At 66.1% G+C, this 51,391-nt stretch carries 71 protein-coding genes, 3 tRNA genes and 2 pseudogenes (1 of these 76 cut by a window edge); 43 read left to right on the top strand and 33 right to left on the bottom strand.

The window, feature by feature from the left end; translation table 11 throughout:
- The 5 genes from ACFPOB_RS27315 to ACFPOB_RS27295 form a co-directional block, all read left to right on the top strand.
- Positions 1-65, top strand: partial view of a hypothetical protein gene (locus ACFPOB_RS27315; protein WP_377801425.1) — the end only. 391 nt of this gene lie to the left of the window's left edge; the window shows 65 of its 456 coding nt (coding positions 392-456); its start codon lies off the left edge, out of view; its stop codon occupies positions 63-65.
- 29 nt (positions 66-94) lie between these two features.
- Entirely contained in the window at positions 95-499 is a 405-nt protein-coding gene (locus ACFPOB_RS27310) for a hypothetical protein (protein WP_377801424.1), read from the top strand.
- An 83-nt stretch (positions 500-582) separates the two neighbouring features.
- On the top strand, positions 583-807 hold the full coding sequence (locus ACFPOB_RS27305; protein ID WP_377801423.1) for a hypothetical protein: 225 nt from the start codon (positions 583-585) through the stop codon (positions 805-807).
- Complete coding sequence (locus ACFPOB_RS27300; protein WP_377801422.1) at positions 807-1,109, top strand: hypothetical protein; 303 nt, start codon at positions 807-809, stop codon at positions 1,107-1,109. The genes ACFPOB_RS27305 and ACFPOB_RS27300 overlap by 1 nt, the downstream gene beginning before the upstream one ends.
- A 129-nt stretch (positions 1,110-1,238) precedes the next feature.
- Positions 1,239-1,568: a hypothetical protein gene (locus ACFPOB_RS27295; protein ID WP_377801421.1), complete on the top strand. Its 330-nt coding sequence runs from the start codon at positions 1,239-1,241 to the stop codon at positions 1,566-1,568.
- Between the two features lie 110 nt (positions 1,569-1,678).
- On the opposite strand, the gene ACFPOB_RS27290 is transcribed toward ACFPOB_RS27295, so the two are convergent.
- The 16 genes and pseudogenes from ACFPOB_RS27290 to ACFPOB_RS27215 all read right to left on the bottom strand — a co-directional run bounded on the left by ACFPOB_RS27290 (position 1,679) and on the right by ACFPOB_RS27215 (position 10,612).
- On the bottom strand, positions 1,679-1,978 hold the full coding sequence (locus tag ACFPOB_RS27290) for a hypothetical protein (protein ID WP_377801420.1): 300 nt from the start codon (positions 1,976-1,978) through the stop codon (positions 1,679-1,681).
- A gap of 52 nt (positions 1,979-2,030) precedes the next feature.
- Positions 2,031-2,303 carry a hypothetical protein gene (locus ACFPOB_RS27285; RefSeq protein WP_377801419.1) on the bottom strand — a complete coding sequence of 91 codons (273 nt, stop codon included), beginning with the start codon at positions 2,301-2,303 and terminating at the stop codon, positions 2,031-2,033.
- Entirely contained in the window at positions 2,300-2,695 is a 396-nt protein-coding gene (locus ACFPOB_RS27280; RefSeq protein WP_377801418.1) for a hypothetical protein, read from the bottom strand. Before ACFPOB_RS27280 ends, ACFPOB_RS27285 begins: the two co-directional genes overlap by 4 nt.
- Entirely contained in the window at positions 2,692-3,150 is a 459-nt protein-coding gene (locus ACFPOB_RS27275) for a hypothetical protein (protein WP_377801417.1), read from the bottom strand. Before ACFPOB_RS27275 ends, ACFPOB_RS27280 begins: the two co-directional genes overlap by 4 nt.
- On the bottom strand, positions 3,150-3,485 hold the full coding sequence (locus ACFPOB_RS27270) for a hypothetical protein (protein ID WP_377801416.1): 336 nt from the start codon (positions 3,483-3,485) through the stop codon (positions 3,150-3,152). The genes ACFPOB_RS27275 and ACFPOB_RS27270 overlap by 1 nt, the downstream gene beginning before the upstream one ends.
- Positions 3,486-3,539: 54 nt before the next feature.
- Positions 3,540-4,238, bottom strand: a complete 699-nt coding sequence (locus tag ACFPOB_RS27265) for a hypothetical protein (protein ID WP_377801415.1) — start codon at positions 4,236-4,238, stop codon at positions 3,540-3,542.
- A gap of 17 nt (positions 4,239-4,255) precedes the next feature.
- A pseudogene (locus tag ACFPOB_RS27260) lies at positions 4,256-4,675 on the bottom strand (PIN domain-containing protein); the annotation flags it as partial.
- Complete coding sequence (locus ACFPOB_RS27255) at positions 4,672-5,385, bottom strand: DNA methyltransferase (RefSeq protein ID WP_377801414.1); 714 nt, start codon at positions 5,383-5,385, stop codon at positions 4,672-4,674. The gene ACFPOB_RS27255 and the pseudogene ACFPOB_RS27260, both read right to left, overlap by 4 nt.
- Positions 5,382-5,996 carry a hypothetical protein gene (locus tag ACFPOB_RS27250; protein WP_377801413.1) on the bottom strand — a complete coding sequence of 205 codons (615 nt, stop codon included), beginning with the start codon at positions 5,994-5,996 and terminating at the stop codon, positions 5,382-5,384. Before ACFPOB_RS27250 ends, ACFPOB_RS27255 begins: the two co-directional genes overlap by 4 nt.
- A 642-nt stretch (positions 5,997-6,638) precedes the next feature.
- The gene (locus ACFPOB_RS27245; RefSeq protein ID WP_377801412.1) at positions 6,639-7,214 is read right to left on the bottom strand and encodes a hypothetical protein; all 576 of its coding nucleotides are present in this window, start codon (positions 7,212-7,214) and stop codon (positions 6,639-6,641) included.
- A 15-nt stretch (positions 7,215-7,229) separates the two neighbouring features.
- Positions 7,230-8,021: a hypothetical protein gene (locus ACFPOB_RS27240; protein WP_377801411.1), complete on the bottom strand. Its 792-nt coding sequence runs from the start codon at positions 8,019-8,021 to the stop codon at positions 7,230-7,232.
- A gap of 21 nt (positions 8,022-8,042) precedes the next feature.
- Positions 8,043-9,242, bottom strand: coding sequence for a Rha family transcriptional regulator (locus ACFPOB_RS27235; protein ID WP_377801410.1), 1,200 nt, complete (start codon positions 9,240-9,242; stop codon positions 8,043-8,045).
- A 9-nt stretch (positions 9,243-9,251) separates the two neighbouring features.
- Positions 9,252-9,767, bottom strand: coding sequence for a hypothetical protein (locus tag ACFPOB_RS27230; RefSeq protein WP_377801409.1), 516 nt, complete (start codon positions 9,765-9,767; stop codon positions 9,252-9,254).
- A gap of 3 nt (positions 9,768-9,770) precedes the next feature.
- Positions 9,771-9,902 (bottom strand): hypothetical protein, encoded by a 132-nt coding sequence (locus ACFPOB_RS27225; protein WP_377801408.1) that lies wholly within the window; start codon positions 9,900-9,902, stop codon positions 9,771-9,773.
- Positions 9,903-10,128: 226 nt separating this feature from the next.
- Complete coding sequence (locus ACFPOB_RS27220) at positions 10,129-10,410, bottom strand: hypothetical protein (RefSeq protein WP_377801407.1); 282 nt, start codon at positions 10,408-10,410, stop codon at positions 10,129-10,131.
- A 1-nt stretch (position 10,411) separates the two neighbouring features.
- Positions 10,412-10,612, bottom strand: coding sequence for a helix-turn-helix domain-containing protein (locus ACFPOB_RS27215; RefSeq protein WP_377801406.1), 201 nt, complete (start codon positions 10,610-10,612; stop codon positions 10,412-10,414).
- Positions 10,613-10,708: 96 nt separating this feature from the next.
- On the opposite strand from ACFPOB_RS27215, the gene ACFPOB_RS27210 reads away from it, so the two are divergent.
- Both ACFPOB_RS27210 and ACFPOB_RS27205 read left to right on the top strand, forming a co-directional pair.
- On the top strand, positions 10,709-11,443 hold the full coding sequence (locus tag ACFPOB_RS27210) for a LexA family transcriptional regulator (RefSeq protein ID WP_377801405.1): 735 nt from the start codon (positions 10,709-10,711) through the stop codon (positions 11,441-11,443).
- Complete coding sequence (locus ACFPOB_RS27205) at positions 11,422-11,925, top strand: hypothetical protein (RefSeq protein ID WP_377801404.1); 504 nt, start codon at positions 11,422-11,424, stop codon at positions 11,923-11,925. Before ACFPOB_RS27210 ends, ACFPOB_RS27205 begins: the two co-directional genes overlap by 22 nt.
- Here ACFPOB_RS27205 and ACFPOB_RS27200 read toward each other — a convergent pair.
- On the bottom strand, positions 11,909-12,340 hold the full coding sequence (locus ACFPOB_RS27200) for a hypothetical protein (RefSeq protein ID WP_377801403.1): 432 nt from the start codon (positions 12,338-12,340) through the stop codon (positions 11,909-11,911). The genes ACFPOB_RS27205 and ACFPOB_RS27200 overlap by 17 nt on opposite strands.
- Positions 12,341-12,813: 473 nt before the next feature.
- Between ACFPOB_RS27200 and ACFPOB_RS27195 the strand changes: the two genes are divergently transcribed.
- The 24 genes from ACFPOB_RS27195 (at position 12,814) to ACFPOB_RS27080 (ending at position 26,164) form a co-directional block, all read left to right on the top strand.
- Positions 12,814-13,596 (top strand): hypothetical protein, encoded by a 783-nt coding sequence (locus ACFPOB_RS27195; protein WP_377801402.1) that lies wholly within the window; start codon positions 12,814-12,816, stop codon positions 13,594-13,596.
- A 35-nt stretch (positions 13,597-13,631) separates the two neighbouring features.
- Entirely contained in the window at positions 13,632-13,862 is a 231-nt protein-coding gene (locus tag ACFPOB_RS27190) for a hypothetical protein (RefSeq protein WP_377801401.1), read from the top strand.
- Positions 13,862-14,077, top strand: a complete 216-nt coding sequence (locus ACFPOB_RS27185; protein WP_377801400.1) for a hypothetical protein — start codon at positions 13,862-13,864, stop codon at positions 14,075-14,077. The genes ACFPOB_RS27190 and ACFPOB_RS27185 overlap by 1 nt, the downstream gene beginning before the upstream one ends.
- Positions 14,074-14,901, top strand: a complete 828-nt coding sequence (locus tag ACFPOB_RS27180) for a hypothetical protein (protein WP_377801399.1) — start codon at positions 14,074-14,076, stop codon at positions 14,899-14,901. Before ACFPOB_RS27185 ends, ACFPOB_RS27180 begins: the two co-directional genes overlap by 4 nt.
- Entirely contained in the window at positions 14,898-15,344 is a 447-nt protein-coding gene (locus tag ACFPOB_RS27175; RefSeq protein WP_377801398.1) for a hypothetical protein, read from the top strand. Before ACFPOB_RS27180 ends, ACFPOB_RS27175 begins: the two co-directional genes overlap by 4 nt.
- Entirely contained in the window at positions 15,341-15,715 is a 375-nt protein-coding gene (locus ACFPOB_RS27170; protein WP_377801397.1) for a hypothetical protein, read from the top strand. Before ACFPOB_RS27175 ends, ACFPOB_RS27170 begins: the two co-directional genes overlap by 4 nt.
- A complete protein-coding gene (locus ACFPOB_RS27165; RefSeq protein WP_377801396.1) occupies positions 15,705-15,953 on the top strand; it encodes a hypothetical protein in 249 nt (82 codons plus the stop codon). Before ACFPOB_RS27170 ends, ACFPOB_RS27165 begins: the two co-directional genes overlap by 11 nt.
- 224 nt (positions 15,954-16,177) lie before the next feature.
- On the top strand, positions 16,178-16,453 hold the full coding sequence (locus ACFPOB_RS27160; RefSeq protein ID WP_377801395.1) for a hypothetical protein: 276 nt from the start codon (positions 16,178-16,180) through the stop codon (positions 16,451-16,453).
- A 157-nt stretch (positions 16,454-16,610) separates the two neighbouring features.
- Positions 16,611-17,639 (top strand): hypothetical protein, encoded by a 1,029-nt coding sequence (locus ACFPOB_RS27155; protein WP_377801394.1) that lies wholly within the window; start codon positions 16,611-16,613, stop codon positions 17,637-17,639.
- Positions 17,640-17,660: 21 nt separating this feature from the next.
- Complete coding sequence (gene bet, locus ACFPOB_RS27150; RefSeq protein WP_377801393.1) at positions 17,661-19,109, top strand: phage recombination protein Bet; 1,449 nt, start codon at positions 17,661-17,663, stop codon at positions 19,107-19,109.
- Positions 19,110-19,113: 4 nt separating this feature from the next.
- Complete coding sequence (locus tag ACFPOB_RS27145; protein WP_377801392.1) at positions 19,114-19,554, top strand: hypothetical protein; 441 nt, start codon at positions 19,114-19,116, stop codon at positions 19,552-19,554.
- Positions 19,554-20,651: an ATP-dependent DNA helicase gene (locus ACFPOB_RS27140; protein ID WP_377801391.1), complete on the top strand. Its 1,098-nt coding sequence runs from the start codon at positions 19,554-19,556 to the stop codon at positions 20,649-20,651. The genes ACFPOB_RS27145 and ACFPOB_RS27140 overlap by 1 nt, the downstream gene beginning before the upstream one ends.
- Entirely contained in the window at positions 20,651-21,439 is a 789-nt protein-coding gene (locus ACFPOB_RS27135) for an HNH endonuclease signature motif containing protein (protein ID WP_377801390.1), read from the top strand. The genes ACFPOB_RS27140 and ACFPOB_RS27135 overlap by 1 nt, the downstream gene beginning before the upstream one ends.
- A complete protein-coding gene (locus ACFPOB_RS27130; protein WP_377801389.1) occupies positions 21,436-21,831 on the top strand; it encodes an HNH endonuclease signature motif containing protein in 396 nt (131 codons plus the stop codon). The genes ACFPOB_RS27135 and ACFPOB_RS27130 overlap by 4 nt, the downstream gene beginning before the upstream one ends.
- Entirely contained in the window at positions 21,828-22,067 is a 240-nt protein-coding gene (locus ACFPOB_RS27125; RefSeq protein WP_377801388.1) for a hypothetical protein, read from the top strand. Before ACFPOB_RS27130 ends, ACFPOB_RS27125 begins: the two co-directional genes overlap by 4 nt.
- Positions 22,068-22,075: 8 nt before the next feature.
- A complete protein-coding gene (locus tag ACFPOB_RS27120) occupies positions 22,076-22,708 on the top strand; it encodes a DUF1643 domain-containing protein (protein ID WP_377801387.1) in 633 nt (210 codons plus the stop codon).
- Positions 22,705-22,935: a hypothetical protein gene (locus tag ACFPOB_RS27115; protein ID WP_377801386.1), complete on the top strand. Its 231-nt coding sequence runs from the start codon at positions 22,705-22,707 to the stop codon at positions 22,933-22,935. Before ACFPOB_RS27120 ends, ACFPOB_RS27115 begins: the two co-directional genes overlap by 4 nt.
- On the top strand, positions 22,932-23,132 hold the full coding sequence (locus ACFPOB_RS27110) for a hypothetical protein (protein WP_377801385.1): 201 nt from the start codon (positions 22,932-22,934) through the stop codon (positions 23,130-23,132). The genes ACFPOB_RS27115 and ACFPOB_RS27110 overlap by 4 nt, the downstream gene beginning before the upstream one ends.
- A complete protein-coding gene (locus ACFPOB_RS27105) occupies positions 23,125-24,012 on the top strand; it encodes a DUF5131 family protein (protein ID WP_377801384.1) in 888 nt (295 codons plus the stop codon). Before ACFPOB_RS27110 ends, ACFPOB_RS27105 begins: the two co-directional genes overlap by 8 nt.
- Positions 24,005-24,241 (top strand): hypothetical protein, encoded by a 237-nt coding sequence (locus tag ACFPOB_RS27100; RefSeq protein WP_377801383.1) that lies wholly within the window; start codon positions 24,005-24,007, stop codon positions 24,239-24,241. The genes ACFPOB_RS27105 and ACFPOB_RS27100 overlap by 8 nt, the downstream gene beginning before the upstream one ends.
- Complete coding sequence (locus ACFPOB_RS27095) at positions 24,234-24,548, top strand: hypothetical protein (protein ID WP_377801382.1); 315 nt, start codon at positions 24,234-24,236, stop codon at positions 24,546-24,548. Before ACFPOB_RS27100 ends, ACFPOB_RS27095 begins: the two co-directional genes overlap by 8 nt.
- On the top strand, positions 24,541-24,717 hold the full coding sequence (locus ACFPOB_RS27090; RefSeq protein WP_377801381.1) for a hypothetical protein: 177 nt from the start codon (positions 24,541-24,543) through the stop codon (positions 24,715-24,717). Before ACFPOB_RS27095 ends, ACFPOB_RS27090 begins: the two co-directional genes overlap by 8 nt.
- A 2-nt stretch (positions 24,718-24,719) precedes the next feature.
- On the top strand, positions 24,720-25,007 hold the full coding sequence (locus ACFPOB_RS27085) for a hypothetical protein (protein WP_377801380.1): 288 nt from the start codon (positions 24,720-24,722) through the stop codon (positions 25,005-25,007).
- Entirely contained in the window at positions 24,986-26,164 is a 1,179-nt protein-coding gene (locus ACFPOB_RS27080) for a hypothetical protein (protein ID WP_377801379.1), read from the top strand. Before ACFPOB_RS27085 ends, ACFPOB_RS27080 begins: the two co-directional genes overlap by 22 nt.
- Before the next feature lie 98 nt (positions 26,165-26,262).
- Here ACFPOB_RS27080 and ACFPOB_RS27075 read toward each other — a convergent pair.
- Both ACFPOB_RS27075 and ACFPOB_RS27070 read right to left on the bottom strand, forming a co-directional pair.
- A tRNA-Gly gene (locus ACFPOB_RS27075) sits at positions 26,263-26,336 on the bottom strand.
- A 97-nt stretch (positions 26,337-26,433) separates the two neighbouring features.
- Positions 26,434-26,571, bottom strand: a complete 138-nt coding sequence (locus tag ACFPOB_RS27070; RefSeq protein ID WP_377801378.1) for a hypothetical protein — start codon at positions 26,569-26,571, stop codon at positions 26,434-26,436.
- Between the two features lie 154 nt (positions 26,572-26,725).
- Here ACFPOB_RS27070 and ACFPOB_RS27065 point away from each other — a divergent pair, with 154 nt between their 5' ends.
- Positions 26,726-26,848, top strand: a complete 123-nt coding sequence (locus tag ACFPOB_RS27065) for a hypothetical protein (RefSeq protein WP_280142091.1) — start codon at positions 26,726-26,728, stop codon at positions 26,846-26,848.
- 90 nt (positions 26,849-26,938) lie between these two features.
- Here ACFPOB_RS27065 and ACFPOB_RS27060 read toward each other — a convergent pair whose 3' ends face one another.
- The 4 genes from ACFPOB_RS27060 to ACFPOB_RS27045 form a co-directional block, all read right to left on the bottom strand.
- Positions 26,939-28,177: an MFS transporter gene (locus ACFPOB_RS27060; RefSeq protein WP_377801377.1), complete on the bottom strand. Its 1,239-nt coding sequence runs from the start codon at positions 28,175-28,177 to the stop codon at positions 26,939-26,941.
- Between the two features lie 159 nt (positions 28,178-28,336).
- Positions 28,337-28,421: transfer RNA gene (locus tag ACFPOB_RS27055), tRNA-Tyr, on the bottom strand.
- 151 nt (positions 28,422-28,572) lie between these two features.
- Positions 28,573-29,151: a hypothetical protein gene (locus ACFPOB_RS27050; protein ID WP_377801376.1), complete on the bottom strand. Its 579-nt coding sequence runs from the start codon at positions 29,149-29,151 to the stop codon at positions 28,573-28,575.
- A 48-nt stretch (positions 29,152-29,199) separates the two neighbouring features.
- Entirely contained in the window at positions 29,200-29,763 is a 564-nt protein-coding gene (locus ACFPOB_RS27045) for an AAA family ATPase (protein ID WP_377801375.1), read from the bottom strand.
- Between the two features lie 107 nt (positions 29,764-29,870).
- Here ACFPOB_RS27045 and rlmB point away from each other — a divergent pair, with 107 nt between their 5' ends.
- Positions 29,871-30,659, top strand: a complete 789-nt coding sequence (gene rlmB, locus ACFPOB_RS27040) for a 23S rRNA (guanosine(2251)-2'-O)-methyltransferase RlmB (RefSeq protein WP_377801374.1) — start codon at positions 29,871-29,873, stop codon at positions 30,657-30,659.
- Positions 30,660-30,718: 59 nt separating this feature from the next.
- Here rlmB and ACFPOB_RS27035 read toward each other — a convergent pair whose 3' ends face one another.
- A complete protein-coding gene (locus tag ACFPOB_RS27035; protein WP_377801373.1) occupies positions 30,719-31,138 on the bottom strand; it encodes a hypothetical protein in 420 nt (139 codons plus the stop codon).
- 369 nt (positions 31,139-31,507) lie between these two features.
- On the opposite strand from ACFPOB_RS27035, the gene ACFPOB_RS27030 reads away from it, so the two are divergent.
- Together ACFPOB_RS27030 and ACFPOB_RS27025 are read left to right on the top strand one after the other, a co-directional pair.
- On the top strand, positions 31,508-33,136 hold the full coding sequence (locus ACFPOB_RS27030) for an MFS transporter (RefSeq protein ID WP_377801372.1): 1,629 nt from the start codon (positions 31,508-31,510) through the stop codon (positions 33,134-33,136).
- A gap of 447 nt (positions 33,137-33,583) precedes the next feature.
- Positions 33,584-34,717: a GGDEF domain-containing protein gene (locus ACFPOB_RS27025; RefSeq protein ID WP_377801371.1), complete on the top strand. Its 1,134-nt coding sequence runs from the start codon at positions 33,584-33,586 to the stop codon at positions 34,715-34,717.
- Positions 34,718-34,760: 43 nt separating this feature from the next.
- Here ACFPOB_RS27025 and ACFPOB_RS27020 read toward each other — a convergent pair whose 3' ends face one another.
- Positions 34,761-35,444 (bottom strand): L,D-transpeptidase, encoded by a 684-nt coding sequence (locus tag ACFPOB_RS27020; RefSeq protein WP_377801370.1) that lies wholly within the window; start codon positions 35,442-35,444, stop codon positions 34,761-34,763.
- A gap of 304 nt (positions 35,445-35,748) precedes the next feature.
- Between ACFPOB_RS27020 and ACFPOB_RS27015 the strand changes: the two genes are divergently transcribed.
- From ACFPOB_RS27015 to ssb, 5 genes are all read left to right on the top strand, one after another.
- Positions 35,749-35,823: transfer RNA gene (locus tag ACFPOB_RS27015), tRNA-Thr, on the top strand.
- A 73-nt stretch (positions 35,824-35,896) separates the two neighbouring features.
- Positions 35,897-36,322, top strand: coding sequence for a hypothetical protein (locus ACFPOB_RS27010; protein WP_377801369.1), 426 nt, complete (start codon positions 35,897-35,899; stop codon positions 36,320-36,322).
- Positions 36,323-36,550: 228 nt separating this feature from the next.
- Positions 36,551-37,537, top strand: a complete 987-nt coding sequence (locus ACFPOB_RS27005; protein ID WP_377801368.1) for an MBL fold metallo-hydrolase — start codon at positions 36,551-36,553, stop codon at positions 37,535-37,537.
- A 130-nt stretch (positions 37,538-37,667) separates the two neighbouring features.
- Positions 37,668-38,441 carry an NAD kinase gene (locus ACFPOB_RS27000; RefSeq protein ID WP_092157071.1) on the top strand — a complete coding sequence of 258 codons (774 nt, stop codon included), beginning with the start codon at positions 37,668-37,670 and terminating at the stop codon, positions 38,439-38,441.
- Between the two features lie 224 nt (positions 38,442-38,665).
- Positions 38,666-39,208, top strand: a complete 543-nt coding sequence (gene ssb / locus ACFPOB_RS26995) for a single-stranded DNA-binding protein (RefSeq protein ID WP_377801367.1) — start codon at positions 38,666-38,668, stop codon at positions 39,206-39,208.
- Positions 39,209-39,374: 166 nt separating this feature from the next.
- Here the strand turns inward: ssb and ACFPOB_RS26990 are convergent, their stop codons facing one another.
- The 5 genes from ACFPOB_RS26990 to ACFPOB_RS26970 form a co-directional block, all read right to left on the bottom strand.
- Positions 39,375-40,646: a 3-phosphoshikimate 1-carboxyvinyltransferase gene (locus tag ACFPOB_RS26990; RefSeq protein WP_377801366.1), complete on the bottom strand. Its 1,272-nt coding sequence runs from the start codon at positions 40,644-40,646 to the stop codon at positions 39,375-39,377.
- Positions 40,647-40,808: 162 nt separating this feature from the next.
- Positions 40,809-41,108 (bottom strand): putative quinol monooxygenase, encoded by a 300-nt coding sequence (locus tag ACFPOB_RS26985; protein ID WP_377801365.1) that lies wholly within the window; start codon positions 41,106-41,108, stop codon positions 40,809-40,811.
- Between the two features lie 87 nt (positions 41,109-41,195).
- Positions 41,196-42,053 carry an ABC transporter permease gene (locus tag ACFPOB_RS26980; RefSeq protein WP_377801364.1) on the bottom strand — a complete coding sequence of 286 codons (858 nt, stop codon included), beginning with the start codon at positions 42,051-42,053 and terminating at the stop codon, positions 41,196-41,198.
- Positions 42,050-43,042, bottom strand: a complete 993-nt coding sequence (locus ACFPOB_RS26975; RefSeq protein WP_377801363.1) for an ABC transporter substrate-binding protein — start codon at positions 43,040-43,042, stop codon at positions 42,050-42,052. The genes ACFPOB_RS26980 and ACFPOB_RS26975 overlap by 4 nt, the downstream gene beginning before the upstream one ends.
- Positions 43,043-43,416: 374 nt before the next feature.
- Complete coding sequence (locus ACFPOB_RS26970; RefSeq protein ID WP_377801362.1) at positions 43,417-44,301, bottom strand: LysR family transcriptional regulator; 885 nt, start codon at positions 44,299-44,301, stop codon at positions 43,417-43,419.
- Between the two features lie 75 nt (positions 44,302-44,376).
- Here ACFPOB_RS26970 and ACFPOB_RS26965 point away from each other — a divergent pair, with 75 nt between their 5' ends.
- The gene (locus tag ACFPOB_RS26965) at positions 44,377-44,940 is read left to right on the top strand and encodes a GNAT family N-acetyltransferase (RefSeq protein WP_377801361.1); all 564 of its coding nucleotides are present in this window, start codon (positions 44,377-44,379) and stop codon (positions 44,938-44,940) included.
- A gap of 166 nt (positions 44,941-45,106) precedes the next feature.
- Entirely contained in the window at positions 45,107-46,267 is a 1,161-nt protein-coding gene (locus ACFPOB_RS26960; protein ID WP_377801360.1) for an MFS transporter, read from the top strand.
- Here ACFPOB_RS26960 and ACFPOB_RS26955 read toward each other — a convergent pair.
- Positions 46,264-46,947: a hypothetical protein gene (locus ACFPOB_RS26955; RefSeq protein ID WP_377801359.1), complete on the bottom strand. Its 684-nt coding sequence runs from the start codon at positions 46,945-46,947 to the stop codon at positions 46,264-46,266. The two genes, ACFPOB_RS26960 and ACFPOB_RS26955, sit on opposite strands and share 4 nt — an antisense overlap.
- Positions 46,948-47,198: 251 nt before the next feature.
- Here ACFPOB_RS26955 and uvrA point away from each other — a divergent pair, with 251 nt between their 5' ends.
- The gene (gene uvrA, locus ACFPOB_RS26950; RefSeq protein WP_377801358.1) at positions 47,199-50,174 is read left to right on the top strand and encodes an excinuclease ABC subunit UvrA; all 2,976 of its coding nucleotides are present in this window, start codon (positions 47,199-47,201) and stop codon (positions 50,172-50,174) included.
- A gap of 22 nt (positions 50,175-50,196) precedes the next feature.
- Here the strand turns inward: uvrA and ACFPOB_RS26945 are convergent, their stop codons facing one another.
- Both ACFPOB_RS26945 and ACFPOB_RS26940 read right to left on the bottom strand, forming a co-directional pair.
- A complete protein-coding gene (locus ACFPOB_RS26945) occupies positions 50,197-50,736 on the bottom strand; it encodes a hypothetical protein (RefSeq protein ID WP_377801357.1) in 540 nt (179 codons plus the stop codon).
- Positions 50,723-51,391: pseudogene (locus ACFPOB_RS26940) on the bottom strand (hypothetical protein); the annotation flags it as partial. The gene ACFPOB_RS26945 and the pseudogene ACFPOB_RS26940, both read right to left, overlap by 14 nt.

Here is a 51,391-nt window from a genome sequence, read left to right as displayed (position 1 = left end):
GGCGCACGGTCATCCAGCGGCTCGACGAAACGAAGCTTCTACCGCCACCGAAGGACGCAGCATGATCGCTAGCCCCACCGACGCAGGCGCAGGGATGCCGGGAGACGTTGGGCTGCCGAGCGAGGAGGAGATCGCCAAGCTCATTTCGGGCGCCCCATTCCCGTCAACCAAGTCGCTGACCAAAGCCCGCGCCATCCTCTCCCTCATCCGCCCGGCCTTCGAGGCGAAGGAGCGGGAGATCGAGGCCGCCTCTGAAGAGGCAGCCGAGAACGCCAGCCGCGAAACACTGTGGCGCGACCAACTCGCCAGGGAAGAGGCCCGCGCCCTCTCCGCCGAAGCCAAGCTCGCGCAGGCGGTGGAGGAGTTATCGGGCCTACGACAGGCGATCGTAGACGCCGCCGTAATCTGCGATGACGATGAGAAGGCAGGGGACCGGCTGGACCGGCTCGCCAGAGCCATCCGCGCCCGCTCCGCATCCGCCAGGGGAGCGACGCCGTGAGCGTATGCTCGATGCCGGGATGTCAGACCACAGGCTGCCAGTGCAGCGGTCGCGCGGGCGTTGCCGATTGGATAGGGCAACTCATGCGCGATGCCACGATCATCAATATCGCGAACCCAGCCTTCGCCGCCGGCCGCCTTGCCGGGATCCGAGAGGCGGCGGGTTGGCTGGCCGATGCAGCGAAGGCTCGCTACGAGATGGCCTCCAAGCAGACGGCATTTGGCGGCCCCCGACATGCTGATCACGCCGCGGCTTTGGAGCAGGCCGCAGCCGCCATCCTCGCGCTCGCAGAGGGGAAAGAGGGATGATGGATCAGGTCACGGAACAGCAAGTCGTTGATGCGATCGTTGCTCGGCAGTACCGACCTTGGACGCTGCGGAGATGCTCAATCTGCGAAGGGCCAATTGGCTACGCTTTCCTAGCGACAGACGCCGGGCAACCCCCACGCGTTGGCTTCGACAGCTATTGCGGTTGTTCTCGCTTCGATCCAGGGGTTGATGAGCGCAGCATCGGCGAACTGATGAACACCTTCAACCGGCAGAGCCCTGAGCATCGCGCGGAAATGTGGGCTGACTTCACCACCCTCGCCTCCGGCAAGGAGAGGCCATAGACTGGCGGGATGAGGCAGAACTCACGCCTGCGCCCGTTCTCGCTCATCCTCGCCACCCTGATCGTGGTGACTGCCACCGCGTGGGTTGCGGTCTGGCTGAGGGGGCGGGCGGGTTGGTAGGATGGTGCGATGAGCCTGATCCTCTCCCGCACCTACCCGGACGATCCAATCGAGGCAAACCGCGAACACTTCTGGCGCGTGACCAGCGAGGGCGTTTACGTCGGGTCGATCGTCTACCAGGCATGGCAGCACAGCCCGGTATGGCATTGGACAATACAGGTCCATGACCCAAGCCCAGACCTCGGGAAGCAGGGCGTCGCTCAGACGCGCGATGAAGCAGCGGCGCAGTTCCGGCAAGCCTGGGACCGATACCGCGAATGGCTCGGTGACGAGCGCTGGCTGCAATGGATCAAGCACATGGAGCTTGTGAACGCGCGGGCGGGGAAAGGCAGGTATTGAGACGAAAAAGGCCCCACCGGCGCGAGCCAGCGGGGCCAAGTGGTCTGGGAGGAAACGCCCAAGGAGGGCAGCCCTTACGGGGCCAGGCGATCGCCGGTCAGCCCGGCAATTCAGATCTCGGTGATAGCTCTGGGCTCTGCGATCCGGACACCGGCCCGGCGGAGCTGGGCCTCAAGATCAAGGACGCGCGTCGCCAGCCGGCTGCGTTCGCTTTCCAGCCTTTCGATGAGGTCGGACTGAGCTTCGTCGGTTGCCCGCAGTTCCCGGATCAGATCGCGAAGCTGGTCGGTGTCCTTGCGGTGCTCGGCCAACAGAGTAGTGAAGCCCGCGTTGATGACCTGCTGGTGCTCAATCCTCGCCTTGCTACGGCCGCCGAAGACTGCGAAGGCCCCGGTGATGATGGCGACCAAGACGGTCGCGGCGGCGCCTGCGAGAGGCACCCAATCGATCGCTGCTCCCACGTCACGTCCGGTCCGGTCGATATCCGGCCGCCTCCTGCATCGCCTTGTCGCTGACCTTGTGCATTTCATCGACGTGGCGCTTGACCGCCTCCTCGACGATCTCACGCGTCTGCCGGACCGCCTCGCGACGCGTGACGAGGTGCGCGACGATCCCGCTCACGAAGCCGATCATGATGACGCTGGCGACTGTCGCCAGTGTGCCAAAATGAAGGCTGCTGAGGATTGCCGCAGTCGTGCTGGACACGGCCGCGACGTTGGTTGCAGAGGCGTTCACGACGCAATCCGCTCCGCGCGCCGGCGGCGCTCGATGCGGTCGTGTGCATCGATGATGGTGTACCATGCCGTGACGATCGACACGCCAGCCATGGCGGCCTTGATCGCCACGTCGAGGCGATAGACCCCGGCGAACAGCACAGCCACGCCAGATAGGTGGTTGAGGCCGCACAGGAAGATGAACGACCCGTACAGCGTCACCGTCCCCGGACGGAAGAGCGACAGCTTCGTCCGCAGGACGATGAGGACCGTCCCGATCGTGAAGTAAGCCAGCGCGGTGGTCAGGTCCGCCGCGATGTATAACGTCATCAAAACGGGGTCCGAAGTGAGACAGATCGCATGCTGCGCATAGCGCGATGCGCCGAGCGCGTCGAGAACGTCTCCCCAAGTCATCGCGTTACCTCGAATGTGAACTCCGCCAGGATGTCGACCCGCTCGCGCGTCGGGCAGCGGCTATGCACTGCGGAGATGAAGTGCCAGCGGGCTGGGAACATGCTCTCCGGCAGACTGACATCGGCGTTGGCCTCGATCGGGCGATCATTGATCTCGATCGCGCGAAGGGGCCGCCGGAAGGTCACCACCGCCTGAGGGCCGTGATTGGTCTGCGAGGTCGCGGTGTAGATCACCTCGCCTGGGCAGGACTCGTATCGACGGGTGTCGTAGGAATACCGCAGCCTGCCGAGATACGGTGTGTGCGCCGTGTGGAGAGTGACCGGGCTGACGCGCTCGATGACCGGCCCATCCCGCGCCGCCATCTCCAGGATACCCCAGGCACAAGCCAGCGTGAGCACGAGGACGCCGGAGGCATGGGCGTAGATTGCCCACGCCCGATAAAGCCAGCTGAGCATCAGAGCGTCGTCCGCGCCGTGACCGTCGGATCATCGACCTTCGCCGCGATCTCGGGCGTGGTGACGATCCTCGCCACCTCGGGGAGCGCCGCCGCGGCCGAGACTACGGCTGCAGGCTGCTTCTCGCGCCATGTCTTGAAGAAGGCCCAGATCGCATATCCCGCCGGCACAGCGACCACCAGGAAGTCCATGAGCGCGTTGACGCGCTCGTGGTAGTTCTCGGGCGTCAGCCAGGTGAACCAGCCCATTTTGGCGAGCAGCAGGAAGGCCGCCATCAGCAGGATGCGCACAGGCGCGGCGAGGCTGCTGACGAGCAGCTTGATAGGATCGTTCATGGGATGCTCCGAGGGTCGAAGGATGGCGGCAGGCCGGCCGCCGGCGGGATCAGATCAGGCGCGAGCCGCCGCGATGGCCGCCATGAACTGGCGGTAGAAGCCGGCGATCTCCTCCCAATGGTCGGTGATGTTCACCGTGCGCCGGGCGTTCTTGAGATCGTCAGGGCCGCCTGTGGGCAGGTAATGGGCGAGCCCATGGCCCTTGCCGTTCCAGCGGCCATCGAGAAGCCCCTTGAACATGAGCTCGGCCGCGAATTTCGGCTCCAACGCCTTGTCAGGGTCGCCGGCGATGCCCTCGCGCTCGTAGTTGTCGAACCAGGTGAGCTGAACGTAGCCGCGACCGTAATAGACATGTCCCCACGGCCCGGTCGGCTTGCCGTATTTCGTTGGATAGTGACGCAGCACATAGGCCCGCGCTGCGGCGTCGGTCGCCTTGAAGCCCTCGCGCACGGGGATCATGCCGGAGCCGACCTCGCGCCGCGCGGTGGCGAGGCCATAGGCCAACGTCTTGTCGCGGCCGTCGCCGGTCACCGCAAAGGCGTCGAGGATGCCCTCCATCCCGGCGACCTGGCTCTTCGAAAGGCTCTTGCCGAACATCGGTGCGGCGCCGGAGCGGAGATGGGCGAAGAACTTGGTCCGGTCGATCGTGAGCGGCTTGGCCTTTTCCGCCACCGCCGCCTGCAACGCCGCGATCGTCGCCGCATCAGGCTTGTCGGTGACCGGCAGCCCGGCCTTGCGCTGGAACGCCTGCATGGCGGAAGCAGCTGCAGCAGATCCTTGTCGGCAGATACCACCATGACACCCATGCCGTCGGCCTCGGCGAGGCGCGCATAGGTGGCGATCAGGTCGTCCGCTTCGTAGCCCTGCTGGACCACCGAGGCGATGCCGAGGCCGCGGACGATATCGCGGCAGATGCGAAGCTGCGGCGCAAGGTCGGGATCATGCTTACGGCCCGCCTTGTAGGTTGGAGCGATCGAGTGCCGCCAGTTCTTACCCTTCGGATCGAAGATCGCGGCAGCGTGGGTGACGCACTGCGGCCGGCCCACGTCGATCAAGAGGCTATGGACCAAGTCGAGGAAGCGGCCGATCGCGAAAGTTGGCAAGCCATCCTCGCGATAGGAGCGGTTGCTGGCAGTGGCGTGAAAGGCCCTGTGCGCCAGGCCGTTGGCGTCAATCAAGAGTAGAGTCATAGGCCCAAAGCCTCCTGCGAGGCCTCTGTTTCCGGCGCCAGAGCGAAGCGGGGCCGCTTCAACTCGTCGGCGATGCGGCGGCACGCGATGTCGAAGAACTTCTGCTTCGTCTCAATGCCGACGAAGGGCCTGCCGGCTCGCGCCGCGGCCACTCCTGTCGACCCGGATCCCATGAACGGGTCCGCGATCAGCCCCTTGGGGCACTTCATGATGAGTTGTCCGAGAAGGTCGATCGGCTTCTGATTGGGATGCACGCGGCCGTTCTTGGCCATGCTCTGGACCGGTGGGCAGTAGATGACGGCTCCACCCCGATGCCCGGTAAAGCCGGAGCCAATCACGAAAATGATCTCGAAGCTGGGCTTCCACGGCAGAGACAGGTCGCCCATCCCGAGGGCCGGGCCCTTATCCCAGACGAGCCACATCTTCGTGCCGATGGGCGCCGGCAGCGTGTGCCTTCCGAAGATCAGCGCTGGCGGATTGCCGATGTGCGGCAGGATGGCCAGCATGCCGTCGCGGGCGGTGCAGTCCTCGTCGCCATCGATCGTCCGGCCTTCCTGCCAAAGCTCGTCCGTCGCCCACCCGCTGCGATACTCCATCCCGTAGGGCGGGTCGCTGACTACGGCAGCCACGCCATTGACGCTCGGCAGGATCTCTCGGCAGTCGCCGAGATGAAGAACGATATCGTCGGAAAGGTGCTCGGCGCGTCTCATGTGCCTGCCACCCTTATCTTGCAGCCGACGCCCTTGGTGTGGACGAACTCGACGCCGAGCTTGGCGAGTTCTTCGGTCCAGCGCTTGCGGCTGTCGGCGAAGGTGGAAAGGCCCATGCTGCCGACCTCGGCGAGGGTCTGATCGTCGAACGTCTCGCCGTTGCGCATCCGCTCCATGACCAGAGCGACTGGCCGAGTGACCTGCCAGTCACCGCCAGGGCAAGCGACGACGAGGTTGTCCATGTCGAGCGCAACGACGGAGCCGGGGCTGGTGATCACGACGCCAGTGATGCGACCCGGCCGCGGATCGAGCGGTTTGGAGAACGGCTTGCGCTCGACAGGCTTGGCGAAGCCCGCGACCGGTGGCTCGCGCTCTTCGTCCTTGCGTCGGATCAGGACGGGCTGAGGCTTTGGCGCCGGCACAGAAAGCTTGTCGTCATGCGCCAGCTTGCGGGCGAAGGCACGCGGATCGTTCTTCTTGCGGGCCGCAGAGACGAACGCCTTGATCGAGCCGAGCGCGCAGCCGACCTGCTCGGCGATCTCCTGCTCTGTCTTGTCGGTGGTAGACCAGAGGTCGAGAGCGTGGTCGGTGCGGCTGCGAGAAGGCGCCACCTGCGCCGACGGCAATTCGTTGGCTTTCGCGGCGATCTTGGCCGGCGCAGGTGGCTCAACCGGCGCAGCGCTGGGAGGAGGAGCGCTGGCCGGCTGATCGGAATTTGATTGGCCGGGTGTTCGGCTGGCCTCGGCGCCCGCAAGCGCTCCGCTCTGGCCTACTGACCCGTTTCGTCTGCCAGTCCGGTCGACCGAATCTTTCTGGGCCTCGGGGTCGACACTGTACCCGCCATCGGAACACACCACCGATGGTTTCACGAGATCGGGCGGCGAGATTGCGGCCTCGACGCCGTCACCGACAGGGCGAGGTGCGCACTCGCCTGTTCCTGGAATACTCGCTTCGATCCGCGCGATCAGCTCGACGACGTCTTTGAGAATGCAGACGAGGTCGTGCCGCAGAGCGGTGTTGTGATGGTCGGCACGCGTCATCGCGCGGTTCCTGGTCGCTTGAGATGTTCCGGGGCATGCCTGCGGCAGAACGTGTCCGGGCCGTCGCCCCACCACGGGCCGATCCGATCGCCGCATTCAACGCACTCTGGCGTCTCCGGGCCCGGCGCGGTGCGGCGGTCGAGCGCCGGCGGCTTCTGAGCCTCGCGCCGAGCTTCGATCCTCGCCGGATCGTAGGTGTCGAAGGTGATGCCTCTACGCATGGCGGAGGCGTCCTTCGTCGAAGAGAACAAGCGGCTGGACGGCGCGGCCGTGGACGGCGGACGCCCAATCGAAAATGCCGCAAGCGTCCGCCTGATTGTCGTCCTTGCAGCCGGGCGGCAGGTAGCCGAGCAGGTGGCAGCGAGCGAGCGTCTGCCGTTTGGTTTCCTCTCGGCTGCCGAAATTCGACCGGCCGAGGAAATGCTTGCGCCAGGTGGCGGGATAGACCTGGACGACCTGAATGCCGTAGCAGGCTGCGATGCCGCGCACCGCGCCCATGATCAGCGGCGGCACCAGCATCGATGCTGCGCTGCGCTGGATCTGACGCTCGCGATCGTCGCCGCTGTTGAAGTTCGGCATGAGAGCTTCGATCGCGATCAGATCAGGACGCGTGTCCTCCATGAAGCAGATGTCGCGGAGGAAGCGTGCGGCGCCGTCGGCCACGAGCCATGTATCCTCACTCGGCTTTTTGAGCCGCTGCAGCCCGACGCGAGGGATCGTGCCCGGCTTGCCGAGAGCCCATCCCGACGCCGTCGCGCCGTCGATTGCGAGGATCATGGTCGCGGTCATTACGGTCGCCGCCGGTTAGTGGATCGCGCCGGGCCCGAGGCCCTTGCTGCCCTGCCGCTCGAAAACCTCGTCGGCGATCTTCTTGGCGTGGGCCCGCTTCTGCGCCGGCGTCATGTTCTTGGTGTCGGCGTCCATGGTCTCGACCTTGGAGGCCGGCCCTTCCGCCGTGGCAGCGCCCTTCTCTGCGACCTTGTCGAAGACCGCGGCGTCGGCGGACTTCTGGTCATTGATCCTGGCGCGCTTCTCCTCCGGCGATTCCTTCTGCTTGATGCCGGCGGCGAGCCCTTCGACGCCGACGTTCGGCGTGGTGGCAGCCGGAGGCGCGGGCGGGCCGCGGCGCTTGCTGGCTCGGCCAGGATCATCGCCACGTTCGACGCCGACATGCTCGCCGGCATTCGTCTTGTCGAAGACCGAGCCGCCGTCTTCCTGGACGCCCTTGCCGGGCTCGAGCTTCATGCTGAGCTGGAACGGCCGGTTGGTGTCACGCATGAACAGCGCGACCTGCTCGACCGTGGCCTCGTACTCGCCGTCGCGGCACTTGTTCAGAATTTTGCGGATCGCCATCGCAGGCTTCGTGATGCCGAAGACCTCGGTCATCCGCTTCTTCTGCTGGCTGATCTGGCCGGCGACGCCCTGCCCTTCGGCAATCAGTGCGTCGAGCTCGCGCCACAGTTCGTCGCGGCGCTCCTTCTCCTCGGGGATCTTCGCCAGCGCGTTCGCGGCGAGAGCGGCGGCCTTGTCGGCAGCAGCCTTCTCTTTCTTCGCAGCCTTGGCTTCTGGCGATAGGCGTGGGCGTCCTCGGGCCATGTCAGGCTCCTGTTGTTGCGATCAGGATTGGATGAGACGCAGTTGCGCGGTCTGGGCGCCGTGCGCGCGAAGGTGGCGATCGATCAGCGCGTGGCCGATCTCAGCGAGCCAGTCGGCTACCAGTGACTTGGGCCAGTGGCGGACCTTCTGGCCGCGAACCGTCGCATGAGCAGCCAGTACATGCTGGTCTATCGCGTAGTCGTCGAGAGATCGGCGGATGTTAGCGGAGAGGATGCCCCGGCGCGCCACGTTTGGCGGCACGCCGGCGACCTCATAGACGCCGCCGATCTCGATGTAGTCGTTCATCTGCAGAGCGACGGCCGACGGCTTAGCGAGGATGGTCAGGAGCGCATCGATCTTCGCGTTGGTCTCGCGGCGCGAGCCCTGAAACCACTTCGCCATCTTCGTCAGGCGGTCGTCGAAGTGCGCCATCTTGCCGTCGATCTGGCGCATATGCGGAGTGACAGCATTCTTCGCCGCGCCTCCGGCTGCGCTTGCGGCCAACTGCGCATTGGCCTTCATGGCGTCGGTGTCGATTGCCGCGACAGGGGGCGACATGCGGCGGAGCTTGTCCTCCATCGCATTAAAGGCGCCAAGGTAAGAGAGTTTCCAGGAAAGCGCTCGCTCGCCCGTGAACCCCATTGCGAGGAGAGCGAAGCCGTCTCGATCCATCTCGAAGATTCGATCCGATCGCGTGCCGCCGGTCGGCATCGGCGTCTCGATTGTCGTCTGCGCAAAATTGCGCGCACGCAGATCGGGCCGGAGTTTGATCAGATTATCGATGGCGCGGAGAACATCGCGATGGCTCTTGCCGAAGTCGGCCGCGATATTCCTGCTGGTCGTGGTTGGGCGGCCATCCTTCAAGGAGACGACAGGGCCGAACTCGACGCTGCCATCATCCTCGTCGTTCGCAGGCTCGGGCGGACACTGCTCGCTCATGGCGGGCTGCTCCAATTCCAGTTCCGGGGAGGTCTGCTGCTCGCGCCACGCGCGCTCCGCCTCGACGATCTTGCGGAAGCGGATCACCGTCTTCCGAGCGGTCGATCGCTTGTTGTTCGGGCCGAGATGCAGGATCTGAGTGCGCTCGACGCCGAGGTGCGTGAAGACGACGTGGAAGTGCTTCGCGCCCTGCTCGACACGGAAGGGGATGCCCGCCTGCGTCATGAGCGCGGCGATCTCGCGGAACAGGGGATTGGTCAGGTAACCGTCGCCGCCGCTCATCGGCCGCTCCTATGGAAGGTTCGCGTCCACCAGAGAGCGAGCCGCGCGAACAGAAGCCGGAGAATCCCCGGCGATGGCCTCGGTGATGGCAAGTTCATGGGAAAGCAGCCGCATCTGGCGCGAGCGCTCGGCGTCGTAGGCAGCCTTGAGCGCGCGGTATGATTTCACGAAGAGATCCTTCGGAGGCCGATAGCGGAGCGTCCAAAGGAGGCGAGCAGGCAGGCGATAACGGCGCTCAATGCGCTCCATGGCCTGTCCGTAGTCGCCCGGCCCGCGCGCCTCTGCACGGGTCAGGTATTCACCCCAGGTGCGCGCCTCGTCGACCGGGTCCGCCGGCTCATCACTTTGCAAACCGCTTTTGCAGACGTGCAAATCCGCCTCCGTCATATCTGCTGACGACGGGGCGGCATGGCGCTGAGCGGCGCGGGCGGTTCCAGACGAATTCCGAGAGACGCGCCTGGCAGCGATGACCTCACAGGAACGAAAGGACGAAGGTGATGGGAGAGTGTTCGACAGGCCCACCATGGCTCAGTTCTCCTCGCGGGTAGCGATGAGAACGACCGATAGGCCGAGGAAGGCCACAGCCTGGGCAAACCGGCCGGCGCTGATGAAGAGCGCAGTGACCGAAGCCGACATGGCGATGTCGAACTTGCTGAACATCAGCCAGCCCTCGACTCGATGAAGGCGCCGCTACAATCTCGGATCGCGGGAACGATCAGGAGAGTGGCAGTGGCGGGCGAATTGACGACTGACGAGAAGGCGGACTTGGCGTTAGGCCTTTGGGAAGGACTGGTCTCCCGGCTCATCAAGAACGGGGTCATCACCAGCTTCGATGCCGGCATGGCCATCTTTGCGTGCGACCAGGAAGATTGGTGGAACGACCGGATCAAGGCTCACACCTCAGCAATGCTTCGGCGATTGCACGGCGTTCCGGATGAAGCTGAAGATGACGGGATACCGTATTAGCGAGGGCTATCTCGGAGTTCTCGCGGCCGATGCCGGTGCCGGCGAAGGCGTCGGCCAGACGCGCATCCATCAACGCCTTCACGATTTGCGGCTCGTCGCGCTCGCATGCGTCTATCGACGACCGAATGAAGTCGATGACGCCCCTGCGGCGCGTGCCGAGCCGCGCGACCAACTGCTGGCCGATGGTGAGTTCGCTCGCCATCTCAGGAAGCCTCGGCGAGGGTAATGAAATCGTTCGGCGTGACCTTGCCGTCCGTCACTTCCAGGATTTTTCGCAGGTCGTCAGGGCGCGGAACGGCGATGCCGTTCATCCAGCGCGAGACGTTCTGACGATGCGTGCCCACGATCCGAGCGAACTCGGCGGGCTTCATGTCGCGGGTCCGGAGATATTCGGCGAGCTTCATGATGCATTGCTATGTCACACAAAAGGGGACGTAGCAAGAGGCATGTCACACATTTCGTGCGTTACGCCTATTTCGGCGCTCTGTAAGCGTCAAACGATGAAGCAATCGCCCTTCCGCATCGCCTTGGATCGATCCAAAAAGACGCAAGCCGATGTCGTTCGGCTGCTTGGCGTGAACCGTCAGAACGTCTCGCGGTGGTACAAGGGTACGGTTCGCTTTCCGCGAGAGTATGCGGATCAGGTGGCGCAGTTTCTCGGCACCACGGCCGACTTTCTCGTCTTTGATCGCCCTCTGGTCGGCAGCTTCGACCCTGACGAAGACCTGGTCCAAGATCCTATAGACGACGCAGTGGCCGACGATGCGGCACGCAGAGCCGCGCGGCGAAAGTTGCGGCCGGGAGAGGTCGTAGAGCGGGATGTCCGCGGCGGCCTCGGCCCCGGCGGTCACGCCACGGTTGTCGCCGTGGACGGGGAGATCATCGACGGCGTCTCGAGCACATGGACGCTGCCGCAGTCCTACCTGCACACAGAGCTCCGCGCGAAGGAAGCCGATGTCGACATCATCCCCGTCGATGGCGACTCAATGATCCCGACCCTCCTGCCGGGCGACAGGGTGATGATCCACCGGTCTTCCCGAGCCCCGTCGCCGGACGGAGTTTTCGCGATCAGCGATGGCATTGGCATCTCGATCAAACGCATCCAGCTCGTGCGCGGTAGCGACCCCTTGCAGGTCCGAATCATCTCGGACAATCCTCTGCATACGCCGGACGTGATCGCGGCTTCGGACCTCAACGTGATCGGGAGGGTGATTTGCAAAGTCACACGCATGTAGCGGTCGTCGTCGCCAGCCTGACCGCTTCGTCATTGCCCGCTGCCGCTGACTGGCAATACACGCGCTGGGGCATGTCGGTTGCCGAAGTGAAGGCATCAGCCCCTGGGATCATCGATGCCGGCCCTACAGATTCGGGGCGTGCTATCGAGATCATCGGGTATCCCGAGCTCAAGGGCTCATACATCGCCGGCGACAGAACCTTCCCCAGCTACTTCCTGTTCAAGGCGGGGAAGCTCAGAGGGGTGACATTGATGGTCTCGCCGGACGACGAAACTCCTGCGCTCATGAGCCTGCGAAGCCAATATGGTCGCCCCACCAAGGATCAGGCGAGGCCGATGGGTGCCTGCGCGACGGTGCACGTCGAGTGGATCGGCGAAGGGCGCCCGAACGATATCGTCTTTTCCAGCGTGAACTGCAGCGATAGCGGAAGGCGAACCGCTCGGATCACCTACATGCAGCCGCAGATCATCGGTGGTCTGTAGCCTCCGCCCAGGTCGAGCGCCGCAAGAATGCATCAACCGCAGTTCGGCGCTCATCGGTCGGCGGCAGGTGTTTGGTAGATGCGCGAACCTTCGCCAGCATGATTCGCTCCTCGCGTTCCGCATCGAGATCCAGACCACTTTCGACCACATCGCGACGCCTTGCTTCAGCCGCCCAATCTACGGTGGTGTAGTGGTGCGCAATCGATTTGTCCGACCTGGCCGCGCGCGCACGACGGCTGCGCTCCTTACGCCCGAGAGCAACCGATGCACGCCACACCTCGTCGACTGTCCCAGCTTCGACCTGGAACATGATGCAGGCGACCTCGATCATCCGCTGGTCGGATTCGATCGTGCGCATCTTGATCCCGAAGGCACCCATGCGCGCATGCAGTTGAGCTCGATGCTTGTCGCTCACCTCAACCTCCTTCTGACGGTCAAGAATGGGACTCTGGTCTTGGTGAAGGCCCCGATTGGACGGATGGAGAGGGGGAGGATTTGGCATAGGACGAGACACCCCTGCCCGCTCTGAGAGCTGAGGCAAGGTTGTCCCGACCCATGAGACTGGACGGCCGGAGCCGGGGTTCTCAATGGCGATGCGCTCGATGCGAGCGGCGCACCTCGATCCCTACTTTCGAGCGCTCTCGTGCGCCCGCTTCCCGCCCTCGGATCTTTCGGACCAGGCTCGGCCTTGGGAAGCCCCCACGGTAGGCCATCAACGAATCACCCCGCTGTGTGTCTGAACCGACGGTGATGCGCGACCAACCGGACGCTCGCGGCGAATGGCTGATACCCCTATGAGTGCCGCGTCACTTTTTTGGTGTCAAGCCTATTGCATTATGTCACAGGATGTGTGACAAGCATTCTCACACCTCCCGAACGGAGAGCGAGATGCTGGTCAGCGAAGCACCAACGATCATCCCGGACCGCCTGGCACAGATCACTGCGCTGCACAGGTCGAGCCACGCCGAGAACACTGATGGCCTGATGTGCGCCATGGAGGCCGTCGCGTTCATCGCCGGCGAGCCCTGGTCCGATCAGCCGGCCTGCGCTTGCCCGGTCATCTCGGCGTTCATGCGTTCGTGGAACGACGACCTCCCAGACGATCAGCGTGGCATCCTTCTGCCGCTGATCCCGAAGCTGGTTGGCACCCGCTCCACGAAAGCCGTCGAGGCTCGGCGCGCGACCATGGCCGCGGACTGGTACGTCCGGACCTTCACGCCGGCATGGCTGCGGCTCGCCGGCCTGAACGATCACGCCGATGCGCTCTCCTCGTTCCCCGAAATCACCAGCTTCGAGAAGACGCCTTCGATCAAGCCGGCTCTGGAAGCCGCTCAGAAGGATGCGTCGGCAGCGGAGTCGGCAGCGTGGTCGGCAGCGAGGTCGGCAGCGTGGTCGGCAGCGAGGTCGGCAGCGGAGTCGGCAGCGTGGTCGGCAGCGGAGTCGGCAGCGTGGTCGGCAGCGAGGTCGGCAGCGTGGTCGGCAGCGAGGTCGGCAGCGGAGTCGGCAGCGAGGTCGGCAGCGGAGTCGGCAGCGAGGTCGGCAGCGAGGTCGGCAGCGAGGTCGGCAGCGTGGTCGGCAGCGGAGTCGGCACTCGAACCGACGAAGAACGACCTCCAGAAGTCGGCGCTCGCTCTGATCGAGCGGATGATCGACGTGCGCGAGGTCGCGTGATGTCGAGTGCAGCCCGACCATACCCAGAGAGGCTTTTGCAGCTTGCGGCCCGGCAGTTCGTTGCCGGCGCGCTGGAAGGCTTCGATCCGCGCCTTGGCGAGCCTGTCGAGGTTCAGGCACCGAGTGCTGGCGACCAGTTCGAGCGCGAGGCTGTCGCTATCGGCGGCGCCAATGCGATCGCCGCGGCTCGCCAGCAGGCCTCCTACGCTCGCTGCGTCGAGCTGGCTGAGCGGTCGCGCCGGCTTCGTTTGGCGAGGGCTGTGTGATGGGCGAGCTTCTCGACAACGCCCAGCGCACCGTCGCCGGCCACATGGAAGCGATCGTCGCCTGCTTCAAGCCGGGCGTGAAGATCACCGTGCTGGTTCGCACGCCGTCGCATCCTGACGGTGCCCGCGACTTCCTAATGACCGACGACGATCTCGGCGAAGCCGTCAAGGCGCTCGAGATCCGCCGCGCTGCCGGAATGGATCGGCACCCATGATGCTCTCCACCGAACAGACCCGCGCCGTGATGCACGGGATCGACAACCGCCTGACGTGGCGGGAAATCGAGCGGCCGGTCGGGCCGCAGCCGATTCCTGACTGGTGCAAGGGCGCGCACGTCGATTGGGTTGAGGGCTACTGCAACAGCCCGCGCGTTCGGCTCAAGGTCCATGGCAACGTCCGCGACTGGCCGGACAAGCGGTTCGCCCGAGAGGACGGGTGCTACTACCGCGCCCGGCACGCCGATGGTCGCATGGAGCAATACGCTCACGACGGCGCACTCTCACCGGCCAAGGTGTCGATGTTCCAGAGCGCAGATGGCACTCTGCGCTGGCACCGACGCTATGGGTCGGAATGGGGTGATCAGCCCGGCTTCGCTACGATCCAGGACGGTGTTCGCTCCGGCTACGAGCCCGGCGAGCGGATCGAGGTCGAGCGGATGTGCACGAGCAAGCAGGCCGGGTTCGGCGGGGAGTGCTACCCGCTGACAATGGAGGACGGCTCTGAGATCGTCCTGCGCGGCCCCTGGCACGTCAGCGCTCCTGCAGGCTACGCCGAGGTCGCTTACGTCGACGTGATCCGCTGGAAGCCATGGAAGGACCAGCCATGGCACGCCACGGGCGGCATGGGCGGTCTCTACCTGCGCCACGACACCTTCGTCGCGATCATAGCTCGCTTCTGTCCGGAGTTGCCGCTGGCCGAGGTCACCTACGGCGGCTGCACCACCATCGAGCCGATGAAGCCCGAATGGACCGAGCCCAAGCGGCTCGTCTACGAGCGCGAATGGCTCGCCCGCAAGGCTGAGCGGGAGGCGCGGTCGTGAACACGAAACGCTTCCTCGTCCAGTTCGATTTCAAGCCCGCGCGCTGCTGGCGCGACGATGCCTACAACCTGGCCAAATTCGATGCCTGGGATCATGCCGAGCGCCGCAAGCGAGGCTGGCGCGCCGGCCTGTCATTCTGGGGCCGGACGAACGTCCAAGGTTCACGCGTCCTGATCGCTCGCCACTGGCCGCACCTGCTTTGCTGGTCGTGGTCGATCTGGGTATCGCGCTATCGCAAGGGGTATTCGGGCCCGCGCCGCTTCGTGCTGCAGGTCCACCGGGGATATCGCTTCGCTGAAATCGCGCTGTTCGGCCCCAGCATCCGCCTGAGCTGGCAGGACAGCGGATGGATGCCGGCCGTTGATCGACGCGGCCCCGACGGTGCTCCGAAAATCCTTTGGAACCATCACTTGGCGAACGCCGAGGCAGCGGGGAGCGCATGATCATGCTCGTCTTCCTCCCCGTCGGCTACGCCGAGGCTGCAGACCGCATCGTCGCTTTGGTCGAGCGCGGCGTTCTCGCTGTCCAGTCACACTGGCTCAGCCGCGAGGCGTGCCAATCCTTCATCGATCGCCAGCCGCGCCTGCTCCACGAGAGCTACGTGCCGACGGCTGCGTTCGTCCGAGTTGCCGGAGACGCGGGGCACGCCGCCCCATTCCCCCCAGCCAGCATGCTCTGCGGCTCCGGCATGCCTTTCACGAATGCCGAGGGAGCGCCGCGTGTTCGGGCGAGCACGCATGCCGATTGCCGGCGCGCCAATGGTGGTGCGCGCTCCCTCGGCGCTGAGCACGAGGAGGCCGCTGATGCTGCCTGAGCTTGCGTGCATCTTCTCCGGCGCGCCGATCGTCGAATGCGGCCTCCTCATCGCGAAGCCCGCTCAGACGCTCGCCGACTCCTGGCCGCTGATGCTGGTCTTCGCGCCGATCCTTGGCCTGTGCGGCTACGCGTACCTCTGCTCGATCTACCGGCACGAAATCGACTGGAACCAGGAGCCGGAAAAGCCGAAGCCCCTGCCCTCGGTCGAGACCGTCGCGCGAGACGCCGGCGCCTGATGCTGGCTCTCGCACTCCTGCTCATCGCCCTTGTGGCGAGCATTCCACTGGCGACCCGCGGCTGTTGGAGATCAGCCGTCCGCCAGGCCTCGAGGGGCCCACCGCAATGGGCCGGAAACACGCCGAACCGCCGGCTCGCCCCAGGCAAGGGGCCAGGTCAGCGAGCCACCGTTGACAGCACGGGGAGCGTTGCGGCGCTCCCCTAGAAACCGAGGAGCCCCTACATGGGCCTGTCCGATCTTCTGAAATCCGTGAGCGCCGCCGAAGACCTCGGCACCGCCGCCGTCATCGCCTCGCTGATGAACGCCGACCAGCTCGCCCGCTTCAACATCGCGGCCCGCACCAACGTCGAAGCCGGCGACGTCATCCGCTTCGGCAAGGTGCTCGCGCTCTACGGCGACCTCAAGCCAGCCGGCGAAGGCGCTGAGAGTTTCCGCAAGCCATCCGGCACCCTGCAGGTCCGCCCAGTCGTGCCGGCGCATCCGCCCGAGGCCGCCTGATGCCTCGCGGCGCGCGCTCGTCCGGAGCCGTGCGCCGCCACTGCCTCGCGGTCCATGACCGCCTCAAGGCCGAGATCGCCATCCGGGCGGCCGGCCTCAACCTCACAGGATGGCGCGGCGCTCGGCCGGTCATCCGCATCCCGACGAGATCGAAGCCATGAGCGACACCGCCGAAGCCGCCATCGACACCAGCGTGTGGGATGCGCTGCGCGCGTCCGGAAAGTCACCGGCGCCTGACAGCCCGCTCGCCTACGGCTTCTGGCGGTTGCTGAACAAGACCGGCGGCTATGCCCTGCCGGTTTCGACTTGGTCGGATGATGGCTTCTGGCTCGTCTCGATCGCTGGTGCTGATCCGATCGACCGCGACTGCCGTGAGGAGTGGGGCAGCTTCCTCGCCAAGACCTGGCCGCGCCTGCAGGCGGTCGAGTACGCGGACTACGTGACCGCGCTCGACACCGGCGCGTGGCAGAGCGGCATGCCGGCGACGAAGGATCGGCTCGGCATCGGCGGCAACAACCCGCCGGAGGATTTGGAGCCGCATCAGGCCGTCGCGAAGAAGGTGTCCGATCTCGAGACGACGGTGAAGGCCTGGCTCGAGGAGATCGGCGGCAAGCCGTTGACCAAGGCGCAGGCTGATCAGGTCGTCCAGCACCGAGATGCTTTCCTGGCGCTGGAGAAGGAAGCCGAAAAGGCCCGCATCGACGAGAAGGAACCGCACCTCGCCGCGAGCCGCGCCGTCGACGCGAAGTGGCAGCCCATCGTCCGTGACGCCGCTGCGCTGAAGAAGCAGCTCGTTGACATGGGGCAGGCCTATATCCGCGCCGAGCAGGCCCGGCTCGCGGAGGAAGCCCGCAAGGAGCGCGAGCGGCTCGCCGAGATCGAGGCCAAGCGCGCCGCGGAGGCCGCCGAAGCCGGCGAGCCCGCGCCGGAGCCGACGCCACCACCATCCGAGCCTGAGCCACCTAAGGTCACGATCGGCACTGGCCGGCAGATGGGCGCGCACAAGGCGCCGCTCCAGATCGAAATCACCGACCTCGAGGCATGGGCCGGCTACCTCGGCAAGATCAACGCCGCCGGTGTCGCCGTCCTGGCCGAGAAGCTCGCGCACCAGATGGCGAAGGTCGGCGTGCCCCACATGCCCGGCGTCCTGGTCGACGGCAAGCCACGCCTCAACCCCAACACCTGATCCGAACCGAGGTCACAGACCATGAACGCGCTCGTCGAACTGCAGCCGCCACGCCTTCCCTATCACGCCGCCGTCCAGGATCGCTTCGGCGTCGACAAGAGTGGATGGAAGGCTCTGGTGGAGGCGGTCTACCCGCTGGCCAAGACGCCCGATTCCGTCGTCATGGCGCTCTCCTACTGCAAGGCCCGCAAGCTCGATCCCTTCAAGAAGCCGGTCCACATCGTGCCGATGTGGGACTCGAAGAAGCGCGACTACGTCGAGACGATCTGGCCCGGCATTTCCGAGGTTCGCACCACAGCGTTCCGCACCGGCCAGTATGCCGGCTGCGATGAGGCGGAGTTCGGCCCGACGATCGAGAAGACGTTCACCGGCAAGGTGAAGAAGCGCGGCAATGGCGGCGACAGCTACGAGGAACAGACCGTCGAGGTCGCGTTCCCCGAGTGGTGCCGCATGACGGTCTATCGCGTGCTCGGCGACCGCGTCTGCAAGTTCGTCGGCCCGAAGGTGAAGTGGCTGGAAAGCTACGCCACGATCGGCAACACCGACCTGCCGAACGACATGTGGCAGAGCCGGCCGGAAGGTCAGATCGAGAAGTGCGCGGAGGCCGCGGCGCTCCGAAAGGCCTTTCCGGAAGAGCTCGGCAATCAGCTCACCGCCGAGGAGATGGAAGGGCGCCGCGTCGAGGGAGACGTCGCCGTTGCCGATGTTGCCGACGCTGCGCAACGCCGTCTGCCGCCTGCTCCACCCGCCGCGCGCCAGATCACGCACGTCGAGACCGTCGATCCGGAGACCGGCGAGATCCAGCAGGATGAACCTGCTCGCGATGAGCCGAAGCAGGAGGCCAAGCCTGCCGGTCGGACCGCACCGAAGCCGAGCGAGACCAAGGCCGCGCCGGTCGAGGTCACCAGCGGCAATCAGCAGGGTCAGCAGGATCAGCAGCAGGACGACGAGCACGACGGCGGCGAGCGGGTGCCGGACTACAACGGCCAGGCACTGCTCGCCGAGTTCAGCGAGGCGCTGGACGGCTTCGAATCCGTCGAAGCGATCGACGAGTGGCTCGGCAAGACCAAGGGCAAGCCGAACCTCGGCATGGTGATCGTCGAGGCGCTGAACCCCGGCGATCAGCAGGAGGCGCGCGAGATCTACCGGCAGGCGAAGGCTCGGATCGAGGACCACGCCGCGTCCGAACAGCAGGCCGGCGATACCGATCAGCCGTCTGCTGATGACGACACCTTCCCCGGCGACCGGCCGTCGACACACCAAGCTGCCGAGAAGGCGCCGGCCGACATGAACGACGCCGAGCTCCAGGCCTACATCCGCGCTTGGATCGAGGCCTCGACCGACGCTGTCGTCATGAAGAAGCGCTGGTTCGCCGAGGCCGAGCTCCGCGACAACCTCGATCCGAAGGTCGCTGGCGAGCTGCGCGCGCTCTGGAAGAAGCGCAGCGACGAACTGCAGCCGAAGGCCTAATCCGATGGCCCGGCGATCCGCCAGCAAGCCCGTCACGATCCTGCGCGTGGTCCCGCACGGCTATGAGCCCGTGTCCGCCATCGACGCGGAGTTTCATGCCGGGCTGAAGCGCGGCGCCGAGGTCACCGCCACGATCGACAGTGCCAAGAGCAACGAGATGCTCCGGCTCTACTGGGGCTTCCTCGGCTGGGTCGTCGACAATCGCGATGAGTACGGCTCGTCGCGAGCGCTCTCCAACGCCGTCCTGACCGAGCTCGGCTACGCCGAAAGCTTCCGCCTCATGGACGGCTCGATGCACGTCAATCCGCAGAGCATCGCTGAGATGGACGACAACGAATTCAGGCTCTTCGCCAACAAGGCATTCGACCTGATCTATGCCGAGTTCGGCCTGGACGTCGAGGATTACAAGGCCGAGATGGCCGCCAAGGCCGGAGGGCGTCTGTGATGGCGTGGTCCCCGCAACAGGAAGCCGCGATCAAGGCCGTGCGCGCATGGCTCAAGGAGCCGTCGTCACAGGTCTTCTACCTCGCGGGTTTCGCTGGCACAGGCAAGACCACGCTGGCGAAGGATTTGGCCGGCGGCGTGAGCGGCGAGGTGCTGTTCGGCGCCTTCACCGGCAAGGCAGCGCTCGTGCTGCGCCGCAAGGGCTGCGCCGACGCGCGCACCATCCATTCGCTCATCTATTCCGTCGATGACAGCGATAGTTGGGAACCGACCTTCAAGCTCGACCCCAACAGCGCGGTGAAGGATGCCGAGCTCGTCATCATCGACGAGTGCTCGATGGTCGGCGAGGAGCTCGGCCGCGATCTTCTGTCGTTCGGCACGAAAGTGCTGGTGCTCGGAGATCCGGCGCAGCTCCCGCCGGTGAAGGGCGAAGGCTTCTTCACCTCGCGCCGGCCCGACTTCATGCTGACCGAGGTCCATCGGCAAGCCGCCGAGAGCCCGATCATCAGGATGTCGATGACGATCCGCGAGGGCGGCCGGCTCGACTATGGCTGCTACGGCGACAGTAAGATCATCACCCGCGAGGAAGTCGACCAGCAGGAGGTCGTCGGCGCCGACCAGGTGCTCGTCGGGCTCAACAAGACGCGGCGGCTCTACAACAACCGGCTCCGCCAGCTTCTCAACCGCCGCGACCCTCTGCCGATGGTTGGCGACCGTCTCGTCTGCCTGCGCAACAACCGCGAGAAGAAACTCCTCAACGGCGGCCTCTGGGAGGTCGTCGAAACCAAGGGCCGGAACCGCAAGAAGGGCGGCGTGAAGCTGCTCTGCTCGTCGGAAGACCACGTCGAAGCGAAGCCGACCGAGGTGTTCGTGCTCGACGAGTTCTTCACCGGCGACGAGAAGGACATCCCCTGGGAGCGCAAGAAGGGCACCGACGAGTTCACCTTCGGCTATGCCCTCACCTGCCACAAGGCGCAGGGCAGCCAGTGGGACAACGTCTATATCTTCGACGAGGGCTTCGCCTTTCGTGAGGACCGGGCGCGCTGGGCGTACACGGCGATCACCCGGGCCGCCGAGCGCGTGACGGTGGTCCAATGATGCGCACCCCCGAAAACCGCCGCCTGCATCCTCTGGGAGCAACCTACGGCTCTCTCACCGTCATTGGTTTCGAAGGCCGCGCACGACGCGTTCGGTGCTCATGTGGCACGGAGAAAATCATTCGCACCGACCACCTTACGCGAGTGAAGAGCTGCGGCTGTCGAGGTTCATTGAGCCTGTCCAAGTTACGCGCGTCTGTCGGCGACGAAATGAAATGCCAGGAGTGCGGTATCACTGTACAGCGGGGCTCCTATGGCCGCGCATACTGGTCTTCTCGCAAATTTTGCTCAAACGAATGCCATTTCGCTTCCGACCGCAAAGGTAGGGAAGCGAAGTTCTGGCTGAAAGTCCGAAAGGCCAAGAGCCCGAATGGTTGTTGGCTGTGGGCGGGCAAGCGCGACCAGGATGGCTATGGGCGAGTGCGTTATCATGGTGTGGAAACCCCTGCACATCGTAAGGCCTATGAACTCAAATGCGGAGAGATCCCCGCCGGGATGGTTGTTCGCCATTCTTGCGATAATCCTCCGTGCGTGAACCCGGCGCACCTGTCGGTTGGAACGGTCGCCGACAACTCGGCTGACATGATGTCCCGTGGCCGGTCTGCGGTACGGATCGGGCAGAAGAATACGGCTGCGAAACTAACCGAGCTGCAGGTTAGATCGATCTTTTCCGACCAGCGACACTACCGCGAAATCGCTGACGCGCACAGCATCTCTTCTTGGACCGTCTTTGACATCAAGGCCGGGCGCTCCTGGGGGCACCTCCGATTGAAGGAGGCCTCCCTGTGACGGTAACGCGGCGAAAGCTGACCACTGTCGACAAGCTCAAGGTCGTAGTGGCGCAAGCAACTTGCCCGCTTTGCAGAGGCAAGTTGGGCGATCTCGCTGATCTCGATTTCGACCACGAGCACGCTTTGGCGTTGGGTGGGGCCGACGAGATCGAAAACCTGCGTGCGGTCCATCGAGACTGTCACGCCGTGAAGACACGCGGCGCCGGAGCGACAACCGCGGGCTCCGACATCGGCAAGATCGCAAAGATGCGCCGCAACGCCAAGAAAGAGGCGGCGTTCCGGGCCCAACTGCTGGCCAAGGCCACGGGAAGCGAGCCGCCGGCGCCGACGCGCCGCAAGTCGCGCATCCCTTCCCGACCCTTCCCCAATCGCAAGAGGAGCAAGGCATGACGCCCTCCCCGTTTTGGATGGTCTATGGGCTGCACCAAGGCGCTCCGACCGCCAGGCACAAGACGCTGGACAGCGCCGTGATCGAGGCGAAGCGGCTGGCTCGGCTCAACCCCGAGATCGGCTTCTTCGTGCTCGAGGCAACGCACCATGTCGTGAAGCGCGACGTCGACGTCACGTTCATCGATCGCGACTTCGCGGATATCGGCCCCGCGCACCCTGACGACATCCCGTTCTGAGGCGCGCCATGAACGTGCAGAACCGCCCTGGCTCGCCGCTGTTCGTGAAGTCGCTCGTCCGCGCCAGCGGGGAGTGCCGGTTCGCCTTGACCTATGTCTGGGATGTCGCCGAGCCGATCTTGCCGTGGATCATGCTAAATCCGTCGCGAGCCGGCACGGCCGCCGAGACCGATCCGACGGCTCGTCGCATCATCGCCTTCTCATACCGTTGGGGCTTCGGCGGAGCGCTGCTGCTCAACCCGATCCCGTGCATCGAACCTGATCCGAAGCGCGTCATCGATTGGCTCGATTTCGAGACAGGTCCGCGCTGGGATCGTCGCGACGCTCTTTGGGACAACTGGAGCGGCATGGCGCGAGAGCTCGCCACGCACAACTTCGCCATGGCTGCATGGGGCAACAGCCTGTCCCGCCGGATGACGATGGGCGGCTACGAGTTCGATGTCATCCTCGAACAGGCGTTCAACGCCATCAATGACCCCGATGGCCCTCGCACCCGCACGCTTGACCTGTTCTGCCTTGGCCTGAACGGCGACGGCTCGCCGAAGCATCCGATGGCACGCGGCAAACATCGCGTGCCGGACGACGCCCGGCCGCTCGCCTTCAAGAACCCCGGCTCCATCGGCATCGGAGAGGCGGCATGACCGACATCCCCTACCAGGAGATGGCCCGGACCATCGACCGTATCCTCAACGGCGAGCAGCGCCCGAAGCAATTCGGCTTCGCGCTCTTCATTTTCGAGTTCGGCAAGGTCGAGGGCGGCCGGGTCAACTACGTGAGCAACGCTGATCGGCCCGACATGCTGGTCGCTGTCCGCGAATGGCTGGCTCGCGCCGAAGGTCGTGTTGCAGAGACGGGGACGCGCCAGTGACCCGCTTCAAGCCCCGCCCCCCGAAATGGCCCTGGCGCGACTTCCTCACAGCCGCCGAGGCGAACACGATCGCGCGAGCCGACGCGGCGAAGGCCGAGTGGAAGCGCCTCAACGCCGAGCGCGCGAGCATCACGAACAGAGCAATCCAGCGCGCCAAAGCCGCCGGCGCCAGGAAGGTGGAGCCGAGCCTTGGCTGAGACGACTGGGATCAGTTGGGCAGATCAAACCTGGAGCCCGTGGACTGGCTGTGCGAAGGTCAGTCCGGCGTGCGACGGTTGCTATGCCGCGCACCTGATGGGCACCCGCATGGGTCGGGTAGAATGGGGCGAGCCCGGCGTCGGCGAAGGCACTCGCTCGCTGATGAGCGATTCCTATTGGCGGCAACCGCTGTCGTGGGACCGTGCCGCGGCCAAGGCCGGCACGCGCCCGTTCGTCTTCCCGTCGCTCTGCGATCCCTTCGATACGGCCGTCCCGGCGCCGTGGCGCTGGCGCTTCGTCGAATTGATGGAGGCGACACCCCATCTGGTCTGGCTGCTGCTGACCAAGCGGCTTGGCAATGTTTCGAAGCTGACTGACCCGGCGCGCGGCGAGCGGCCTTTGCCTGAGAACGTCGCGTTTGGCGGCACATTCTGCAATCAGGCCGAATGGGATCGCGACGGCAGCAAGCTCCGCGACCTCGCCGAGCGTTTCCATCCGCTCTTCACCTTCGGCAGTTTCGAGCCCCTGCTCGGCTCGATCGACTTCCGCGGGGGCTGGTGCCCGGACTGGATCGTCGTCGGCGGCGAGTCCGACCAAGGGGCGCACAAGGCTCGGCCGATGCACCATGTCTGGGTGCATTCTCTCCATGACCAGGCCGTCTCCCGTCGCGCAATCTTCCACCTGAAGCAGTGGGGCGAATGGCGGCACGCGCCGGACCGCGCTCACTTCAAGGAGGCAATCCGCGAACCTTGGCGCCGCGTCGAATCCGGCATGGCCGGCATCCGCCCCGCGTTCATGGTCAAGGAAGGCCGCCGCCACACCGGTCGCCTGCTGGATGGCAAGCTGTTCGACGGTCGCCCCGAGGTGCGCCATGCATGAACGCAAGGTTCGCGAGGACGATGAAGCCTATCTCGGCCCGGTTGCGGTGGCGATGTTCGTCGAGCTCGGCTGGTTCAGAGAGTGGCCGATGACCTGGTCGAAGATCGGCCAGCGCGCGATCCGGAACGGGTATGGCCGCTGGACCACACCGACGCAGCAGCGGCTGCCGATCTATGTCGAGAACCTGCCGGGCGGCGCGGCGCATTGGGAGGGCCGGCGGCATGGCTGACGTCATCGACAAATGGAAGGTCGAGGAAGCCCGGCAATCCCGCGTCTTCGCCGAGGCGATGCAGAAAGCGATCGACGCCGCCGCCGCTGATCTCATCGCCGCGGGCAAGCCGCCGATCATGAACGCCCTCGCCGGCGCTTTCGTCTCGGTCGAGGCAGGATTTCTGGCCGGCCTTGCCGATCCCCGCAGCGTGAAAGCCGTGCGCGCCGCCATGGACAAGGCCAGACCGCGAGCGCTCGCCCTCGCCCGCGAGCAGAACGTCAGCCGCGCCACCGCCGTCATCGTGGGGAGGCGCTCCGATGCCTGAATTCCCCTACATTTTCAGGTGGAACCGCTGCGGCCGCAAAGGCCAGCGCTGCCGCGTCTTCGCCAGGAGCCGCCGCTGGCCGAACGGCAAGAGCATGAATTCGGTCGGCCTCGAGTTCGAAGACGGCTTCACCATGGTCTCCTCCGGCAACGCGCTGAGGAGGGCGTGACGATGGCGCGCGCGCAGTTCGTTCCCGATCTCACGATGGCCTCGGTCGCGCGGCTGCTGGGCTACGAGAGCGCGCGCGAGTTCATGCCGCATCTGCCGGAGTATGAGGCTCGCGGCTTCCCCAAGCCTGATCCGATCACCGGACGGGTCGATCCCGAAGCCTTCGAGCGCTGGCGCCGGCTGCGGTCGCCTCACCTATTCCCTGAATTGACGGCCCCACCATCCGCACGAGACCCTAGGCAAGTTTGGGCGGAACGGAGGGCTGGAAAATGGCGGGGAGACGCGGCGTGAAGATCCCCTATTCGCGCGTCAAGAAGAACGGCAAGCGGTACTGGGAGCCGACGCCGGAAATGCAGAAGGCCGGTTTTCGGCCGAAACCGCTTGGCGAGGAGAGCCCCGCCGCGCGCGCCGCGGCAATGCGGCTCTACGAGTCCTGGGAAGCGCATCGCCGCGGGAAGCCCGACCCGCATCTCGCGCCGCTGCCGAAGGGCCGCGAGGCAGCCGAGATCGCCCGGGTCTGGCCGAAGGATTCTATCGGCCACGCCTATCAGCGCTTCATGAAGACGGCGGAATGGGCCAAGCTCGCGCACTCGACCCGCAACCGGGATATCCTGCCCTCCTGGGCCTACATCCGCGATGAATGGGGCGACACCGATCCGAACCTGATGACGCTCGACATCCTGTCCGCTTGGCGGGCCGAGCTCAACGAGAAGCATGGCGAAGGCGTCGCGCACAAGGTCATCAAGGAGTGGCGTCGGCACTGGAAGGTGATGATGGCGCTGAAGGTTGCGCACGGCGCAGATCCTTCGCTCGGCATCCGCAACAGCGCGCCGCCACCCCGGTGGCAGACCTGGCAGGAAGGCGAGGTCGTGCGCCTGGTGAAAGCTGCGATCCGTCAGAAGCGACTGCGCCTCGCCGTCACGATCGCCTCGGTTTGGGACACACAGTTTCAGCCCGGCGACATCCGGACGCTGAAGGCCAAGCACCTGCGCTATGTCGGTGCCAAAGGCGACGAGGTGATTTTCGACCGCACCGCCGATGGGCGCCAGAAGACGGGGAAGCCTGCGATCGGCACATTGTCGAAGCGCTCTCGCCGGCTGCTCGACGCATATCTCGAGACGCGTCCGGAGATGACCCCAGAGGCTTGGCTGTTCCCGCTCTCGACGAATCGGGTGCCGGCGATCTCCGAGCTCACGCGCGAGTTCCGGGAGCTGTGCGATTCGGTCTTCCCGAAAGACCCTCGCCAACTCCGGGACATGAGGCGGTCCGGCACGGTCGAGGCGTTCGCCGGCGGCGCCACCCCGGCCGATGTCGGGACCAAGATGGCGAACAGCATCGGCCGTTCAAACAAGCTCTTCTCGACCTACAACCCTGTGGATCTTGCCAGCGTCCGGCGCGCAGATGAGGCAAGATTGAAAGGTCGCAGGGCGCGCCGCGACGGGACATGATCAGAACGAAAGTTGGAATTCCGAGCCAATCAGCAGTCCAGATAGTTGGAACGCGCCGAGCCCGAAGGAGATAAAGCGTTGCAAATCAATGGGATTTTTGGAGCGGGTGAAGGGAATCGAACCCTCGTATTCAGCTTGGAAGGCTGCTGCTCTACCATTGAGCTACACCCGCGCCGGGCCGCCAAATTCCGCATCCGGCCGGCAGGTGTCAACCCGTCACGGCGAAGAAGATGCCTTCGTCCACCTGAGGTGAAGCAAGGCGGGCAGGTTCACGTGTCGCTCAAGGCCCGCTGGCCGAGCCAGATCGCGGCGCCGGTGAACAGGCCGAGCGCGGCTCCGCCGACGATCGTGCCGAAAGCCAGAGCGCCGGCAGCGGCTATCGCTGCACTGAAAAGCACGATCCCCATAATCCCTCTCCCCGACGGCCAGCCTAACCAGACAAGGCTGGTCGGCTGCCCCCATTTGGGGGCGAAAGAGAGAAATTCGAGACCTTGCGCCGCTGCCCCCAAATGGGGGGCGATATCGCCCATCGACGCTGATATCAGTTCGTGGGGGCAAAACATGTTCGAATTCAGTGAGTTCTGCAATCCGCTGAGAGCCGAGGTCGCCGCGGCGATTCCACTGCCGCTGTCGATGTTGATCCACGGCCTCGGCATCCTCGCCGTGCTCTTCCTGGAGCCGTGACGGTCCTGGCCGCGCCTGCGCGAGACGAGCCTCTCGCCTATCCCGCGCGGGCGAGGTGGCGCCAGCCCGGCGGACATTTCTGCTGAACGATCAGCGCTTGGTCATCTCGATGTCGGGAATCGTCGGGCCGCTGGCGCCACGTTCGCCCTCGATGAGCGGCGGAGACGGATTCCGCGAGATCCGCAAGGCGATGTAGATCGCGACGGCGACCGAAAGCCCGACGAGATAGATCAACATGCCCTGCGGCCCCCGGAGCTGCATCAGCAGGGTCGCGGCCAGCGGCCCGATCGCCGAACCCGTGCCCCACAGGAAGAGCAGCTGCGCCGAGAGCCCAACTGCCTGGTCGCGTCCCATGCGGAAATAGGCGTGGGTGACGGCCACCGTGTAGAGCGGAATGCTGCAGCCGCCGATCAGGGCGAACAGGCCGAAGAGCCAGATGCGGCCATGGGCAGGGTCGACCTCCAGCAGCATCATCAGGCCGGCCGAGACCACCGCGACGATGCTGGTCGCAACCAGCATGATCAGCCGGCTGGCGATACGGTCCGCCAGCAGGCTCATCGGCCATTGCAGCAGGAGGGCGCCAATCTGGATGCCGGCCGTGAGCAGGATGGTCGCGCGCTGGTCGAGGCCCGAGAGAATGCCATAGGCGGGAGCGACGCTAGTCAGCGGGCCGCCGACCATCCCGACATAGAGGCAGCCGACAACGGCGGCCGGCGCCTGCCGCCACAGCGTGCGCAGCCCGACCGAGACGATCTCGCTCGATTCGGGGCCGCGGGCGCGCGTCAGCGCGACCGGGATCAGCGCAATCGAGAAGGCCATGCTGGCGAAGAGGAAAACGTCCTGCGACTGGATCGCGACATAGCCGACCCCGATCTGCGAGCCGATCAGCGCGACGCGGTTGAGGATCTGGTAGATGCCGAAGATGCGGCCGCGCTGCGACTGGTTGGCCTGCCCGCTGATCCAGCTCTCGATGCAGATGCCGTGGCCGGCCGCCGCCAGACCCATGACCAGGCGCGAAATCCCCCACCAGGCTTCCGGCAGCAGCGGAAAGCTCAGCGTCGAGACCGCCTGGAGCGCGGCGAACACGGCAAAGCCGCGGATATGACCGACGCGGCGGACGAGCGAGGGGTTGACGAAGCAACCGATCAGGAAGCCGAGCGAATAGGCCGAGGCGACGAGGCCGATCAGCAGCGGCGGCTGGTTCGCGATCGCCATCTGCAGCGGCACCACCGTGTTCACGATCGTTCCGGCAACCTGCAGGATCAACGCGCCCGCAACGATGGCGCCGAGCGCGGCGACAGAACCGCCCCCTTGGGTCTTTGCTGTCACTGCACCGTCATACCCGAATAGCCGATCACGCGAGGCTAGCAGCTCGCTCCACGACGGGGAAGGCAAAGGTCCTCATAGAGCGCGCCCATTGCCTCACCACATCGCTGGGTGCGAGCGCCTGGCAGAATAAGCGAGAGAAAACAGCGCTTAAAGGCAAGGTGGTGGGGGAAGCAGGACTCGAACCTGCGAAGGCATAGCCAGCGGATTTACAGTCCGCCCCCTTTGCCGCTCGGGACATTCCCCCGCCTTGCCGCAGGCCAGCCCGGAGGGCTGGCCGCAACCGCCTGTTTCACTTTTGTGAAGGGCGGCAGGCGCGGGCGGACTTATGAGGAGAGGGCCGCCGCCTGTCAACGCCAAAAAGGCATCTGACGACAAGCAATCGTACCGCGCCGCCTTCAGCCCTGCGGCCAAATGCTGCGGTGACGCCTGCGCCAGGCGAGCGCAGCCGGGAGGAAGGCCTGGAACGGCGTTCTTTCCGGCCTTTCGATCGCATCGGCGAGATCGGACGGCGGGTGAATCAGGCTGCGCACGCCATGGCGATGCAGCCAGACCGGCAGTTCTCCCTGCCGAACGAACATGGCGACGACCTGCCTGACCAGTTCGCTGCGCAGGGCCCGCGGGCTGGCGACGGGCCGCGCCACCACACAGAGGCGCGCGAACGGATTCGGGTGATCCTCCTCGCCCTCCAGGCAGAAGATCACGCCGCAGCGGTCCGGCCGCGCGTCGTCCGGCATCGCGTCGATGCGCCGCCACAGGCAGAACCAGCGCCGGCAGATCTCCGGCCGCGTCGCATGGATGCCGCAGCCGCTGCCGGTGTTGTGGCGGCACATGACGCCGGCCGGCTTGCCGACCTCAGGATCGACGATGCGCAGCACCTCGCAGCAGGCGACGCAATCGCCGCAATCGCGTCCGGGCACCAGATGGTTCAGCGTCCGGCCCGAGCGCATCGTGCCGGCCTGCGAGCTTTCCGCCATGGCGCGCCTCTCCGGACTGCGGCGAAGGACCGAGCCTAGCTCGGATCGTCATCGGCCGGAAGCGAGGCCCGACACATGGTCCAGCACGAAGGCCGCGCGTGTCGCGACATCGGCGCGTGGCAACTCGACCAGCTCGTAGCCACGATCGCGATAGGCCGCCGTGACCGCATCATACGTGCGCTCGGCCTCGGCGAAATCCTGCTTCCGCTCGGCATCCTGCGCATAGATCTCGCGCCAGGGCGGCGCCGTAAACACGATGGGAGCATAGCGGAAGGCATCAGCCGCCCGGCAAAAATGCTCCGGCACCGGAAGCCCGCACAGCCGCAGATAACCGATGCTGTCAGGGACGCCGCGATCGAAGAGGACCGGCCCCGCGCTCGTCTGCGCGTCGCCATGGGAACGCAGGTCGAAGTTCAGCATCAGCTCGGCGAACAGTGCCCGGTCGCGCCAGGGCAAGGCCGGCCCGTCGATGGCGAGCTGGTCGCGGATGATCGCCCGTCCCGCCTCGGGTGCTACACTGTGCCCCGCAAGCGCCAGCGCGTCGAGCAATGTCGTCTTGCCGGCTCCCGGCCCGCCGGTCAGCACGAACAGGCGCTCGTGTCTCGTCGTCATTCGCAGCTTCTCCTTGCGATGAATGCGTTGAAAATTCCGCTTCCTAGCGTTCGGGCTGGCCAAGCTGGCCGCGCCATGGCAGGGCATGGCGTCACCTTTCCGGAGCCATGATGTCCGCCCCGTCCCGCCCCCGTTTCCAGAATCGCCGCGGCCGTCCGGATCGTGATGGCCCGCCGCCGCACCGGCCCGGCGAGATCGACGAGGCGATCCTCTATGGTGCCCATCCGGTGATCGAGGCGCTGCGCAATCCGAACCGACGCTTCCGCAAGCTGCTCGCCACCGAGAACGCGCTGAAGCGTCTGACCGAAGAGGTCGGCGAGTTGCCGCTCGTGCCCGAGATGGTGCGGCCCTCGCAGATCGACCGGCTATTGACGCCCGACGCCGTGCATCAGGGGCTCTATTTGGTCTGCGATCCCCTGCCCTCGCCCGATCTGGACAGCCTGCCGGACGATGCGATCGTGCTGGCGCTCGACCAGATCACCGATCCGCACAATGTCGGGGCGATCCTGCGCTCGGCCGCTGCCTTCGCGGTCGCCGCCGTGATCGTCACCATCCGCCATTCGCCGGCGGCGACGGGCGTGCTGGCCAAATCGGCCTCCGGCGCGCTGGAGCACGTGCCGCTCGTCGCGGTGAAGAATCTGGGAGATGCGCTGGACAAGCTCGGCGAGCGCGGCTTCCTGCGGCTCGGCTTCGATTCGGACGGCGATGTCTCGCTCGACGAGGTCCCGCTGCGCCGGCCTCTCGTACTGGTGATGGGCGCCGAGGGCAAGGGCCTGCGCCAGCGCTCGCGCGAGCTATGCGACCATCTCGCCCGGCTCGACATGCCCGGCGCAATCAAGAGCCTCAACGTCTCCAACGCGACGGCGATCGCGCTCTACGCCGCGACCCGGCGCTGAAACATCAGACCGGAACGTGGACTCCACTGTTCGGGCGAATCCGAGGCGACATCTGACCCTCAGCGTCGCGCTACCTGGCCCTCGCTGCTGAAGCGCATGACCCGTACCACTGGGCGACCTTTGTTCGTTTCGATCCGATACAGCACGGGATCGGCGGCCGGCGGCCGCGGAATCCCGATCGCGACCGGGATCGAGGGCTCCTTCACTGAAGGCGGCTCGCTCGCCTCAGGCAGCACGATCACGACCCGCTGGTCGCCCGGCCAGCCAGCGAAGCCGGAATAGCCGCCATAGAAGCCTCCCCGCCCGTGGCGGACGTGGCCAGGCCGCGCGCCCGGTCGCATCGGAGCGAAACGCGGAGCCGAACCGGAGACGCCGGCCGGAGCCGCCGCGCCGAAACCCGGCGCCGCGACGGCGGGAGAGGCTAGGAGACAAAGCCCGGCGAACGCGACAGGCAGAGGAATTCGAGAGCGAAGTTTCATGCCGTCGTTTCCCTTCCTGCGCAGCCTGCCGGCGCGGTTAGCGAAAGGTTAACAACTCGGATCAAGCAAGGCGAGTCACCCAGGCCACGGGGCCGGGTCGCCTTCGAGTATGGCTCAATCCTTCGTCTTACGCCTTTCGGTGCAAGACCAAGTGCTCGGTTGAAGATTGCCGGGTGTGGACGCATTCGTAACCCATCAAACTTGGCTTTTCAAAGGCCTTTGCCCTGAGTCGGCTCGCCCGGCTCCAAGCGAAGAACCGCCGGCAAGGCGGCGTGAGGATGCAGCGGGTGGTCCGCCGCATCCGGGGGAACGACAAGACGGGAGCGCTTCATGAGCATGGCAGCAACAGCGGCTTCACAGCCGCGTCCGATGACCAGGGAAGAAAGGAAGGTCATTCTGGCCTCCTCCCTGGGCACGGTCTTCGAATGGTACGATTTCTATCTCTACGGCTCGCTGGCCACGATGATCGGCGCGCACTTCTTCTCGGCCTTCGACCCGAACACGCGCGCCATCTTCGCACTGCTGGCCTTTGCCGCAGGCTTCCTCGTGCGCCCCTTCGGCGCGCTGTTCTTCGGCCGCCTGGGTGACCTGATCGGCCGCAAGTACACCTTCCTCGTCACCATCGTGATCATGGGCGCCTCGACCTTCCTGGTCGGCCTGCTGCCGAGCTATGCCTCGATCGGCTGGATTGCGCCGGTGATCCTGATCGCACTGCGCATGCTGCAGGGCCTGGCGCTCGGCGGCGAATATGGCGGCGCGGCGGTCTATGTCGCCGAACACGCCCCGGTCGGACGCCGCGGCTTCTACACCTCCTGGATCCAGACGACCGCGACGCTCGGCCTCCTGCTGTCGCTGATCGTCATCCTTGGCATCCGCACGACCATGGGCGAGGCCGACTTCGCCGCCTGGGGCTGGCGCATTCCGTTCCTGTGCTCGATCATCCTGCTGGCGATCTCGGTCTGGATTCGCTTGCAGATGCAGGAATCCCCGGCGTTCCAGAAGATGAAGGCCGAGGGCACCGGCTCGAAGGCGCCGCTGACCGAGGCTTTCGGCCAGTGGAAGAACGCCAAGATCGCCCTGCTCGCGCTGTTCGGTCTCACCGCCGGCCAGGCCGTTGTCTGGTACACCGGCCAGTTCTACGCCCTGTTCTTCATCCAGAGCATCCTCAAGGTCGACCTCTACTCGGCGAACGTGCTGATCGCCTGGTCGCTGATCCTCGGCACCGGCGGCTTCATCGTCTTCGGCGCGCTGTCCGACAAGATCGGCCGCAAGCCGATCATCCTGGCCGGATGCCTGATCGCGGCGCTGACCTATTTCCCGCTGTTCGGCGCGCTTACCAAGGCGGCGAACCCCGGCCTCGCCGCGGCGCATGAGAACGTCAAGGTCCAGGTCGTCGCCGATCCCGCCACCTGCGGTTCGGTCTTCGATCCGGTCGGCGTGCGCACCTTCACCCAGCCCTGCGACATCGCCCGCCGCACGCTGGCCACCCAGGCGATCGTCTACACCCAGGCCCCGGCCCCGGCGGGCACGCCGGCCAAGGTCACGGTCAACGGCAAGGACGTCGCGATCGACGGCGCCTTCGCGGCGAACATCGCCAAGGAAGCGGTCGCAGCCGGCTATCCGGCGGCGGGCGATGCCCGCATCGTCAAGACCGGCTTCCTGAATGCGCTGTTCAACGCGCAGTCGCTGACGATCATCGCGATCCTGACCGTGCTCGTGATCTACGTCACGATGGTCTACGGCCCGATCGCGGCGGCGCTGGTCGAACTCTTCCCGACCCGCATCCGCTACACCGGCATGTCGCTGCCCTATCATATCGGCAATGGCTGGTTCGGCGGCCTGCTGCCGGCGACCTCGTTCGCCATGGTGGCGGGCACCGGCGACATCTACTACGGCCTCTGGTACCCGATCGTGATCGCGATGATGACCTTTGTCATCGGCATGCTCTTCGTGCCCGAGACCAAGGATCGCGACATCCTGACCCACGACAACCCCTGATCCTTCAGGCTGGATCGGCCCCGTCGATCCTGAGAGCCCCGCCCGAAAGGGCGGGGCTTTTTTGTGGGCCGGCGCAAACCGGCGGCATGGGCAACCGGACGGATGTCAGCCCCACCGCAGCCCGGATACTTTGCAAGTTCCCTAACTGGATGCGCCGGACATCGGCATGGCGACCAACAAGGCCAATCTCAGTTCTTCAGTGATCATCGCAAAGCAATTCTCAAACAAGGATACTAATACTGCGTTCCTGTACGCAGGCGCGTCCCGAGGCAAAGCCAATTTCCCGCCGTTACAACTCGTCGTCACAAGCCGAAATTAACTCATTTGGGCTAAGTTCTTCGGAGCTGGGCAAGCCGGGAGCTTGATCAGGTCTGAATCCGAATGCGGCCACTGCCGACGACGATAGCGATGGATCTTGCAACCCTCTGGTACCTGACACTCGGGACTATGCTCGTCGCGGCCGCCATGACGCTGTGGGAGCGGGAGGGCTCGGCGCGATCCAGGGAACTCGGGCTTTGGGCCATGGCCTACGGCGTCTTCGCCGCGGGCTGCATCCTCGCGATGAACCGGAATCTGCTTCCGGGCGTCTCCGGTCCCGCGCTCACCAATGTCGTCATGATGCTGGGCTACACGCTCGTTCTCAAGGGCGCACTGCTGCTGGATGACAGGAAACTGCCCGCTGCTCTCACCGCGGGCGCCCTCGCCGCGATCGGTGCAGCCTGGTTCATGGCGGGCACTGGGCTGGGGAGCACCTTCTGGAACTATGTCAGTGCCTTGCCGATCGCGGTCGTCACCGGTCTCACCGCCCTCGCCCTGTCTCGCAGCCGCACCGTGGCGGGGCTGCGCTCCCGCCCGATCGCGATCGCCGTCTTCGCCGGTCACAGCATCTTCAATCTTGCCCGTACGGCCGTCGTGCCGATCATCGCTGCATTCCTAGGCGATAGCGTGCCGGTCATGGCCGCCAAGATGACGATGTACGAGGCCGTCCTGTTCTCCGTGGCGATGCCGATGTCCCTGCTCGCGCTCGTGCGCGAAGAGGAGCGAGCCCGGCTCCTGGCGGCCACCCGCACCGACTTCCTGACCGGCCTCCTGAACCGCCAGGGCTTCTTCGAGCTTGTCCCAGAGCACGTGCGCAGCAAGGAAGACAATGTCTCCCACACGCTGCTGGCCTGCGATCTCGACCACTTCAAGGCCATCAACGACACCTATGGCCATGAAGCGGGCGACAGCGTCCTGAAGCTTTTTGCGCAGATCGCAGAAGACGCTGCGGGTGCAAACGCCCTGTGCGCCCGCCTCGGCGGCGAAGAATTCGCGATCCTGCTGCCGGCCACGACCGCAGCAGCAGCCCGCGCGGTCGCAAAGGACGTCGCGCATCGCTTCGCCGCGGCGGCGGCACGCAGCGACGGCCTCGCCATCGCGGCCACGGTCAGCATCGGGCTGGCCAAGGCCGAGGTCCGAGCTGGCAAGACCGATCTGGCCGAGCTCCTGGCGGCGGCCGATCGGGCCCTCTATAAGGCCAAGCTGCTCGGGCGCAACCGCATCGAGGTCGCCGAACCGCCGAAAATCGCCGCGGCCGCGTGAGTGGCAGGCGGAGCCGGCCGGCCACGCCGAAGCCGCGAGCGCCTCACGCCGGCAAAACGGTGACCGGCGTGCCCAACGCGACGCGGGCGTACAGGTGGATGATGTCCTGGTTGATCATCCGGATGCAGCCCGAGGAGACATTGGTGCCGACGGTGTAGGGCTCGGTCGTGCCGTGAATGCGGTAGCCGAGATCACGTCCCTCGCCGAAGAGATAGAGCGTGCGGGCGCCGAGCGGGCTCTTCGGCCCGCCGCGGACGCCGGGGCCGCGCGGCGTCGGCTCGAGCTGGGCCCTGATCTGCGGGTCGCGCTCGATCATCTCTTGCGGCGGCACCCAATCGGGCCAATCGCGCTTCATGTTGATCTTCGCCTGGCCCGTCCAGCCGAAGCCCTCGCGGCCGACGCCGACGCCATAGCGCGTGGCGACACCGCGCGATTCAACGAAATAGAGATGGTAGGAGCCGGGATCGACGACGATCGAGCCCGGCGGCTCGGCCCCACGGAACTCGACTGTCTGGCGTAGATAGCGCGGCTCGATGCTCTGATAATCGATCGCCGGCACCGGAAAGCGCTCGCCCGGATACTCCACGTAGACCTGCGCATAATTCGGCCGCGCCAGCGTCCGCGTCAGGCTGCGGCTGCTCGGCGCGGCGATCTCCGGCAGCGCCACGATGCTGCCTCCCCCGCCACAGCCGGCAAGGCTGGGAGCGAGCAGCGAAAGGGATGACATGGTAAAGGACCGGCGGCTCAGCATGGACTCATCTCGGGCAAGGCTTTTGCAAAAGCATCGACTTAGATGGTTACGGGCAGGTGAATGCCGGGGCGTGAGTGTCCGCCGCCCTTCAGAACCGCATCTCGACGTCCCTTGAGGGCGTGGTCTCTGGAGCGTTCGCCGATGGCGGCGGCGTACGTCAGGCCAAGGGCGGTGGCACCGCGAACATAGCCTTGGGGACGCGCCGGCGATCGTGGCGGAGCCGGCCAGCTCACCGTCGGTCTTGCCCTTGCCATGGCAGCCTGATACCGCAGCGCACAGGGCCGGCGTAGCACAGCGGTAGTGCAGCGGTTTTGTAAACCGAAGGTCGGGAGTTCGATCCTCTCCGCCGGCACCACCCTGATCCCCGTGGCCTGTCACTTGCAAGACATGCCGGCGCGACGACGGAGACGAGCGGAGCCGACCGAGCGATGACCTCTGCCGACCAGCGCGACCATCTGCTCGCCCTCGCACAACGCTGCGAGCGCACCGGTCGCCCCGACCGCAATCTCGACGCCGACATCTACGAGGCTCTCGGCTTCACCGTCCGGCGCAAGCCGACAACCCTGCTCGCCCCACGCACCCCGCCCGGCGGCATCTACCAGCACGGCTCGCTCTGGAAGGCGATCGGCAAGATCAGCGCCGAGATCGACGTCGCGGTCGGCGTCATCCGCGAGAAGGCACCGGACTGGAACTGGAGCCTGCAATCGGTCGCGACCGAGCAGCAGACCTACGAGGCGCTGGTCGCGGGCTGCTCCGGCCAAGGCGCGCTCGCCTCGCTCGCGCTCTGCGCCGCCTTGCTCAAGGCCTTCGCCAGGAGCCGCTCCGAGCAAGCGCCGACACAGGCCGAATCCTAGGACGACGGCGAGGCAGAGTCGGCGCACGGACTGATGCAAGCAGCCGGTGTCCAACCTGCGCTGCAGCGGCGACTTCACGGAAAGTTGACCCTAGGCAACCACACAGCGGTTGAAGGCGTTGTTCCGGCAGCTAATTTGGCGCTCGGGCCGATCCGGAGCCCAGGCATGATGCCGGATGGCGGGGCGCTATCCGGGGAGGTCATGCCTTCTCGCTGTTGGAGCCTGATCATGGCCCGTTTCGAACCCTCGCGCCGCACCGTGATGGCGGGCGCTGGCGCGCTCACCGCCGCTGCCGCGCTCGATCTGCCCGCCGGCATCGCGCCGGCCCAGGCGCAAGGAGCCCCCGTGAACCAGAATCCCGGTTTCTACCGCTACAAGGTCGGCGACATCACGGTCACTGCCATCAATGACGGCTTCGCCAAACGCCCGCTCGAGGGCTTCGTCCGCAATGCCGAGCTCGCCGACGTCAAGAAGGCGATGGAGCAGGCCTATTTGCCGGCCGATGCGCTCTCGATCAGCTTCACCACGCTGGCGCTGCAGATCGGCGACAAGCTCGTGCTGATCGACACCGGCAACGGCGATTCCGGCGCGCCGACCTCGGGCGCCTGGATGAAGAACTTCCAGGCCGCCGGGCTCGACCCGACGAATGTCTCGACCGTCGTCTTCAGCCATTTCCACGGCGACCACATCAACGGTTTCCGGCTCAAGAACGGCACCGCCGTCTTCCCGAACGCCGAGGTGATGGTGCCGGCGGCCGAATGGGCGTTCTGGATGGACGATGCCAGGATGAATGCCGCGCCCGAGGCGATGAAGGGCGCTTTCGCCGGGGTGCGCCGCGTCTTCGGCCCGGTCGCCAAGGACGTGAAACAGTACGAGGCCGGCAAGGAGATCCTGCCGGGCGTGACCGCGATCGCCGCGCCCGGCCATACGCCGGGCCATACCGTCTATGCGATCTCTTCCGGCAACGGCAAGCTGATGGTGATGTCGGATACGACCAATCATCCGGCCCTGTTCGTGCGCAATCCCGACTGGTCGGCGGTGTTCGACATGGACGGGCCGCAGGCGGCCGCCACCCGCCGCAAGCTGCTGGACATGGCCGTGACCGACAAGATGCAGGTCGCCTTCTATCACGCCCCCTTCCCCGCCACCGGCCATATCGCCAAGGCCGGCAACGGTTTCGAGCTCGTCCCGGTGCAGTGGAGCAGCGCGATCTGAGACCCTCGCACCTCCGCTGGAGAGAGGCCGAGGCGCGTGCCTCGGCCTTTCTTTTTTCAAGGCCGAACGGCTCGCGGTTCGGTCCGGCGCCGTGTTAGACGGGTAAGGCTATGCCGACCGGATACCAGCGATGACCGAGCGCTTCACCGCCATCTCCTTCGTCGCCAGCGAGACCCCGGAGGCCCAGGCCGCGCGGGTCAAGCTGGTCGAACGCTATGGCGATGCCGACCCGGCGCAGGCTGAGGTGATCGTCGCGCTCGGCGGTGACGGCCTGATGCTGCAGACGCTGCATCGCTTCATGGGCACGGGCAAGCCGATCTATGGCATGAATCGCGGCTCGGTCGGCTTCCTGATGAACGAGTTCCGCGAGCGCGGCCTGCGCCAGAAGCTCGAGGCGGCACATCGCAGCGTCGTCCACCCGCTGACGATGACGGCGGCCGATTGCAACGGCAAGCGCGTCGAGGCGCGCGCGATCAACGAGGTCTCGCTGTTCCGCCGCTCCTATCAGGCGGCGAAGCTGCGCATCTCGGTCGACGGACAGGTACGCCTGTCCGAGCTCGTCGCCGACGGCGTGCTGCTTGCGACGCCGGCCGGCTCGACGGCCTACAACCTCTCCGCCAACGGCCCGATCCTGCCGCTCGACGCGCCATTGCTGGCGCTGACCCCGCTCTCGCCGTTCCGGCCGCGGCGCTGGCGCGGAGCCCTCCTGCCCGACCATGCCAGGGTGACGATCGCGGTGCTGGAGGCTGAGAAGCGCCCAGTCAGCGCCGTCGCCGACCATACGCAGATCGACAACGTCATCTCGGTGCAGATCGCGATCGACCGCTCGCTCGACCTCGTCATGCTGCACGATCCCGGCCACAGCCTGGACGAGCGCATCCTGCGCGAGCAGTTCGGCTATTGAGGGCGCGACACCGACCGCCAAGGCCCCGAGCGCCAGCCCCCTCCGCCCGCCGTTGCCCTGCTCCCTGCGGGTCATCGCCAGCTCGCATTTTTGTCGGGGACAAGCCTCGAAAATACCTTGAACAAAACATGAACATCATTGATAGTGCCGGCATGGCCCGCTAGGGTCCGGCTCCGGTCATCCGGCCGGAAATGTGCTGAAGTGCGCAGGAAATGGAGCCTGTCATGGCTGGTAGCGTCAATAAGGTCATTCTGGTCGGCAATCTCGGGCGCGACCCCGAGGTGCGGCGCCTCGGCAGCGGCGAGCCGGTGGTCAATCTGCGGATCGCCACCTCCGAGACCTGGCGCGACAAGCAGTCGGGCGAACGCAAGGAGCGCACCGAGTGGCACTCCGTGGTGATCTTCAACGAGAACCTCGCCAAGGTCGCCGAGCAGTACCTGAAGAAGGGCTCTAAGGTTTACATCGAGGGCCAGCTGCAGACCCGCAAATGGCAGGACCAGCAGGGCGTCGAGAAGTACACGACCGAGATCGTGCTGCAGCGTTTCCGCGGCGAGCTCACCATCCTCGACAGCCGTGGCCAGGGCGGTGACGAGTTCGGCGGCGGCAGCAGCGGCGGTGGCTATGGCGACGAGGGTTCGTCGGGTGGCGGCTCCTTCGGCCGGTCGAGCCCGGTCGGCGGCGGCTCGCGCCAGCCGGCCATGGCGAGCGGCGGCGGCAGCGGCGGCTCGCGCGCGTCGAGCCATCTCGACGACGACATCCCGTTCTAGGATTCTTGCCGGTCTCCCGGCTCCTGCGAAGACACACTCGTCATTGCGAGCGTAGCGAAGCAATCCAGGGGCGGAAGAATTCTACGCCCCTACTGGATTGCTTCGTCGCTGCGGTCCTCGCAATGACGGTTTGCGGCCCCGCGCCAATTCATCCTGCAGGCTGCTCCTACGGCAGCTCTCCCTCGAAGCGCACGCCGAGCGAGCCGAGCGCGCGCCAGTAGTCAGGATAGGTCTTCGCCACGCAGGCGGGATCGAGGATGGTGACGCCGCCGATCTTGAGGCCCGCCAGCGCGAAGCTCATGGCGATGCGGTGGTCGGCGAAGGTGTCGATCTCGGCCGGCAGCGTCTGGCCGGCCAGCGCGGGATCGGAGGCGACGAGGAGATCGTCGCCATCCTCGACGCCGAGCCCCGGCCTGATCCGCGACAGGCCCTGCGCCAGCGCCGCGACCCGGTCGCATTCCTTGACGCGCAGATTGGCGATGCCGGTGAAGCGCACCGGCGTGCGGTTGAAGGCGGCAAGCACGGCGAGCGTCGGCACCGCATCCTGCATTTGCGAGCCGTCGATCTCGGCCGGCAGGTTCGGGAAGGCGGCGATCAATTCATGCGCCTTGGCGTCGGGCTGGGTGAAGGCGGAAGCCGGCACGCCGAGATCGATCGCGCCGCCGGTCAGCACCTCCGCCGCCCAGAGATAGGTCGCGGCCGAGGCATCGGGCTCGATCAGGTAGTCCGTCGCGACATAGCCGGTCGGCGCGATCCGCCAGCCGCCGCTGTCCGGCTCGGAAACCTGCGCGCCGAAAGCGCGCATCGTCGCCAATGTCAGGTCGACATAGCCGCGCGCGCCGATCTCCTGACCGGTCAGCACGACATCGACCGGATTGCGGGCGCAGGCGCCGGCCATCAGCAGCGCCGAGACATATTGGCTGGAGAGCCCGCCATCGACCTCGACCAGCCCGCCGTCGAAACCGCCCTGCCCCTGGATGGTGACCGGCGGGCAGCCGCTCGGCGCGCTGATCGCGACGCCAAGCCGAGTAAGTGCCTCGACCAGCGGCAGGATCGGCCGCTTGCGCATATGCTCGTCGCCGTCGACCACGACCGTGCCGTCGACCAGTGCCGCCGCCGCCGTCAGGAAGCGGGTCGCCGTGCCGGCATTGCCGAGGAAGAGCGGCTTGGCCGGCACCTTGAGCCGTGCGTCGCTAGTGACGATGAAGCTGGTCGCGTCGGGTTCTTCGATCGCGACGCCCATCTCGCGCAGTGCCTGCGCCATATAGCGGGTGTCGTCGCTCTTCAGCGCGCCGCTGAGCCGGCTGGTGCCTTTCGCCAGCGCCGCGACCAGTAGCGCGCGGTTGGTGATCGACTTCGAGCCGGGCGGCATTACCCGGCCGGTCAGCGCCACCGTCGTCGGCAGGATGGTGAGTTTGCTGGGGGCGAATTGGGTCATGGCAGGCTCGCGGCTCGGTCGCGAGGGTCTTAGACCGTGCCGGCGGGAAGCGGAAGGCATACCGTCATTGCGAGCGTAAGCGAAGCAATCCAGGGGCGGCAGCGCTCCACGTCCTCCTGGATTGCTTCGTCGCTACGCTCCTCGCAATGACGGAGGAGGCCCTCAGCGCCTCGCCAGTCCGAACCCACCCACCGGCTCCGTCACGACATGGCTGTCGAAGCCGGCGATGATCGGCCGAGCCTTGGCGATCGCCGCCTGCACCGCCGGCAGAGCGAGCGAGGCCTTGTGGCTCTCCTCGCGATCCCAGACCTCGGTCACCCAGATCGCATCGGCATCGTCGGGATCGCGGGCGACGATGTAGCTCAGGCAGCCCGGCATGGCGCCGCTGCTCTCCAGAATATAGCCGATCAGTGCCTCGCGCTCGCCGGGCTTGGCCCGCATCTTCCCGATCAGTCCGTACATTGGCAGCGTCTCTCCCGTTTCGGGCGGCACCCTGCCCAAGCCCCGGACGCGGCGCAACCGCTCGCCCTGACCGTTCCCGTCAGCAGCTCACTCCGGCGGCCGCCGCTCCCGCAGGATCGCCTGCGCCATGCGGTCGAGCAGGATCGCCAGCGCCACCACCGCGAGACCGCCAACGAAGCCGAGGCCGGGATCGGCGCGCTGCAGGCCGAGCAGGACGACCTCGCCCAAGCCCTTGGCGCCGATCATCGAGGCGACAACGACCATGGCGAGCGAGAGCATGATCGCCTGGTTGAGGCCCTGCAGGATCACCGGCCGCGCCAGCGGCAGTTCGATCAGCAGAAGTGTCTGGCGCGCGCGCAGGCCGAGCGCCTGTGCGGCCTGGACCATGCCGGCATCGATGCCGCGCAGGCCGAGTTCGGTCAGCCGGGCGAAGGGCGGCAGCGCGTAGATCAGGGTCGCGAGCAGTGCCGGCGCCCGCCCGAGCCCGAGCAGCATCGCCACCGGGATCAGGTAGACGAAGTTCGGAATGGTCTGCATCAGGTCGTAGACCGGGGCGAGAACTTTCCCCAGCCGGGGCAGGCGCGCTGCGGCGACGCCGAGTGGCAACCCGATCAGGACGACGAACACCACGGCGACGATGACGAGCGCGAGCGTCTGCATCGCCTCGGTCCAGACGCCGAGGCCGGCGAGCACCAGCGGCAGGATCGCCATGGCGAGCGTGAAGCCGAGGCTGCGTCGCGCCAGCCAGGCGCTTCCAGCGACGGCCAGGACGAAGGCGGGCACAGGGATGAGCAGCAGAGCAGTCTCGACGCCGCGGACCGGCGCAGTCAGCAGCCTGCTGAAGCCGTCGAGATCATTGCCATAGCCGGTGACGACGGCATCGACGCCCTGGTTGACCAGCTTCTGCAGTGCCTTGCCGAGGTCCGGCAGCCCGTCAAGCGTCACAGGCCGGACGCGACCTTGGCGGCGATCTCGGGCGGCAGCCACGCCTTCCAGACATCCGGTTGCGTCTTCAGGAAGACGAGTGCCTGCTGCTCGGGCGAGACGCCCTTCTCGCGCGCCTCGGCCAGCATTTTCGAGGTCAACTCACTGGTCGTTGTGTACTTCTTGAAGAAGCCCGCGAGCTGCGGCGCCTTCTTGGCCAGCTCGATACTGGCGCCGATGACGACGCGGCTGACCGGATAGGCGGTGGCGCGCCTGGGTGCGTCGCTCGCCTTGAGCTCGTCCCAGATCGCCTGGTCGAAGGCCGGCTCCTCGAGCTTGACCAGATCATAGGCGCCGAGCAGCCAGCTCGGCCCCCAATAATAGAACACGACCGGCCGCTTGCGCTTCAGCGCGGATTCGACGGCAGCGACGATCGCCTCGCCCGAGCCACCGCGGAGATTGGTGAAGTCCCCGGAGAGGCCATAGGCGACGAGCTTCTTGCTGTTGATGCCCTCGCAGACCCAGCCGGCGACGCAATTGTAGAAGCGTCCCTTGCCCGGCTCGTCCGGGTCGGTGAACAGCTCCTTGTAGCGCTTGAGATCCTGCACCGATTTCAGCTCCGGCGCCTTGGCGTCCGGGCCGGAGACGAGATAGCGCGGCACGAACCAGCCTTCGGTGGCATCGGGGAAGGTCGTGCCGAGCGGCTCGACCTTGCCGGCGGCCGTTTCCTTGAGCCAGGCCTCGACCGGATTGGCCAGCCAGATCTCCATGACGATGTCGACGTCGCCGCGGCCCAGGCCCGTGACCAGCGGCGCGATCACGCCCGGCACGCGCTCGACCTTGCAGCCAAAACCCTTCTCGGCGATGGCGCTGGCGACTGCGGTGTGGAAAGCGGCGGAATCATAATCGAGCCCGGCCATTTTCAGCGGCCGGTCGAGCTCGCAGGCGAGCCCGGGAGCGGCGAGACCGAGGCCGAGCAACAATGCGGCTCCTCGCAGAACGGCTTTCATCATCACGATCCCCCGCTGGCTGCGGTGCCCCATCCTGGCACCTGACTTTCCGGCCTGTCCACGAAGCGAAGCGCGAAAGGGGGCGAAAAGTTCCGCCCCGGCAGGCGAAAAGCTTAGCGCCGCTCGCAGACCATGGACACTGCGCGAACGGCGGATGGGATGGACCGCGCGTCTGACCGGACCTGTCAGCAGCGCAGAGCCTCCTCCAACCGGCAAAATCAAACCAGGTCGTCCCGGGCGACCGAAGGGCGACCCGGGACCCATGCCTGAGCCTCCCCGATAAAGGTTCAGGCATGGGTCCCGGATCTCCGCTTCGCTGCGTCCGGGACGACACCGCCAAATGACGAAGCAAAGCAATGGTTGGTAGGTTGGCCTCACCCAAGCGTGCCCAGCGCCCGCAGCGCTTTCAGCGTCTCGCGCAGGCCGCGATGCAATGGCTTGTCCTTGCGCAGGACGAGGCCGAGCTTGCGATGCACGCGCGGCGACAGGGCGCGCACCGCCAGCCCGTCGCTCTCGCCGCGCACCGCCATGCCCGGCAGGATGGCGCAGCCGAGGCCGGCGCCGACCAGCCGCTTGATCGCCTCGACGCTGCCGAGCGACATCACCGGCTTCAGCGTCACGCCGGCGCGGGCGAACCATTCATCGGCGATGCGCCGGGTGATGCCGCCAGGCTCGAACAGCAGCACCGGCAGGCGCGCCAGAGCCTCCGGCGTCAATCGCGTGGGCAAGTCCATGCCGAGCGGGGCGATCACGGCAAACTCGTCCTCCAGCAGCGGCGTCACGTCGAGACAGCGGCCGGCGGCCGGCAGCGTGACCAGTCCGATATCGATCTGGTTGTCCTCGATCGCCTTGACGATGTCAGAGGTGTTGCCGGTGCTGACAGTGAGCTCCAGCGTCGGGTGTTGCAGGCGCAGGTCGCGCAGCACCGGCGGCAGCAGGAAGATGCAGGCGGTGGCACCGGTGCCGATCCGGACACGACCCATCGAACCGGTCGCATGCCGCGCCATCGCCTCTTGCGCCGCGGCCACCGCCGCCGCGATCCGGCCGGCATGGTCGAGCAGTTCGTTCCCAGCCGCGGTCGGCTGTGCCCGGCGCCCGACCCGTTCGATCAGGGTCACGCCGAGGCGGCGCTCGAGCTCGCGGATCTGCAGGCTGACCGCCGGCTGGCTCAGCCCGAGCCTCTCGGCCGCCGCCGAGAAGCTGCCGAGCGCGATCACCTGGCGGAAGCTGTCGAGCTGGTCGAGGCGAAGATCGCGCATCTCAAAGAATTTCTCATGCTCTGCATAACTTCGAGAAGCTTCATTTATGAGGGGGCAAAGCGCAAGATCGCCGCGATGACAAGAATCGACTCCTCCCTCTCCACTCCCCCCGTCGTCGTCCGCGACACGGAAGAAGCCGACATCGCTGCGATCCAGTCGATCTACAGCCATCATGTCCTAACCGGCCTCGCCAGCTTCGAGGAGACGCCGCCGAGCGTCGCGGAGATGCTGGCGCGCCGGCGGGCGGTGCTGGCACTCGGCCTGCCCTATCTCGCCGCCGAGCGGGGCGGCCGCGTCGTCGGCTACAGCTATGCCAGCAGCTACCGCCCCCGCCCGGCCTACCGCCACACGATCGAGGATTCGGTCTATGTCGCCGAAGGACAGGCCGGGCGCGGCATCGGCGGCGCGCTGCTCGCGGCACTGATCGCCCGCTGCGAGGCCGGCCCGTGGCGGCAGATGCTGGCGGTGATCGGCGACAGCGGCAATGCCGGCTCGATCGGCCTGCATCGTCGCTTCGGCTTCGAGCCGGTCGGCACCTTGCGCTCGGCCGGCTTCAAGTTCGGCCGCTGGGTCGACACCGTGCTGATGCAGCGCAGCCTCGGGCCGGGGGACCAGACGTTGCCTGACAGGGCGAGCTAGTGCCGTCCTTCCAACTCCTTGAGTCCTTCCGGACCGAGCGAAGCGGGGATCCGGGACCCATGCCTGAGCCTCTCCGAAAGAGGCTCAGGCATGGGTCCCGGGTCTCCCTGCGTTCGCCCGGGACGACCCGGAACGGGGTGGCGTGGCCTAGCGAAAACGGTTGTCGATGATCTCCCGCCGCTCCGTCTTCTACCTCGGGCTGGCGCAGCTCATCTCCTGGGGCGTCTCCTATTATCTCGTCGGCGCCTTCGGCGAGCTCATCGCCGGCGAACTCCGCTGGTCGCAGGCGATCATCCATGGCGGGCTCTCGGCCGGCCTGCTGGTGATGGGTTTGACCTCGGGCGCGGTCGGCCGCCTGATCGACCGCCATGGCGGCCGCACGGTGATGTGCCTGGGATCGCTGCTGACAGCCGCCGGCTGCCTCGGCCTCGCCTTCGCCCATACGATCGCCGCCTATTACGCCGCCTGGCTCAGCCTCTACGATGCCGCCTTCGCGGCGCTGGCCCGGATCGGCGGCAGCGCAGCGCGCCGGCCGATCGCCCAGATCACCCTGCTCGGCGGCCTGGCCTCGACCGTGTTCTGGCCGCTCGGCCATGCGCTCGCCGAGCAGTTCGGCTGGCGCGGCGCCCTCATCGCCTATGCCGGCTTCGCGCTGTTAACCTTGCCGCTGCACCTGACTTTGCCCACCGTCTCGGCGCGGCCTTCGTCCGACGGGGCCGCGGCGAAGCCCGTCGTCACGCTCAGCCCAGCCGATACGCGCTTCGCCGGCCTGCTCTATGCGCTGATCGTCACCTTCGCCGGCATCCTCAATGCCGGCATGTCCGCCCATATGATCGGCATCCTCGCCGGTCTCGGCCTGCCGGCCGCCATCGCGGTCTGGATCGGCGCGACGCGCGGTATCGGCCAGTCGCTGGCGCGGCTCGGTGAGGTGCTGTTCGGGGCGAAGACCAGCCCGTTCGACCTCAATCTCGTCGCCTGCCTGGTCCTGCCGCTCTGCTTCGGTGTCGGCCTCGCCGGCGGGGCGAGCGCTTTTGCCGCGCTGGCCTTCGCCTTCTGCTACGGCGCCGGCAACGGTGTGCTGACGATCACGCGCGGCACGCTGCCGCTGATGCTGTTCGACCCGAAGAGCTATGGCGCCTATGTCGGGCGGTTGCTCGCGCCGGGCTTCTTCCTCTCGGCCGCCTCGCCGCTCGCCTATGCCCTGCTGATCGAGCGCCATGGCGCTGCGGCAGCGCTGATCCTGTCGGGGACGCTGGCGCTGGCCATGCTGGTCTCGGCCATCCTGCTCCGGCGGCGCTTCCGCCACGGCCTGCAGCGCGCGGACTAGCCCGGCCGCTGCCGAGCCACTTCCCGCGCGGCGCGGATCGCCATGAGCCGGCTTGCCAGCCCGGCGACATGCTCATCGGGACTCGCCGCAAGCCGGACGAAGGCCTCGTCGCGCCCTGGCAGGTGCTGGCGGTTGAACAGCAGCCAGAGCGCCGCCTCGCAACGGCAGCGCTCGCCGCGGGCGATCTCGCTAGCGACCCGCGCCATGATCGGCTCCGGCGGCAGCTTCGACATCAGCGCCAGATGCAACCCGCTGAAACGCTCGACATCGTCGAACCAGAGATCGAGGATCCACCCGGCATCCTCTGCTGTAACATGCTGCGACAGCGCCAGCCGCGCCGCCTCGGTTTCCTCCGCCTGCCAGCGCCGGAGATCGCCATGGCGCAGGCTCCAGAGCTCACGCCTGCGTGGCAGGGGCCGGCGCGCCCGCTCGCTCAACCAGGCGCGATGGCGGGTGCCAGCAGCGTTATGCGAACCGGCCCAGTTGCCGATCACCCGGATCGCCAGCACGCCCAGGCCCCACCAGGGCAACGCCAAAGCGGTCTCGATCTCGGCTCGCGCCGTCGGCGTCTCCGCGAGCCCCGCCAGCAGGCGCAGGCGTTGCGACAGCTCGCGCAGCAGGCTCGGCCGGTGCGGCGGACGCAACAGTTCATGGACATCGGGGTCCCGCCGCGCCGCCATGGCTGTCTTCGTCTCCCCGCTTCGACCGATCGACATGGATCGCAGCTGCATGCTGCGAGCTTGCCGCTTGTCGGGCTCTGCCTTGCTCTCGCGCCTGCCACGCTCCTGACAATCTCTGTCAGCACACCTCGCAGGAACAATGCGGCAACACCGGCGGCTGCGTGCTACTCATGCCCGCCTCCCGCCCGGCTGCACTGGCATGAGCCGGCGATTGCCCTATCTCTACGGCTTAGCCCGAACCGGACACCACCATGGCCCGCAAGACCACGCTCGCCGAACAGGCCGCGACGCTGGAAGACATGTTCGACCGCAAGTCCGCACAGGACTCGGCGGCCGACCGGAACGCCCGCGTCATCTCTGTGCGCGGCGCGCGCGAGCACAATCTCAAGAATGTCGACCTCGCGATTCCGCGCGACAAGCTCGTGGTGTTCACCGGCCTTTCCGGCTCGGGCAAGTCCTCGCTCGCCTTCGACACGATCTATGCGGAGGGCCAGCGCCGCTATGTCGAGTCGCTCTCGGCCTATGCCCGCCAGTTCCTCGAGATGATGCAGAAGCCCGATGTCGACCAGATCGACGGGCTCTCGCCGGCGATCTCGATCGAGCAGAAGACGACCTCGAAGAACCCGCGCTCGACGGTCGGCACCGTCACCGAGATCCACGACTATATGCGCCTGCTCTGGGCGCGCGCCGGCATCCCCTATTCGCCGGCGACCGGCCTGCCGATCGAGAGCCAGACCGTGCAGCAGATGGTCGACCGGCTGGTCGAACTGCCCGAGAAGACGCGCGGCTACCTGCTGGCGCCGGTGGTGCGCGGCCGCAAGGGCGAGTTCCGCAAGGAGATGGCCGACTGGCTGAAGCGCGGCTTCCAGCGCGTCAAGGTCAATGGCGAGTTCTACGAGATCCCGGACGCCCCTAGCCTCGACAAGAAGTTCAAGCACGACATCGACGTGGTGGTCGACCGCATCGTCATCCGGCCCGATCTCGGCGCGCGCCTCGCCGACTCGCTGGAGCAGGCGCTCGACCTCGCCGACGGCATCGCCGTCTTCGAATATGCCGACGAGAAGGAGGAGAACGGCGAAGCCAAGCGCGTCACCTTCTCCTCGAAATTCGCCTGCCCGGTCTCCGGCTTCACCATCCCCGAGATCGAGCCGCGGCTGTTCTCGTTCAACAACCCGTTCGGCGCCTGCCCGGCCTGCGACGGCCTCGGCCACGAGATGCGGATCGATCCGGAGATGATCGTTCCGGATCATTCGCTCAGCCTGAAGAAGGGCGCGATCGCGCCTTGGGCCAAGTCGACCTCGCCCTATTACGGCCAGACGCTCGACGCGCTCGCCAAGCACTTTGGCTTCTCGACCACCAAGCCCTGGTCGGAGCTGCCAACGAGCGCCCGCGACGCCATCCTGTTCGGCACTGGCACCGAGGCGGTGCGCATGGCCTATAATGACGGCCTGCGCGCCTATGAGGTGAAGAAGCCCTTCGAGGGCGTGATCACCAATATGGAGCGGCGCTGGAAGGAGACCGAGAGCGACTGGGCCCGCGAGGAGATCGGCCGCTTCATGTCGGAGACGCCCTGCGCGGCGTGCAACGGCTTCCGGCTCAAGCCCGAGGCGCTGGCGGTCAAGATCGACATGCGCCATATTGGCGAGATCTCGCAGCTCTCGGTCAAGGACGCGCTCGCCTGGGTCAGCGCCCTGCCCTCGCGCCTGTCGGCGAAGCAGAACGAGATCGCCCCGCGCATCCTCAAGGAGATCCGCGACCGGCTGACCTTCCTGCTCGATGTCGGCCTGGAATACCTGACGCTGGCGCGCGGCTCGCGCACGCTCTCGGGCGGCGAGAGCCAGCGCATCCGCCTCGCCTCGCAGATCGGTTCGGGCCTCACCGGCGTGCTCTATGTGCTGGACGAGCCCTCGATCGGCCTGCACCAGCGCGACAATGAGCGCCTGCTCGGCACGCTGCGCCGCCTGCGCGACCTCGGCAACACCGTGATCGTGGTCGAGCATGACGAGGACGCGATCCTCACCGCCGACTATGTCGTCGATGTCGGCCCCGGCGCCGGCATCCATGGCGGCGAGATCGTCTCGAAGGGCACGCCGCAGGACATCCTCAGCGACCCGAACTCGCTCACCGGCAAGTACCTCACCGGCGAGATGAGCGTGCCGGTGCCCGCCAAGCGCCGCAAGCCGCAGAAGGGCCGGAGCCTGAAGATCGTCGGTGCCCGCGGCAACAACCTCAAGGACGTCACGGTCGACATCCCGCTCGGCCTGTTCACCTGCATCACCGGCGTGTCGGGCGGCGGCAAGTCGACGCTGGTCATCGACACGCTCTACAAGGCGATCGCGCGCAAGCTCAACGGCGCGATCGAGCATCCTGCCCCGCATGAGCGCATCGAGGGCATGGAGCATCTCGACAAGGTCATCGACATCGACCAGTCGCCCATTGGGAGAACTCCGCGCAGTAACCCGGCGACCTATACCGGCGCCTTCACGCCGATCCGCGAATGGTTCGCCGGCCTGCCCGAGGCCAAGGCGCGCGGCTACCAGGCCGGCCGCTTCTCGTTCAACGTCAAAGGAGGCCGCTGCGAGGCCTGCCAGGGCGACGGCGTCATCAAGATCGAGATGCACTTCCTGCCCGACGTCTACGTCACCTGCGACGTCTGCAAAGGCAAACGCTACGACCGAGAAACCCTTGAAGTGAAATACCGCGAGCGCTCGATCGCCGACGTGCTCGACATGACGGTCGAGGAGGCCAAGGACCTGTTCAAGGCCGTGCCCTCGATCCGCGACAAGATGGTGACGCTCGCCCGCGTCGGGCTCGACTATGTCAAGGTCGGCCAGCAGGCGACGACGCTCTCGGGCGGCGAGGCGCAGCGCGTCAAGCTCTCCAAGGAGCTCAGCAAGCGCGCCACCGGCCGCACCCTCTACATCCTCGACGAGCCGACCACCGGCCTGCATTTCCACGACGTCGCCAAGCTGATGGAGGTGCTGCACGAGCTGGTCGAGCAGGGCAATTCCGTGGTGGTGATCGAGCACAATCTCGAAGTGATCAAGACCGCCGACTGGATCATCGACATGGGCCCCGAAGGCGGCGACGGCGGCGGCGAGGTCGTGGCGCAAGGCACGCCGGAGGATGTGGTCCGGATCGGCAAGGGCCACACCGCGCGCTTCCTCAAGGAGGTGCTGGAGCGGCGGCCGTTGAAGGGGAAAGGGGCAAGGCAGGCGGCGGAGTAGATCCGCAGCCTGCCTCTACAATTTACGGAGCAGGCAGCTGAGGAAGAGGCGCCTTCGTCTCGGACCGCCTCAGCGCTTCATACGCCTCTGCGGCTCGTTCTAGCCGTCCTTCAGCTGCTTTGCTGGGCTTACGGCGACGCGTTTCATGCCAAGGATTGCCCTTCGCTTTCGTGTCAAACCCTTCCGCAATGAAAAGATATGCCGCTGTCGCGGCAAGCTCTAATTCAACCGCATTTATGCTTTTAGCGCGTTGGACAAAATCGGCACGTAGAGCGTCCGCCTCACCGACATTCTCAACCAAGGTGTAGACCGAATATCGTCCACCCCAATCAGCTGTCCTTTCCTCTTCCCGAACAGGGCCGAGGATCGCCGCGATTTCCATTGCTTGCGCAAGCTCCTCGCTAAACGGACCATAGTGGCGATACTCAAACGAGAAATCATCGCTGAAACCGGCCAGATTCAAGAGGTACGCAATTTTCTGCAGGCGGGTCCGCCCAACAAGCTCCCCCCCCGCGTCCTGAACGATACGAGCTGCTGCACGATATGGGTCATGACGCGCCATCGACAGCCTCCGCAAACTTTGTTCTCATTACGTTCTCTATCTCAGAAGTAGCCTCGGTGTCATCCCTAAACACGTAGGCCCTGCAGAGATTGAAGGGTTCAGCGCTCGCGATCACCGGTGAAAACTCAGCAATGTCCCTCGGCGCCCCCTCTCCCGCACGGAGCAGGATTTGATTGAGCGGCGTTTTCGAATCTTGGAAACGCTTATACGGATTGCGAGCATACTGATCGACTAGGAATCTCACCGGTCCACCGGGCTTCTCTGATTCGCGGCTCTTCAGTTCGCCTGCAACAGCATCACAAATTACCTTAATCCTTGCTTGACGCTGCTCTCGGGGCTCTCCTTCCTTATGCGGAAGTTCGGCCTCGGCGCGCATTCGCAAATCGATGCACCGCGTCAGATGCCGTTGTCTCAACGAATCGGTGAGGCGCCTGATCTCGCCATCATCTGCTTCCGAGAGCATCGGCAATGATCCCCAGAATACGGCATCGTCTAGCGCTAGCGCTCTCTCCAAATTATCGGGCTCGGCAACGAAACGCAGAATTGGATGGCGTTTCTCAGAGCCCGTCCCGAAAGGGTTGAGCGACTGGGGCACTCGTGATTCCAAGGGGTTGTTCAGGCCATCTTGGAGCGAGCGATGTGGACCCCAGCCACT

Source organism: Allobosea eneae (genome assembly GCF_042657265.1).
GTDB classification, from domain to species: Bacteria; Pseudomonadota; Alphaproteobacteria; order Rhizobiales; family Beijerinckiaceae; genus Allobosea; species Allobosea eneae.
Note: the sequence above shows the minus strand (reverse complement) of the source record. Positions and strands in the feature narration are given on the sequence as shown.

Excerpts from the sequence above, each read along its gene's own strand:
- ACFPOB_RS27310 (WP_377801424.1), top strand. The coding sequence starts at position 95 with ATGCCGGGAGACGTTGGGCTGCCGAGCGAGGAGGAGATCGCCAAGCTC.
- ACFPOB_RS27305 (WP_377801423.1), top strand. The coding sequence starts at position 583 with ATGCGCGATGCCACGATCATCAATATCGCGAACCCAGCCTTCGCCGCC.
- ACFPOB_RS27300 (WP_377801422.1), top strand. The coding sequence starts at position 807 with ATGGATCAGGTCACGGAACAGCAAGTCGTTGATGCGATCGTTGCTCGG.
- ACFPOB_RS27295 (WP_377801421.1), top strand. The coding sequence starts at position 1,239 with ATGAGCCTGATCCTCTCCCGCACCTACCCGGACGATCCAATCGAGGCA.
- ACFPOB_RS27280 (WP_377801418.1), bottom strand. The coding sequence starts at position 2,695 with ATGACTTGGGGAGACGTTCTCGACGCGCTCGGCGCATCGCGCTATGCG.
- ACFPOB_RS27275 (WP_377801417.1), bottom strand. The coding sequence starts at position 3,150 with ATGCTCAGCTGGCTTTATCGGGCGTGGGCAATCTACGCCCATGCCTCC.
- ACFPOB_RS27270 (WP_377801416.1), bottom strand. The coding sequence starts at position 3,485 with ATGAACGATCCTATCAAGCTGCTCGTCAGCAGCCTCGCCGCGCCTGTG.
- ACFPOB_RS27265 (WP_377801415.1), bottom strand. The coding sequence starts at position 4,238 with ATGCAGGCGTTCCAGCGCAAGGCCGGGCTGCCGGTCACCGACAAGCCT.
- ACFPOB_RS27255 (WP_377801414.1), bottom strand. The coding sequence starts at position 5,385 with ATGAGACGCGCCGAGCACCTTTCCGACGATATCGTTCTTCATCTCGGC.
- ACFPOB_RS27245 (WP_377801412.1), bottom strand. The coding sequence starts at position 7,214 with ATGACCGCGACCATGATCCTCGCAATCGACGGCGCGACGGCGTCGGGA.
- ACFPOB_RS27240 (WP_377801411.1), bottom strand. The coding sequence starts at position 8,021 with ATGGCCCGAGGACGCCCACGCCTATCGCCAGAAGCCAAGGCTGCGAAG.
- ACFPOB_RS27235 (WP_377801410.1), bottom strand. The coding sequence starts at position 9,242 with ATGAGCGGCGGCGACGGTTACCTGACCAATCCCCTGTTCCGCGAGATC.
- ACFPOB_RS27230 (WP_377801409.1), bottom strand. The coding sequence starts at position 9,767 with ATGGTGGGCCTGTCGAACACTCTCCCATCACCTTCGTCCTTTCGTTCC.
- ACFPOB_RS27225 (WP_377801408.1), bottom strand. The coding sequence starts at position 9,902 with ATGTTCAGCAAGTTCGACATCGCCATGTCGGCTTCGGTCACTGCGCTC.
- ACFPOB_RS27220 (WP_377801407.1), bottom strand. The coding sequence starts at position 10,410 with ATGGCGAGCGAACTCACCATCGGCCAGCAGTTGGTCGCGCGGCTCGGC.
- ACFPOB_RS27215 (WP_377801406.1), bottom strand. The coding sequence starts at position 10,612 with ATGAAGCTCGCCGAATATCTCCGGACCCGCGACATGAAGCCCGCCGAG.
- ACFPOB_RS27210 (WP_377801405.1), top strand. The coding sequence starts at position 10,709 with ATGAAGCAATCGCCCTTCCGCATCGCCTTGGATCGATCCAAAAAGACG.
- ACFPOB_RS27195 (WP_377801402.1), top strand. The coding sequence starts at position 12,814 with ATGCTGGTCAGCGAAGCACCAACGATCATCCCGGACCGCCTGGCACAG.
- ACFPOB_RS27185 (WP_377801400.1), top strand. The coding sequence starts at position 13,862 with ATGGGCGAGCTTCTCGACAACGCCCAGCGCACCGTCGCCGGCCACATG.
- ACFPOB_RS27180 (WP_377801399.1), top strand. The coding sequence starts at position 14,074 with ATGATGCTCTCCACCGAACAGACCCGCGCCGTGATGCACGGGATCGAC.
- ACFPOB_RS27170 (WP_377801397.1), top strand. The coding sequence starts at position 15,341 with ATGATCATGCTCGTCTTCCTCCCCGTCGGCTACGCCGAGGCTGCAGAC.
- ACFPOB_RS27165 (WP_377801396.1), top strand. The coding sequence starts at position 15,705 with ATGCTGCCTGAGCTTGCGTGCATCTTCTCCGGCGCGCCGATCGTCGAA.
- ACFPOB_RS27160 (WP_377801395.1), top strand. The coding sequence starts at position 16,178 with ATGGGCCTGTCCGATCTTCTGAAATCCGTGAGCGCCGCCGAAGACCTC.
- ACFPOB_RS27155 (WP_377801394.1), top strand. The coding sequence starts at position 16,611 with ATGAGCGACACCGCCGAAGCCGCCATCGACACCAGCGTGTGGGATGCG.
- bet (WP_377801393.1), top strand. The coding sequence starts at position 17,661 with ATGAACGCGCTCGTCGAACTGCAGCCGCCACGCCTTCCCTATCACGCC.
- ACFPOB_RS27145 (WP_377801392.1), top strand. The coding sequence starts at position 19,114 with ATGGCCCGGCGATCCGCCAGCAAGCCCGTCACGATCCTGCGCGTGGTC.
- ACFPOB_RS27140 (WP_377801391.1), top strand. The coding sequence starts at position 19,554 with ATGGCGTGGTCCCCGCAACAGGAAGCCGCGATCAAGGCCGTGCGCGCA.
- ACFPOB_RS27135 (WP_377801390.1), top strand. The coding sequence starts at position 20,651 with ATGCGCACCCCCGAAAACCGCCGCCTGCATCCTCTGGGAGCAACCTAC.
- ACFPOB_RS27125 (WP_377801388.1), top strand. The coding sequence starts at position 21,828 with ATGACGCCCTCCCCGTTTTGGATGGTCTATGGGCTGCACCAAGGCGCT.
- ACFPOB_RS27120 (WP_377801387.1), top strand. The coding sequence starts at position 22,076 with ATGAACGTGCAGAACCGCCCTGGCTCGCCGCTGTTCGTGAAGTCGCTC.
- ACFPOB_RS27115 (WP_377801386.1), top strand. The coding sequence starts at position 22,705 with ATGACCGACATCCCCTACCAGGAGATGGCCCGGACCATCGACCGTATC.
- ACFPOB_RS27100 (WP_377801383.1), top strand. The coding sequence starts at position 24,005 with ATGCATGAACGCAAGGTTCGCGAGGACGATGAAGCCTATCTCGGCCCG.
- ACFPOB_RS27095 (WP_377801382.1), top strand. The coding sequence starts at position 24,234 with ATGGCTGACGTCATCGACAAATGGAAGGTCGAGGAAGCCCGGCAATCC.
- ACFPOB_RS27090 (WP_377801381.1), top strand. The coding sequence starts at position 24,541 with ATGCCTGAATTCCCCTACATTTTCAGGTGGAACCGCTGCGGCCGCAAA.
- ACFPOB_RS27085 (WP_377801380.1), top strand. The coding sequence starts at position 24,720 with ATGGCGCGCGCGCAGTTCGTTCCCGATCTCACGATGGCCTCGGTCGCG.
- ACFPOB_RS27080 (WP_377801379.1), top strand. The coding sequence starts at position 24,986 with ATGGCGGGGAGACGCGGCGTGAAGATCCCCTATTCGCGCGTCAAGAAG.
- ACFPOB_RS27070 (WP_377801378.1), bottom strand. The coding sequence starts at position 26,571 with ATGGGGATCGTGCTTTTCAGTGCAGCGATAGCCGCTGCCGGCGCTCTG.
- ACFPOB_RS27065 (WP_280142091.1), top strand. The coding sequence starts at position 26,726 with ATGTTCGAATTCAGTGAGTTCTGCAATCCGCTGAGAGCCGAGGTCGCC.
- ACFPOB_RS27050 (WP_377801376.1), bottom strand. The coding sequence starts at position 29,151 with ATGGCGGAAAGCTCGCAGGCCGGCACGATGCGCTCGGGCCGGACGCTG.
- ACFPOB_RS27045 (WP_377801375.1), bottom strand. The coding sequence starts at position 29,763 with ATGACGACGAGACACGAGCGCCTGTTCGTGCTGACCGGCGGGCCGGGA.
- rlmB (WP_377801374.1), top strand. The coding sequence starts at position 29,871 with ATGATGTCCGCCCCGTCCCGCCCCCGTTTCCAGAATCGCCGCGGCCGT.
- ACFPOB_RS27035 (WP_377801373.1), bottom strand. The coding sequence starts at position 31,138 with ATGAAACTTCGCTCTCGAATTCCTCTGCCTGTCGCGTTCGCCGGGCTT.
- ACFPOB_RS27030 (WP_377801372.1), top strand. The coding sequence starts at position 31,508 with ATGACCAGGGAAGAAAGGAAGGTCATTCTGGCCTCCTCCCTGGGCACG.
- ACFPOB_RS27025 (WP_377801371.1), top strand. The coding sequence starts at position 33,584 with ATGCTCGTCGCGGCCGCCATGACGCTGTGGGAGCGGGAGGGCTCGGCG.
- ACFPOB_RS27020 (WP_377801370.1), bottom strand. The coding sequence starts at position 35,444 with ATGTCATCCCTTTCGCTGCTCGCTCCCAGCCTTGCCGGCTGTGGCGGG.
- ACFPOB_RS27010 (WP_377801369.1), top strand. The coding sequence starts at position 35,897 with ATGACCTCTGCCGACCAGCGCGACCATCTGCTCGCCCTCGCACAACGC.
- ACFPOB_RS27005 (WP_377801368.1), top strand. The coding sequence starts at position 36,551 with ATGGCCCGTTTCGAACCCTCGCGCCGCACCGTGATGGCGGGCGCTGGC.
- ACFPOB_RS27000 (WP_092157071.1), top strand. The coding sequence starts at position 37,668 with ATGACCGAGCGCTTCACCGCCATCTCCTTCGTCGCCAGCGAGACCCCG.
- ssb (WP_377801367.1), top strand. The coding sequence starts at position 38,666 with ATGGCTGGTAGCGTCAATAAGGTCATTCTGGTCGGCAATCTCGGGCGC.
- ACFPOB_RS26990 (WP_377801366.1), bottom strand. The coding sequence starts at position 40,646 with ATGACCCAATTCGCCCCCAGCAAACTCACCATCCTGCCGACGACGGTG.
- ACFPOB_RS26985 (WP_377801365.1), bottom strand. The coding sequence starts at position 41,108 with ATGTACGGACTGATCGGGAAGATGCGGGCCAAGCCCGGCGAGCGCGAG.
- ACFPOB_RS26975 (WP_377801363.1), bottom strand. The coding sequence starts at position 43,042 with ATGAAAGCCGTTCTGCGAGGAGCCGCATTGTTGCTCGGCCTCGGTCTC.
- ACFPOB_RS26970 (WP_377801362.1), bottom strand. The coding sequence starts at position 44,301 with ATGCGCGATCTTCGCCTCGACCAGCTCGACAGCTTCCGCCAGGTGATC.
- ACFPOB_RS26965 (WP_377801361.1), top strand. The coding sequence starts at position 44,377 with ATGACAAGAATCGACTCCTCCCTCTCCACTCCCCCCGTCGTCGTCCGC.
- ACFPOB_RS26960 (WP_377801360.1), top strand. The coding sequence starts at position 45,107 with ATGATCTCCCGCCGCTCCGTCTTCTACCTCGGGCTGGCGCAGCTCATC.
- ACFPOB_RS26955 (WP_377801359.1), bottom strand. The coding sequence starts at position 46,947 with ATGGCGGCGCGGCGGGACCCCGATGTCCATGAACTGTTGCGTCCGCCG.
- uvrA (WP_377801358.1), top strand. The coding sequence starts at position 47,199 with ATGGCCCGCAAGACCACGCTCGCCGAACAGGCCGCGACGCTGGAAGAC.
- ACFPOB_RS26945 (WP_377801357.1), bottom strand. The coding sequence starts at position 50,736 with ATGGCGCGTCATGACCCATATCGTGCAGCAGCTCGTATCGTTCAGGAC.